General features: G+C 69.8%; 49 protein-coding genes and 5 pseudogenes (2 of these 54 cut by a window edge). 28 read left to right on the top strand and 26 right to left on the bottom strand.

Translation table 11 applies throughout. The features are described 5' to 3' along the window. Both KCH48_RS06775 and KCH48_RS06780 read left to right on the top strand, forming a co-directional pair. Positions 1 to 1149, top strand: partial view of a pyruvate, phosphate dikinase gene (locus tag KCH48_RS06775; protein ID WP_210571214.1) — the 3' portion only. It extends 378 nt beyond the left edge of the window; only the last 1149 of its 1527 coding nucleotides appear in the window; its start codon lies beyond the left edge, outside the window; the stop codon is at positions 1147 to 1149. Between the two features lie 69 nt (positions 1150 to 1218). Next, positions 1219 to 1806, top strand: a complete 588-nt coding sequence (locus tag KCH48_RS06780; RefSeq protein WP_210571215.1) for a histidine phosphatase family protein — start codon at positions 1219 to 1221, stop codon at positions 1804 to 1806. Positions 1807 to 1822: 16 nt separating this feature from the next. On the opposite strand, the gene KCH48_RS06785 is transcribed toward KCH48_RS06780, so the two are convergent. Next, positions 1823 to 3856 carry an AAA family ATPase gene (locus KCH48_RS06785; RefSeq protein ID WP_210571216.1) on the bottom strand — a complete coding sequence of 678 codons (2034 nt, stop codon included), beginning with the start codon at positions 3854 to 3856 and terminating at the stop codon, positions 1823 to 1825. 343 nt (positions 3857 to 4199) lie between these two features. On the opposite strand from KCH48_RS06785, the gene KCH48_RS06790 reads away from it, so the two are divergent. Further along, positions 4200 to 4382 carry a hypothetical protein gene (locus tag KCH48_RS06790; protein ID WP_210571217.1) on the top strand — a complete coding sequence of 61 codons (183 nt, stop codon included), beginning with the start codon at positions 4200 to 4202 and terminating at the stop codon, positions 4380 to 4382. A gap of 145 nt (positions 4383 to 4527) precedes the next feature. On the opposite strand, the gene KCH48_RS06795 is transcribed toward KCH48_RS06790, so the two are convergent. From KCH48_RS06795 to KCH48_RS06805, 3 genes are all read right to left on the bottom strand, one after another. Then, a complete protein-coding gene (locus tag KCH48_RS06795; RefSeq protein WP_210571218.1) occupies positions 4528 to 5415 on the bottom strand; it encodes a hypothetical protein in 888 nt (295 codons plus the stop codon). A 132-nt stretch (positions 5416 to 5547) separates the two neighbouring features. Next, entirely contained in the window at positions 5548 to 5844 is a 297-nt protein-coding gene (locus KCH48_RS06800; protein WP_210571219.1) for a hypothetical protein, read from the bottom strand. A gap of 154 nt (positions 5845 to 5998) precedes the next feature. After that, on the bottom strand, positions 5999 to 6598 hold the full coding sequence (locus KCH48_RS06805; RefSeq protein WP_210571220.1) for a class I SAM-dependent methyltransferase: 600 nt from the start codon (positions 6596 to 6598) through the stop codon (positions 5999 to 6001). 151 nt (positions 6599 to 6749) lie between these two features. On the opposite strand from KCH48_RS06805, the gene KCH48_RS06810 reads away from it, so the two are divergent. The 5 genes from KCH48_RS06810 to KCH48_RS06830 all read left to right on the top strand — a co-directional run bounded on the left by KCH48_RS06810 (position 6750) and on the right by KCH48_RS06830 (position 11835). Then, entirely contained in the window at positions 6750 to 7523 is a 774-nt protein-coding gene (locus KCH48_RS06810) for an MHYT domain-containing protein (protein ID WP_210571221.1), read from the top strand. Between the two features lie 178 nt (positions 7524 to 7701). Then, positions 7702 to 10215 (top strand): nitrate- and nitrite sensing domain-containing protein, encoded by a 2514-nt coding sequence (locus KCH48_RS06815; protein WP_210571222.1) that lies wholly within the window; start codon positions 7702 to 7704, stop codon positions 10213 to 10215. Next, positions 10212 to 10682 (top strand): roadblock/LC7 domain-containing protein, encoded by a 471-nt coding sequence (locus tag KCH48_RS06820; protein ID WP_374104658.1) that lies wholly within the window; start codon positions 10212 to 10214, stop codon positions 10680 to 10682. The genes KCH48_RS06815 and KCH48_RS06820 overlap by 4 nt, the downstream gene beginning before the upstream one ends. A 22-nt stretch (positions 10683 to 10704) precedes the next feature. Then, entirely contained in the window at positions 10705 to 11115 is a 411-nt protein-coding gene (locus KCH48_RS06825; RefSeq protein WP_210571223.1) for a DUF742 domain-containing protein, read from the top strand. A 114-nt stretch (positions 11116 to 11229) separates the two neighbouring features. Then, complete coding sequence (locus KCH48_RS06830) at positions 11230 to 11835, top strand: ATP/GTP-binding protein (RefSeq protein WP_210571224.1); 606 nt, start codon at positions 11230 to 11232, stop codon at positions 11833 to 11835. Positions 11836 to 11849: 14 nt separating this feature from the next. On the opposite strand, the gene KCH48_RS06835 is transcribed toward KCH48_RS06830, so the two are convergent. Next, entirely contained in the window at positions 11850 to 12278 is a 429-nt protein-coding gene (locus KCH48_RS06835; RefSeq protein ID WP_210571225.1) for a PPOX class F420-dependent oxidoreductase, read from the bottom strand. Between the two features lie 94 nt (positions 12279 to 12372). Between KCH48_RS06835 and KCH48_RS06840 the strand changes: the two genes are divergently transcribed. Both KCH48_RS06840 and KCH48_RS06845 read left to right on the top strand, forming a co-directional pair. Then, a complete protein-coding gene (locus tag KCH48_RS06840) occupies positions 12373 to 12786 on the top strand; it encodes a roadblock/LC7 domain-containing protein (protein WP_210571226.1) in 414 nt (137 codons plus the stop codon). A gap of 121 nt (positions 12787 to 12907) precedes the next feature. Then, entirely contained in the window at positions 12908 to 13801 is an 894-nt protein-coding gene (locus KCH48_RS06845; RefSeq protein ID WP_210571227.1) for a DUF6397 family protein, read from the top strand. A gap of 1 nt (position 13802) precedes the next feature. On the opposite strand, the gene KCH48_RS06850 is transcribed toward KCH48_RS06845, so the two are convergent. Beyond that, a complete protein-coding gene (locus KCH48_RS06850) occupies positions 13803 to 14669 on the bottom strand; it encodes an acyl-CoA thioesterase II (protein ID WP_210571228.1) in 867 nt (288 codons plus the stop codon). A 19-nt stretch (positions 14670 to 14688) separates the two neighbouring features. Further along, positions 14689 to 17202 (bottom strand): DEAD/DEAH box helicase, encoded by a 2514-nt coding sequence (locus KCH48_RS06855; protein WP_210571229.1) that lies wholly within the window; start codon positions 17200 to 17202, stop codon positions 14689 to 14691. Between the two features lie 145 nt (positions 17203 to 17347). On the opposite strand from KCH48_RS06855, the gene KCH48_RS06860 reads away from it, so the two are divergent. Continuing rightward, the gene (locus KCH48_RS06860) at positions 17348 to 18142 is read left to right on the top strand and encodes a metal-dependent hydrolase (RefSeq protein WP_210571230.1); all 795 of its coding nucleotides are present in this window, start codon (positions 17348 to 17350) and stop codon (positions 18140 to 18142) included. Positions 18143 to 18204: 62 nt separating this feature from the next. On the opposite strand, the gene KCH48_RS06865 is transcribed toward KCH48_RS06860, so the two are convergent. The 4 genes from KCH48_RS06865 to KCH48_RS06880 form a co-directional block, all read right to left on the bottom strand. Further along, the gene (locus KCH48_RS06865) at positions 18205 to 18462 is read right to left on the bottom strand and encodes a type B 50S ribosomal protein L31 (RefSeq protein ID WP_210571231.1); all 258 of its coding nucleotides are present in this window, start codon (positions 18460 to 18462) and stop codon (positions 18205 to 18207) included. A gap of 48 nt (positions 18463 to 18510) precedes the next feature. Next, entirely contained in the window at positions 18511 to 18981 is a 471-nt protein-coding gene (locus KCH48_RS06870; protein ID WP_210571232.1) for a DUF5709 domain-containing protein, read from the bottom strand. 432 nt (positions 18982 to 19413) lie between these two features. Next, positions 19414 to 21195 carry an ABC transporter ATP-binding protein gene (locus tag KCH48_RS06875; protein WP_210571233.1) on the bottom strand — a complete coding sequence of 594 codons (1782 nt, stop codon included), beginning with the start codon at positions 21193 to 21195 and terminating at the stop codon, positions 19414 to 19416. After that, positions 21192 to 22979 (bottom strand): ABC transporter ATP-binding protein, encoded by a 1788-nt coding sequence (locus tag KCH48_RS06880; protein ID WP_210571234.1) that lies wholly within the window; start codon positions 22977 to 22979, stop codon positions 21192 to 21194. Before KCH48_RS06880 ends, KCH48_RS06875 begins: the two co-directional genes overlap by 4 nt. 161 nt (positions 22980 to 23140) lie before the next feature. Between KCH48_RS06880 and KCH48_RS06885 the strand changes: the two genes are divergently transcribed. After that, entirely contained in the window at positions 23141 to 24736 is a 1596-nt protein-coding gene (locus KCH48_RS06885; RefSeq protein ID WP_210571235.1) for a peptide-N4-asparagine amidase, read from the top strand. A gap of 172 nt (positions 24737 to 24908) precedes the next feature. Continuing rightward, a pseudogene (locus KCH48_RS06890) lies at positions 24909 to 26326 on the top strand (cation:dicarboxylate symporter family transporter). A gap of 58 nt (positions 26327 to 26384) precedes the next feature. On the opposite strand, the gene KCH48_RS06895 reads toward KCH48_RS06890, so the two are convergent. Beyond that, a complete protein-coding gene (locus KCH48_RS06895; RefSeq protein ID WP_210571236.1) occupies positions 26385 to 26828 on the bottom strand; it encodes a MarR family winged helix-turn-helix transcriptional regulator in 444 nt (147 codons plus the stop codon). A gap of 94 nt (positions 26829 to 26922) precedes the next feature. On the opposite strand from KCH48_RS06895, the gene KCH48_RS06900 reads away from it, so the two are divergent. Together KCH48_RS06900 and mltG are read left to right on the top strand one after the other, a co-directional pair. Beyond that, on the top strand, positions 26923 to 28725 hold the full coding sequence (locus tag KCH48_RS06900) for an ABC transporter ATP-binding protein (protein WP_210571237.1): 1803 nt from the start codon (positions 26923 to 26925) through the stop codon (positions 28723 to 28725). A 43-nt stretch (positions 28726 to 28768) separates the two neighbouring features. After that, positions 28769 to 29608, top strand: a complete 840-nt coding sequence (gene mltG, locus KCH48_RS06905) for an endolytic transglycosylase MltG (RefSeq protein WP_210571238.1) — start codon at positions 28769 to 28771, stop codon at positions 29606 to 29608. Positions 29609 to 29620: 12 nt separating this feature from the next. Here mltG and KCH48_RS06910 read toward each other — a convergent pair whose 3' ends face one another. The 5 genes from KCH48_RS06910 to KCH48_RS43400 form a co-directional block, all read right to left on the bottom strand. Further along, entirely contained in the window at positions 29621 to 30688 is a 1068-nt protein-coding gene (locus KCH48_RS06910) for an NAD(P)-binding domain-containing protein (RefSeq protein WP_210571239.1), read from the bottom strand. Positions 30689 to 30761: 73 nt separating this feature from the next. Next, positions 30762 to 31787, bottom strand: coding sequence for an ABC transporter substrate-binding protein (locus KCH48_RS06915; RefSeq protein WP_210571240.1), 1026 nt, complete (start codon positions 31785 to 31787; stop codon positions 30762 to 30764). A 28-nt stretch (positions 31788 to 31815) separates the two neighbouring features. Then, positions 31816 to 32574, bottom strand: a complete 759-nt coding sequence (locus KCH48_RS06920; RefSeq protein ID WP_210571241.1) for an ABC transporter ATP-binding protein — start codon at positions 32572 to 32574, stop codon at positions 31816 to 31818. Further along, complete coding sequence (locus KCH48_RS06925) at positions 32547 to 33437, bottom strand: ABC transporter permease (RefSeq protein ID WP_210571242.1); 891 nt, start codon at positions 33435 to 33437, stop codon at positions 32547 to 32549. The genes KCH48_RS06920 and KCH48_RS06925 overlap by 28 nt, the downstream gene beginning before the upstream one ends. Positions 33438 to 33575: 138 nt before the next feature. Then, entirely contained in the window at positions 33576 to 33659 is an 84-nt protein-coding gene (locus KCH48_RS43400) for a putative leader peptide (protein WP_349817350.1), read from the bottom strand. Positions 33660 to 33783: 124 nt separating this feature from the next. Between KCH48_RS43400 and KCH48_RS06930 the strand changes: the two genes are divergently transcribed. From KCH48_RS06930 to KCH48_RS06945, 4 genes and pseudogenes are all read left to right on the top strand, one after another. Continuing rightward, on the top strand, positions 33784 to 34206 hold the full coding sequence (locus KCH48_RS06930) for a secondary thiamine-phosphate synthase enzyme YjbQ (RefSeq protein WP_210571243.1): 423 nt from the start codon (positions 33784 to 33786) through the stop codon (positions 34204 to 34206). Positions 34207 to 34269: 63 nt separating this feature from the next. Continuing rightward, positions 34270 to 34494, top strand: coding sequence for an integrase (locus tag KCH48_RS06935; protein ID WP_210571244.1), 225 nt, complete (start codon positions 34270 to 34272; stop codon positions 34492 to 34494). A 21-nt stretch (positions 34495 to 34515) separates the two neighbouring features. Continuing rightward, positions 34516 to 34689 (top strand): annotated as a pseudogene (locus tag KCH48_RS43405) (non-reducing end alpha-L-arabinofuranosidase family hydrolase); the annotation flags it as partial. A gap of 830 nt (positions 34690 to 35519) precedes the next feature. After that, complete coding sequence (locus KCH48_RS06945; RefSeq protein ID WP_210571245.1) at positions 35520 to 36962, top strand: non-reducing end alpha-L-arabinofuranosidase family hydrolase; 1443 nt, start codon at positions 35520 to 35522, stop codon at positions 36960 to 36962. A gap of 283 nt (positions 36963 to 37245) precedes the next feature. On the opposite strand, the gene KCH48_RS06950 is transcribed toward KCH48_RS06945, so the two are convergent. The 3 genes and pseudogenes from KCH48_RS06950 to KCH48_RS43165 form a co-directional block, all read right to left on the bottom strand. After that, complete coding sequence (locus tag KCH48_RS06950; protein ID WP_210571246.1) at positions 37246 to 37578, bottom strand: hypothetical protein; 333 nt, start codon at positions 37576 to 37578, stop codon at positions 37246 to 37248. Between the two features lie 593 nt (positions 37579 to 38171). Next, complete coding sequence (locus tag KCH48_RS06955; RefSeq protein ID WP_246884916.1) at positions 38172 to 38744, bottom strand: hypothetical protein; 573 nt, start codon at positions 38742 to 38744, stop codon at positions 38172 to 38174. Beyond that, a pseudogene (locus tag KCH48_RS43165) lies at positions 38741 to 39150 on the bottom strand (IS5/IS1182 family transposase); the annotation flags it as partial. The pseudogene KCH48_RS43165 and the gene KCH48_RS06955, both read right to left, overlap by 4 nt. A gap of 26 nt (positions 39151 to 39176) precedes the next feature. Between KCH48_RS43165 and KCH48_RS06965 the strand changes: the two are divergent. The 4 genes and pseudogenes from KCH48_RS06965 to KCH48_RS06980 all read left to right on the top strand — a co-directional run. Beyond that, a pseudogene (locus KCH48_RS06965) lies at positions 39177 to 39296 on the top strand (hypothetical protein); the annotation flags it as partial. A 132-nt stretch (positions 39297 to 39428) separates the two neighbouring features. Continuing rightward, positions 39429 to 39593 carry a hypothetical protein gene (locus KCH48_RS06970; protein ID WP_210571247.1) on the top strand — a complete coding sequence of 55 codons (165 nt, stop codon included), beginning with the start codon at positions 39429 to 39431 and terminating at the stop codon, positions 39591 to 39593. Between the two features lie 320 nt (positions 39594 to 39913). Further along, on the top strand, positions 39914 to 40354 hold the full coding sequence (locus KCH48_RS06975) for an Lrp/AsnC family transcriptional regulator (RefSeq protein WP_210571248.1): 441 nt from the start codon (positions 39914 to 39916) through the stop codon (positions 40352 to 40354). 711 nt (positions 40355 to 41065) lie between these two features. Beyond that, positions 41066 to 44017, top strand: a complete 2952-nt coding sequence (locus KCH48_RS06980) for an aminotransferase (protein WP_210571249.1) — start codon at positions 41066 to 41068, stop codon at positions 44015 to 44017. A 239-nt stretch (positions 44018 to 44256) separates the two neighbouring features. Here the strand turns inward: KCH48_RS06980 and KCH48_RS06985 are convergent, their stop codons facing one another. Both KCH48_RS06985 and KCH48_RS06990 read right to left on the bottom strand, forming a co-directional pair. Further along, positions 44257 to 44442 (bottom strand): hypothetical protein, encoded by a 186-nt coding sequence (locus KCH48_RS06985; protein WP_210571250.1) that lies wholly within the window; start codon positions 44440 to 44442, stop codon positions 44257 to 44259. Between the two features lie 98 nt (positions 44443 to 44540). Next, positions 44541 to 45152, bottom strand: a pseudogene (locus tag KCH48_RS06990) (GlxA family transcriptional regulator); the annotation flags it as partial. A 354-nt stretch (positions 45153 to 45506) separates the two neighbouring features. Between KCH48_RS06990 and KCH48_RS06995 the strand changes: the two are divergent. Continuing rightward, the gene (locus KCH48_RS06995; RefSeq protein ID WP_210571251.1) at positions 45507 to 46922 is read left to right on the top strand and encodes an aromatic amino acid lyase; all 1416 of its coding nucleotides are present in this window, start codon (positions 45507 to 45509) and stop codon (positions 46920 to 46922) included. 228 nt (positions 46923 to 47150) lie between these two features. Here KCH48_RS06995 and KCH48_RS07000 read toward each other — a convergent pair whose 3' ends face one another. The 3 genes from KCH48_RS07000 to KCH48_RS07010 form a co-directional block, all read right to left on the bottom strand. Beyond that, complete coding sequence (locus KCH48_RS07000; protein WP_210571252.1) at positions 47151 to 48059, bottom strand: CoA ester lyase; 909 nt, start codon at positions 48057 to 48059, stop codon at positions 47151 to 47153. Next, a complete protein-coding gene (locus KCH48_RS07005; protein WP_210571496.1) occupies positions 48049 to 49269 on the bottom strand; it encodes a CaiB/BaiF CoA-transferase family protein in 1221 nt (406 codons plus the stop codon). Before KCH48_RS07005 ends, KCH48_RS07000 begins: the two co-directional genes overlap by 11 nt. Positions 49270 to 49398: 129 nt before the next feature. After that, a complete protein-coding gene (locus KCH48_RS07010) occupies positions 49399 to 50319 on the bottom strand; it encodes a LysR family transcriptional regulator (protein WP_210571253.1) in 921 nt (306 codons plus the stop codon). A gap of 167 nt (positions 50320 to 50486) precedes the next feature. Between KCH48_RS07010 and KCH48_RS07015 the strand changes: the two genes are divergently transcribed. The 4 genes from KCH48_RS07015 (at position 50487) to KCH48_RS07030 (ending at position 56766) form a co-directional block, all read left to right on the top strand. Beyond that, complete coding sequence (locus tag KCH48_RS07015) at positions 50487 to 51836, top strand: CitMHS family transporter (protein ID WP_210571254.1); 1350 nt, start codon at positions 50487 to 50489, stop codon at positions 51834 to 51836. Positions 51837 to 52211: 375 nt separating this feature from the next. Next, a complete protein-coding gene (locus tag KCH48_RS07020) occupies positions 52212 to 53234 on the top strand; it encodes a DNA-directed RNA polymerase subunit alpha (RefSeq protein WP_210571255.1) in 1023 nt (340 codons plus the stop codon). A 196-nt stretch (positions 53235 to 53430) separates the two neighbouring features. Continuing rightward, positions 53431 to 55527, top strand: coding sequence for a glycosyltransferase (locus tag KCH48_RS07025; RefSeq protein WP_307840827.1), 2097 nt, complete (start codon positions 53431 to 53433; stop codon positions 55525 to 55527). 36 nt (positions 55528 to 55563) lie between these two features. Further along, entirely contained in the window at positions 55564 to 56766 is a 1203-nt protein-coding gene (locus KCH48_RS07030) for an LCP family protein (protein WP_210571256.1), read from the top strand. Between the two features lie 130 nt (positions 56767 to 56896). Here the strand turns inward: KCH48_RS07030 and KCH48_RS07035 are convergent, their stop codons facing one another. Continuing rightward, positions 56897 to 57378: the final stretch of a flavin-dependent monooxygenase gene (locus tag KCH48_RS07035; RefSeq protein ID WP_210571257.1), read on the bottom strand. 706 nt of this gene lie beyond the right edge of the window; only the last 482 of its 1188 coding nucleotides appear in the window; its start codon lies beyond the right edge, outside the window; the stop codon is at positions 56897 to 56899.

The following is a 57378-nucleotide window of genomic DNA, read 5'->3' on the forward strand; positions in this document are numbered from 1 at the left end:
GCCCGGAACTCGCGGCAGCGGTTCCTGTCGAGCTTTGCCTCCGCGATCCCGGAGTGGGACGTGGACAGCGACCAGCCGGTTCACGAGGACGCGAGCCGCCAGGTGGAACTGGCCGTCAAAGCCGTCTTCTCGTCCTGGGACGCGCCACGCGCGCGTACCTATCGCGAGTTGAACGACATCCCGCACAACCTCGGCACCGCCGTGATCGTCCAGCAGATGGTGTTCGGCAACCGCGACGACCGCAGCGGCTCCGGAGTCGCGTTCAGCCGCGATCCCAACACCGGTGAGAACATCCCCTTCGGCGAAGTCCTGTTCGGACACCAAGGGGAAGACGTCGTCTCCGGCCGAGCGATGACCCGGCCGCTGCGTGAACTGGCCGAGCGGGAACCGGCAGTGTGGACGAAGCTGCTCGACGCACTGAGGCGGATCGAAGGGCACTACCGCGACGCCTGCTACGTCGAGTTCACGGTCCAGTCCGGCGAGCTGTGGATCCTGCAGGTCCGCCCCGGCCGGTTCATCGGGGGTGCCGCGGTCCGCGTGGCCACCGAACTCGTCGACGAGCGGATCCTCGAACGTCACGAAGCGCTGCTCAGGGTCTCCGCACAGAACCTCCGGCACGTCCGTACGCCGCGCATCGCGTCGACCGAGGAGACCGACGTCCTCGCCCGGGGCATCGGCGCCTGTCCCGGTGTCGCCGCCGGCAGAATCGCGACCACGGCGGACGGCGCCGTACGCATGGGCCGGGCCGGTCCGGTCATCCTGGTACGCCCGGAGACCTCCCCGAACGACATGCACGGCCTTGCCGCCGCCGCCGGAATCGTCACCGCTCGCGGCGGACCGGCCAGCCACGCCGCGGTCGTCGCGCGGGCCATGGGAAAGCCCGCCGTCGTGGGCGTCGCCGGCCTCACCGTCCATCACGACGACGGCTCCGTGACGGTCGGCGACCGCACCATCGGCGACGGCACCCTCGTCACCATCGACGGGACCAGCGGCGAGGTCGCTCTCGGCACTCCCCGCGTCGTCGCCGACGCGGCCGACGAGCACGTCCACCGACTGCTCGCATGGGCCGACGACGTCTCGGGCGACCACTCCGCACGCGAGGAGACCCAGCGCCTCGAAGCGGCCCATGCGGCGCTGCGGCACTGCTGATTCCCCTGATCCACCTGATTGATCCACCACCTGATTCGACGACGAGCGCATCCTGACAGGAGATCCACCATGGCAACTCGGCATGTGTACTTGGTACGACACGGAGCGGCCGACCCCTTCGGCACGCTGACCGACGTCGGGCAGCGGCAGTCGGAACTGGTCGGGAAACGCCTGGCCGGACTTCCGATCGAAACCGTCTGGCACTCGCCCCTGCCCAGGGCAGTGCACTGCGCGCAGATCGTAGGCACCTGTCTGCCGGACGCCGCCGTACGGGAAGCGCCGGAGCTGGTCGATCACATCCCACATGTACCGGACGACGTCCCGCCGGCGTGGGCGGCGTTCTTCGACGGCTACGGCGACGAGGAAGCCGCGGCCGCGCGACGCCAGGCCGACGCCCTGACCGACAGGTTCGCGCGCCCCGCCGAAACCGAGACGCACGAAATCCTGGTCACCCACGCCTACCAGGTGGCCTGGCTGGTCCGGCACGCCCTCGACGCGCCACCGGTGCGCTGGCTCGGTCTGAACTGCGGAAACGCGGCACTGACGGTGATCGAGTACCGCGACGGCACCGCGCCGACGATGCTGCTGTACAACGACATGGGCCACCTGCCGGTCGATCTGCGGTGGACGGGGTTCGGGGCAGGCACACGGCCCTGAGCGGAGCCGACGCCCGTCAAGCGGGCTGGACGGTGATCGTGCAGAGCCTCTTGGTGGCCCGAGTCAGGGCTACGTACAGGTCTTTCTCCCCGCCGGGCCGGGCCGTGATGATGTCCTCGGGACTCACGACGACGACCTCGTCGAACTCCAGCCCGCGAGCTTCGGACGCCGGCACGATGCGCGCATGCTCTGCGATGCCCGAGGCTGTCAGCTGGTCCAGCCTGGTGTCCGCGCAGATCACACCGATGAGCTCGCCGGGGTTCGCCTCGGTCTGAGTCCGCAGCTCCTGGACGAGGGTGGCGACAAGTTCATCGGGCCGCGTCGGCACGGTGCGAGGGGGCTCACCACGGCGTAGGGACCGTGTCGGAGTCTGGTCCGGGGCGATCCGTACGAGAAGGTCTCGGGTGGTCTCCAGGATCTCCTGTGTGGTGCGGTAACTGATGGTCAGGGTATGGAGGTTGAACCGCGAGCCGACGTGAGGGCTCAGCGCCTCCGTCCAGCCGGGTGCTGTCGCGACCGGTCCCGCCTGGGCGAAGTCGCCCACCAGCGTCATCGCCTTGCCCGGGCATCGTCGTACGATCATCCGCCACTGCATGGCGGTCAGCTCCTGTGCTTCGTCGACGACCACGTGCCCGTACGTCCGTTGCGGTGGTCCGTCGATCAGACTCGCTGCTTCGTCCAGCAGAGGCACATCGGCATCGGTCCAGGAGTCGTCCGCATGGCGCAGCAGACGTGACCGCTCGTCGTCGGTCAACTGGGGCAGGTGCTCGGCGAGGGTGTCAGGGTTCGTCAGCAGAGCTCGCACGAGATCGCCGGGCACCAGCCGCGGCCACAGCTCTTCCACCGCGCGATCGACGTGAGCGTCGTCCAGGAGCGCGGCCCGGACGGCGTCCGCGTCGAACTCGTCGGCCGGCCCCGTGGCAGCCGCGGCATCGTATCCGAGCCGGCGCAGGTCGCCCGCCGCCACCAGGTCGAGGTCTGCGCCGGTCAGCAGGGCGACCTCCGCATCGATCTGCTCCAGGATGTCGCCCGTGCTCCGTTCCAGCGCGTCGGTGACGGCGTCGATCAGGAGACTTTTGAACACCCGTCTTGCGGGGTTGTGTCCCATCCCGGTTGCCACGGCTGTGTCCCGCGCTGCGGCGACCACCTCGGGATCAAGGCGCACCGCTTCGTGTCCGATCCGCACGGTGAAGCCGCCGTCCGGAGCCTGGTGACCGCGCACCGATTCGGCCAAGGCGTCGGCCAGTATCGAGCTGCCCTTGAGCCGCGCCACATCGAGCGTCTCCGTCGTGTCCGGGAAGACTCCCGCCAGTTCCTGGCAGGTTGCCAGGATGATGTCGTTCTCGCCGAGTGACGGCAGCACCTGGGAGATGTAGTCGAGGAACCGCGCGTTCGGACCGACGATCAGCACGCCCTGCTGCGCCGCGCGCGGGAACGCGTACAGGACATAGGCCGCCCGGTGCAGGGCAACCACCGTCTTGCCGGTTCCGGGGCCGCCTTGAACCACTGACACCCCGCGGTGCGCGGAGCGCACGATCTCGTCCTGCTCGGCCTGCAGCGTCGCGACCGCCGCCTGCATCCGACCTGTGCGCCGCGCCGACAGGGCCTCCATCAGAGGGCCGTCGCCCACGACATCCTCAGCGGTCGCAGCGGAGCCGTCCAGCAACTCGTCGCTCACCGCGACCACCTTGCGCTCCTCCAGGCGCAGGTGCCGCCGACGCCGCAGCCGCATCGGGTGGGCCGGTGTCGCTTCGTAGAAGGGCCGCGCCGCGTTCGCTCGCCAGTCCACCAGCAGGGGCAGGTCGTCTCCGTCCGTTTGCAGGCCAAGCCGCCCAATATGCAAGGCGGTACCGTCCGTCGAGTCGATCCGGCCGAAGACCAGGCCGTTCTCGGCTCCCTCCAGTCGGCCGATCTCCTTCGCCAGCCGCTCAGCGGCGACCTCTCGCTCGTGCGCCTCGCTCGCACTCTCGGCCGGGGTCTTGAGCACATCCGCCAAACGTGTCCGTGCCTCGGCGAGCCGCTCGGAGAGCACCTCGTACACAGTGGACACGTGTGCTTGTTCCTCTTCGACCTGGCTCGCGGCGGGGTCGTTGACTTGCGACAACAGGTGGCTCCTCTTGGCAACGTGCACAGCGAAGACTTATTCCTCAAATTTGACTACCGGAGGTCGGAGCGGCCGAGGGTACAGCACCGCGGCGGTCAGCTCGGCATGATCACGCAGTGATCCGGGTCACTCCAGGCTCCGGCTGGGTATCCACTCCATGCGGACACGGATCTCAGGGGTGCCTCGGGGTCGGGCCTCAGGGGAGTCTCAGGGTCGTGATCCGGAACCGTGGGAAGCGCGGACCCGTTTTCAGGACAGAGAGCGGCCGTGGCCGCGAAGGAGGCGACACATGTCGAAGAACGCGAAGATCGCCGCAGGAGGTGTGGCAGCCGGGATCATCTTGCTGATCTGGCTGCCCTGGTGGGCGGCGCTCCTGATAATCCTGGGAGTCCCGGCAGCCGCGTACCTCACGCTGGACCCCTCGCAGCGGCGCAAGCTGCGCCGCGTCACCCGCAAGGAGCTCGGCCGCTGAGGCATGACAACACCGGTGTATCCCGGTCGGCCGGCACACAGGAGCCGACCACATCGCCGCCCGCGGGCCTGCCGACGGCACGGTCCGCGGGCGGCTCGGTGCCTCGCGGGGACTCACGAGGCCGAGCCCCATGGTCGTGACCCGCTCAGCTGGGGCGTACGGCCATCTTGTCGAGGGCCTCGAGCAGACCCGGCAGCTCAGGTCCCCGGCCCACCGGCATGACCTCGCCGGGCTCCTCGTCGAGCAGCACGAAGGCGATGTCGTCCGTCCTGGCCACCAGGGACCAGCCGGGTCCGTCGGCTCGCAGGGTCCGTGCGTCGCCCGGCGCGAAGGAGGACCGTACGCGGCCGAGCGGCGGGGGCGTGTCGACGTAGGCGCGGGCCTCCGCGAGAACACGCCAGATGCCACCGTGGCCCGGCTTGCCGGTCTCCTCGGTCTCGTCCTGCCTTTGGGCCTTCACGTCCTGCTGGGCCTCAGCCTCAGCCTCGTCCGTGTCCGCGGGCGTCGCGGATGAGCCGTTGGGGCTCGCAAAGTCCGCGTCGCCGAGCTGCTCGCGCCACATCGCCCACTGCCGCGCGATCTCGTCCGCGCCCAGGCGGCGCTGGGCCGGACCCCAGATGCTGGTGTCCGGCGGCACCAGCGGAGGGCGGTCCGCGACATCGGGACCGGGATCGTGCGGCGCGGGCACGCCGGGCGCCGCGACGGCGACCTCGAGCGGCCAGCCGGGCAGTGCGGCCACGACCGTCCGCTCGTCGGGGGACAGGTCGTACTCCATGCCGCAGTCCCAGGTCGCGATGGCCACGGCGACCAGCGACACGTCGTCGATCGCGACCGTCCAGCGGGCGCCGTCGCCGTCCTGGCCGAGCACCAGGCCGTACCCGTCGGCCAGCGGCGCGAGGCCGAGCGCCGCGCAGGCCTCCGGATAGTCGTCGCCCAGTACGCTCGGGAACTTCGCCGGCGTCAGCAGCACCGCCGTGAGCACATAGAGCGCGTCGTCCTCGGCGGCGACGGCGTCCTCGTCCGTCCCGGCCATCCCAGCCTCCCCATCGGTCCGTACAACGGCGCACCCTAGTGCGACCGGAAGGCCGTTGTCACGACTCCCAGGCCCACTCGGAGCTGCAGTTTTCCGGCTCGACGGGGCGAATCGACCACTGGTGCCCCGGCGTCAGGCCGCCGGCAGCCCGAGGAGCGTCCGGGCCACGGTGTGCGGCGACTCGTCGCGTTCCCGCGCGAGCGCGATCACGGCCCGGCACGCCAGCTCGCTCACCCCGAACGACAGTGCCTCCGGCGACACCCAGCCGGCGGCCTCGTCGATCTGTTCCTGGTCGTCCTCGGCGCACGCCGACACATACGCGGCGGCGGCCTCGAACAGATTGTGCGTACGCCTGTCCCGGCCGGTGTCCCGCTCCGCGCGCAAGGCGTTGAGGAACCTGACACCGGACTTGCGGACCCTCCCGAACATGCTGACCACCTTCCCCCTGCGTGGTTGCCACGGCTGATCCTTCATCTCCTGCCCCTCAACGTAAAGTTGGACCCCCGGCGGCAGAAGGGGGACGGCGGGGTGAAGCGTTTCGAGCACGTTCGTTGTGGCGGCGGTCGCCCGGTCGGCGTGAGGCTCAGCCCTCGCGCACGGCCAGCGCAAGGAACCGGGCGTCCTCGTCGACGTACGACGTCATACGCCACCCCGAGCGCGCCAGCAGGGGCCGCAGGTTGGGTTCCGCGCGCAGGTCGTCCGGGGTGATCTGCCGGCCCTGGCGTGCCGCGAGCGCCGCCCGGCCGATGGGGTGGAACAGCGCGAGGGTGCCGCCCTTGCGCACCACGCGCGCCAACTCCCTCAGGTTCTCGTCCGGTTGGGGGAGATGGGCGATGAGTCCAGCCGCGAACACCGCGTCGAGTGATTCCGAGCGCAGCGGCAGCGCGGCGACGTCGGCGAGCAGCAACTGCCCCTCCCGGTCCCGTCCGGCTCGTACGGCGGCCTCCAGCATGGCCGGGGTCAGGTCGGCTCCCAGGACCACTCCGGAGGGCCCCACGGCCGCGCGCAGCGGCGTCAGGGCTCGGCCCGTGCCGCAGCCCGCGTCGAGCACCCGGCTCCCCTCGGGCAGAGCGAGTGCGGCGACCGCGGCCGCGTAGGCCGGCCCGTCGTCCGGAAAGCGGCTGTCCCAGCCCGCGGCGCGGGCGGTGAAGAACTCCTGGACATGTGTGTGGTCGTCGCTCATGTTCCGCATGATCCCTCACCGGCAGGGAGGACGTCGCGGCGCACACGTTCGAGCGTGACGCGATCGTTCAGACACCTCTCTGCGTCATATTCCAGCACCTTTCGAAACGCGCTCCCTTCGCGCGCCCCTGCCCCCCTAGCGTCCCTTGGCCATGGGACACCTGGACCACGCCGCCCTGGGCTGGCTGACACCCGCACTGTCGTACGTCATGGCCTGTATAGGCGCCGCGCTCGGACTGCGCTGCACCGTCCGAGCGCTCGGCGCCACCGGCCGGTCGCGCCGCAACTGGCTCATCACCGCCGCCTCGGCCATCGGAACCGGCATCTGGACCATGCACTTCGTGGCCATGCTCGGCTTCAGCGTCAGCGGCACCGACATCCACTACGACGTGCCGCTCACCATCCTGAGCCTGCTCGTCGCCATGGCGGTCGTCTGCGCCGGCGTCTTCGCCGTCGGCTACAGCCGTGACCGCGGCCGGGCCCTGCTGATCGGCGGACTCACCACCGGCCTGGGCGTGGCGAGCATGCACTACCTCGGCATGGCGGCGGTGCGCCTCCACGGAGACGTCCACTACGACCCGGTGCTCGTCGGACTCTCCGTGCTGATCGCCGTCGTCGCCGCCACGGCGGCCCTGTGGGCGGCCCTCAACATCAAGTCCGCGGTCGCCGTCACGATCGCCTCGCTCATCATGGGGGCGGCGGTGAGCAGCATGCACTACACCGGGATGTTCGCGGTGAGCGTGCACGTCACGCCGTCCGGTGAGGTCCTGCCCGGGGCGACGGCGATGCAGTTCATCTTTCCCCTCGCCGTCGGCCTCGGGTCCTATCTGTTCCTGACCTCGGCCTTCGTCGCCCTGTCTCCCACGACGGACGAGCGCGAGGCATCCGCCTCGGCCCAGCGCCCGGTCGAGAGCGTCGCCCGCTGAGCGGTCTTGCTGAAGTCGGGTGCGGAACCGCGCCCTGCAAGGGGCGCGGGGAACTGCGCGACCAGCCCCCACCGGGCCCGCGGCGAACGAACTGCATATCCAGCGGAGCGCTTGGCGGCGAGTCCACCCCGGAGAGGTCCGGCAGGCACGCCCCGAACGACTTTCGAGCGAGGAGGCCATGCGTACATCCCGAAGGACCCCTGAAGCCGGCGCCGCGCCGCCGCCCGTGCGCGGGCGCCGCGCCCATGCCGGACCGCCCGCGGACGAACGGCGGGACGAACCCGTGGACACGGTGGTGGACGACGCACCCGCGCGCGCGGGGCGATGGAGCATACGACCGCGCACCGTACGCGCCAAGATCGTCTGCCTGCTGATGGTGCCGGTGGTCTCGCTGCTCGCCCTGTGGGCGTACGCCACCGTGAGCACCGCCCAGGACGTCTCCCGGCTGCGGCAGTTGCAGCGGGTGGACTCCGCGATCCGGGCCCCCGTCGCGGACGCCGTCGCCGCGCTCCAAGCCGAGCGCGAGGCCGCCGTGCGGCACGCCACCGATCCGTCCTCGGGGCAGAGCGGTGACATCGCGCGGCTGGCGGAGCGCACGGACCGGGCCGTGCAGGAGCTCCGGCTCGGCAAGGACAACACCGTCGCCGACAGCGAGGAACTGCCCGCCGGAGTGGCCGCACGTCTGGAAGCGTTCGTCACCGCCGCCGAGGAACTGCGCCCCCTGCGCACCGCGGTACGGGACCGGCGCGCGGGCTGGGACGAGACATATCGGCAGTACACGAAGACCATCGCGACGGCCTTCACCGTGGGCGGCGCCCTCACCGGCATCCAGGACGCCGAACTCGGCTCGGACGCGCGCGTGCTGCTCGAATTCTCCCGCGCGGGCGAGGCGTTGGCCCAAGAGGACGTCGTGCTGGCCGGCGCACGCCTCGCCGGTCGCCTCGACGGGGAGCGGATGCGGCTGTTCACCGGAGCCGTCGAAACCCGCCGCACCCTCACCGGGGCAGCCGTCGCGGACCTGCGCGGCCCCGAACGCACCGCCTGGCGGGAGCTCGCCGAGGGCAGTGCCTACGCCGCCCTGGGAGCCGTCGAGAACAAGGTCCTCGCCACCGGTTCGGGTACGCGGGCGATCGACGCGGCACCGGAAGCCACCTGGGACCAGGCGCACGCGCGCGTGCAGGACGCGATGCGCACGATCGAGGAGGACGCCGGGCGCGGCGTCGCCGACCGGGCCGACCCGTTCACGCGCGGTCTGCTCACCACGGCCGGTGCCGCGGTCCTGCTCGGCCTCGTCGCCGTCGCCGCGTCGCTCGTCATCTCCGTACGCATCGGCCGTGCCCTCGTGGTCGAGCTGGTGAGCCTGCGCAACAGTGCCCTGGAGATCGCACGGCGCAAGCTCCCCGAAGCCATGCGGAAACTGCGCGCGGGCGAGGAGATCGACGTCGGCGTCGAGGCTCCGCCAGGTCCGGCCGCGGAGGACGAGGCCGGCCAGGTCGCCGAGGCCCTCGCCACCGTGCACCGCGCGGCGCTGCGGGCCGCCGTGGAACGCGCCGAGCTGGCCAGCGGCATCTCCGGCGTCTTCGTCAACCTCGCCCGCCGCAGCCAGGTCCTGGTCCACCGCCAACTCAGCCTGCTCGACAGCATGGAACGCCGCTCCGACGACCCCAATGAGCTGAGCGACCTGTTCCGGCTCGACCACCTCACCACCCGTATGCGACGCCACGCGGAGAGCCTGATCATCCTCTCCGGCGCGGCACCCGGCCGGGCGTGGCGCATGCCGGTCTCCCTGACGAACGTCGTCCGCGCGGCGGTCTCCGAAGTCGAGGACTACGCGCGCGTGGAGGTACGACAACTCCCCGAGACCGCCGTCATCGGCACGGCCGTGGCCGACCTCACCCACCTTCTCGCGGAGATCGTGGAGAACGCGGCCCAGTTCTCGCCGCCGCACACGCGCGTGCGGATCACCGGCGAGCCCGTCGGCAACGGCTACGTCCTGGAGGTCGAGGACCGGGGCCTGGGCATGGGCAAGGAGACCCTCGCCGAAGCCAACCGCCGTATCGAGCAGTCCGAGGCGCTCGACCTGTTCGACAGCGACCGGCTCGGCCTCTTCGTGGTCAGCAGGCTCGCGGCCCGGCACGGCGTCAAGGTGCACCTGCGCACCTCCCCGTACGGCGGCACGACCGCGGTCGTGCTGCTGCCCACCGGCCTGCTGCACAGCGGCGCGGCGGAACGTTCTCCTCGCAAGACCGCAGAGGCGGAACGACCCGCGGAACGCGAGTACGCGCGCGTGCCCGGCCCGGCCCCGCACCAGGAGTCCGTGACCGCGCCCGCGGACCGCCCCGCACTGGTGGCGCCCGTCGCCACCGCCGCGGACACCGCGGCAGACACACCACCCCCCGGAGTCACCACCTTGCGACTGCACCGCCCGCCGGACGACTCCGAAGCCTCCGACGACCTTCCCCGCCGCGTCCGGCAGGCGAGCCTCGCCCCCCAACTGCGCGACGGACGCCCCGAGGATCCGGAACCACCGGCCGCTCCGTCGGGCGAGGACGAGCGCACACCCGAACTAGTGCGGGACCGCATGGCGTCGTACCGCGACGGTTGGACGCGCGGCGGCGGCAGGCAGCCCGGACGCGGTGCCGCTCCAGAAACCCCGGCGGGCAGCGACAGCAGCGAAGGAGACCCCGCATGATCCAGGACCCGAGCATGAGGGCCGACGTGGGGGTCCCCCCGCTCGAGCGAAACCGAGAGTGGGGGAGGTCGGGCGAACTCGACTGGCTGCTGGACGACTTGGTCCTGCGTGTGAGCGACGTCAGGCACGCCGTGGTGCTGTCCAACGACGGACTGGCCGTGGGCGCGTCCACCGACCTCCGCCGTGAGGACGCCGAACACCTCGCCGCGGTCGCCTCCGGCTTCCACAGCCTGGCCAAGGGCGCCGGCCGGCACTTCGGCGCGGGCGGAGTACGCCAGACCATGGTGGAGATGGACGACGCCTTCCTGTTCGTGGCCGCGGCGGGCGACGGCTCCTGCCTCGCCGTCCTCACCGCCGTCACCGCCGACATCGGGCTGGTGGCCTACGAGATGGCGCGGCTGGTCAAGCGCGTCGGCGAGCACCTCTACACGGCGCCGCGCGTCGCCGCGCGGCCGCCCGCCGGATGAACCGAGAGGGCGGTCCGCGCACATGACCGATCACCTGACGGGCGCCCCGCGGGAGCAGGGCAGCCAGTGGTACGACAACGAGGCCGGGCCCCTCGTCCGTCCGTACGCCATGACCGGCGGACGTACCAAACCCGGCCCCACCGGAGTGCGGTTCGACCTCATCGCCCTCGTCACCCTGGACGCGGGCGCACCCGGATTCGACGACACCGCCCTCGGCCCGGAACACCGCGCGCTCGTCGAGCTGTGCCGCACCGAGACCCAGTCGGTCGCGGAACTCGCCGCGGGCGCCGATCTGCCCGTGGGCGTGGTGCGCGTACTCCTGGGAGACCTGCTGGAACTCGGCTGCGTCACCGTCAGCCGCCCGGTGCCCCCGGCGCAGCTGCCCGACGAGCGGATTCTGCGCGAGGTGATCGAGGGATTGCGGGCGCTGTAGATGAACGTTCGGAAACCGGCCAATAGCGGTCCAACCCCTCAAGAGAAAGCCGCAGTTGCCATGATGCTGGCGTCACACGTCGACCGTTGCCGGCACTCCCGAGAGAAGTGATCGATGGTCTCCGAGAACTCCGACGCCCAGGACGGCGAGTCCGCCCCTCTGGCGCTGAAGATACTGGTCGCCGGCGGATTCGGCGTGGGCAAGACCACCCTGGTGGGCGCGGTCAGCGAGATCAAGCCGCTGCGCACCGAGGAACTGCTCAGCGAAGCCGGCCAGGCGGTGGACGACACCGACGGCGTGGATCAGAAGGTCACCACGACCGTCGCCATGGACTTCGGACGGATCACCATCCGCTCCGGCCTGTCCCTCTACCTCTTCGGTACGCCGGGCCAGGACCGCTTCTGGTTCCTGTGGGACGAGTTGTCGCAAGGCGCCCTCGGCGCTGTGGTCCTCGCGGACACCCGGCGCCTGGAGGACTGCTTCCCCGCCGTCGACTACTTCGAGCACCGGCACATCCCGTTCGTGGTGGCCGTGAACTGCTTCGCCGGCGCCCGCGCATACGGCGCCCACGATGTCTCCCGCGCCCTCGACCTCGACCAGGGAACACCCGTGGTGCTCTGCGACGCCCGCGACCGCGACTCGGGAAAGGAGGTGCTGATCCGACTCGTCGAGTACGCCGGGCGCATGCACACCGCCCGGCTCCTCGACTCCGTGGGCTGAGAGGGGAGTTCGGCTCAGTCAGCGAGGCCCTTCTCCGCCAGGACCTTGTCGATCGTGACGCGGACGAGGAGTTCGCCGGGGACGCCGTTGCGCTCCCCGAACTCCTCGGCGCGCTCCTCGCCCATGTACCGCGCGCCGATCCGCGCGGCCCAGTGACGCAGCTGAGCCAGATCCTCCGAAATGTGGGCGCGACCGGTCAGTATCACGTAGCCGAACGGCGGCCGGTCGTCGTCCACGCACAGCGCGACACGCCCATCACGGACCAGATTGCGCCCTTTCATACTCTTGCTGCCGGTGTTGAACACCACGTCGTCGCCATCGAGCACGAACCAGATCGGCGCCACATGTGGGCTCCCGTCTGCCCGGACGGTCGACAGCTTGCCGGTGCGGGTGCCGTACGAGACGAACGCCCGCCATTCCTCATCGGTCATCTTCTGTGCCATGCCCCCATCCTCCTTGCCCCGACGCCGGGTCGTCCGGAAGGGTGGCCGACAGATCCTCCAGCCAGGGGGAGACATCACACGGGGAGAGCAGATCATGGCGCAGAACCAGGGACTCGACTGGCTGCTGGACGATCTGACCGAGCGCGTCGAACAGGTGCGGCACGCATTGGTCCTGTCCAACGACGGGCTGGTGACGGGAGCGAGTACGGGCTTACGACGCGAGGACGCGGAACACCTCGCCGCCGTCTCCTCCGGGCTGCACAGCCTGGCCAAGGGCTCGGGACGCCACTTCGGCGCGGGCAGGGTGCGCCAGACCATGGTGGAGTTCGACGACGCCGTCCTGTTCGTCACCGCGGCCGGCAGCGGCAGCTGTCTGTGCGTCCTCAGCGGTGCGGAGGCCGACATCGGCCAGATCGCCTACGAGATGACCCTGCTCGTCAATCGTGTGGGCGAGCACCTCGGCGTGGACGCCCGCCAGCCCGAGCGCTTCCCGTCCCCAGAAGCCTGACCTGCGCCTATTCCATCCTCCGTGGAGTTATCCACAGGCTCGCCACGAGATCCGCCGGACCGGCTACGGTTTTTTCACGGCGAACGCACAGGGCGTGAGCCGCTGACTCCACGGGGGAGACATGTCTGGCGACACCATCACGAAACCGCACCGACTTTCCTGGGCGCCGAGCCGCGCCGCTCGCGAACTCGGACTGAAACGGCGCGAGTTCGACCTCGCCGTGCACCTCGGACGCATCCGGACCGTGCCCGACGAGGGCGGCGGGGGACGTCGTGTGGCCCAGCAGGAGATCGAGCGGCTTCGCGCCGAAGAGGGTTTCCCGGAGAGGCTGCTCAGCGCCGTCGAGGCGGTAGGGGCAACGGAAGGCGCCCGCATCATGGAGGTGACCGCGGGGAGGTTCACCCGCCTTGCCCGGCTCGGCCTGGTGGTCCCGGTCTCCTTCTATCTCAACCGCTACCGAGCGATCGTCTGGCTCTATCTGGCCGAAGAACTACGTCAGTTCGCGGCCGACGAGAAGAACGCTCAGCTGCTGAACGGCCGAACACCCGAGGGCCTTCGCGACCAACTGGGCGCAGGGCTGGACCTACGGCCCCGCAACTGGCGCGGACGTCACCTGGGATTCCTGCTGCGGCAGGCCGACGACCCCTGGCAGCATGCCGGTGCCGTGGCCGCCCTGCTCGACCCCGTCCAGATCGCGGAGATCGTCACAGACCCTTATGAGCGGGCGCACCTGAACAGGTTCCGGCCCGCACCGCCCGCACACGGCGCACCCGGATCGCCCGCCGCGCACCTCGCCGAGCGGATCATGACGGCGGACGACGCGGACGAGATCAGCTGGCTCCGGGCGGACCTGACCCAGGCGCTGGACGAGGCGCGCAGGTACCGCCCCGCACCACGACCGAAGGCGAAGCACCCGGGACCTCCCGCCGCCCCGCCCCGCACTCCCGCTCCGACCGAGGAGCCCAGGCGGTCACGAGGAGGACTGCTGGGCTGGCTGCGCCGCAGAGGAGAGTGACCTACAGCGCCCGGAACAGCCCCTCCTGGACGACGGAGACCAGCAGCCGTCCCTCCACGTCGTAGATGCGCCCACGGGCAAGGCCCCGACCGCCCGTCGCGATCGGTGACTCCTGGTCGTAGAGGAACCATTCGTCCGCGCGGAACGGCCGATGGAACCACATGGCGTGGTCCAACGACGCCATGTCGAAGTTCCGCGGCCCCCACAGGGGTTCGACCGGGATCCGGACGGCGTCCAGGAGGGTCATGTCGCTGGCGTAGGTCAGCGCGCAGGTGTGCACGAGCGGGTCGTCACCGAGCGGCCCGACCGCGCGCATCCACACGGCGCTGCGCGGCTCGGCGTCCTTGACCTCCTCGGCGGTCCAGCGCAGCCGGTCCACATAGCGGATGTCGAAGGGCTGACGTCGGGCCATGCGCTCGAACTGCTCGGGCAGCGCGCCCAGATGCTCCCGGACCTCCTGCGCCACCGTCGGCAGGGACTCCGGGTCCGGGACCTCGCGGGCCGGCGGCAGCTGGTGCTCGAAGGGACCTTCCTCAGGCTTGTGAAAGGAGGCGGTGAGATTGAAGATCGTGCGGCCCTGCTGCACGGCGGTGACCCGACGGGTGGTGAACGACCGGCCGTCCCGGACCCGCTCGACCTGGTACACGATCGGCACGCCCGGCCGGCCCGGGCGCAGGAAGTACGCGTGCAGCGAGTGCACCGGGCGCTCGCCGTCCGTGGTGCGCCCGGCGGCGACCAGCGCCTGGCCGGCCACCTGCCCGCCGAAGACCCGTTGCAGGGACTCCTGCGGGCTGCGGCCCCGGAAGATGTTGACCTCGATCTGCTCCAGGTCGAGCAGGTCGACAAGCCTCTCGGCCGGATTCGTCATGGGTGAATTTCTCCTGTGCTCACAGCTGGCCGACGTCGGTGACACGGACGATCGCACGGCCTTCCGCGTCGGAGGCGGCGAGATCGACCTCCGCGCTGATGCCCCAGTCATGATCGTCGTTCGGGTCGTCGAAGATCTGGCGCACGCGCCACAGGCCGTGCTGCGGTTCCTCCTGGATGACGAGCAGCTTGGGGCCGCGGGCGTCGGGGCCGGTGCCGAGGTCGTCGTACTCGTCCCAGTACTTGTCCATCGCCTCGCCCCAGGCGTCCGCGTCCCAGCCGGACTCCGCGTCCATCTCTCCCAGCTCCTCGACCTGGTCGAGGGCGGCCAGCTCGACGCGGCGGAACAGGGCGTTGCGGACCAGGACCCGGAAGGCGCGCGCGTTCGCGGTCACCGGCTTGACCTCGTCGGCCTTCTCCTGGGCCTCCTCGGCGGTCATCTCCTCCGGGTTGGCGAGCTGCTCCCACTCGTCCAGCAGGCTGGAGTCGACCTGGCGCACCATCTCGCCGAGCCACTCGATCAGGTCCTGCAGATCCTCGGACTTGATGTCGTCGGGGATGTTGTGGTCGAGGGCTTTGTAGGCGGAGGCGAGGTAGCGCAGGACGATGCCCTCGGTGCGTGCCAGCTCGTAGAAGGACACCAACTCCGTGAAGGACATGGCCCGTTCGTACATGTCGCGGATGACGGACTTCGGCGACAGCGGGTGGTCGCCCACCCAGGGGTGGCTCTTGCGGTAGGTGTCGTAGGCGTGGAAGAGCAGCTCTTCCAGAGGCTTCGGGTACGAGATGTCCTGGAGCCGCTCCATGCGCTCCTCGTACTCGACACCGTCCGCCTTCATCGCGGCCACGGCCTCGCCCTTCGCCTTGTTCAGCTGGGCGACGAGGATCTGCCGGGGGTCGTCCAGCGTCGACTCGACGACGGACACCATGTCCAGCGCGTACGAGGGCGACTCGGGGTCCAGCAGCTCGAACGCGGCCAGGGCGAACGTGGACAGCGGCTGGTTGAGCGCGAAGTCCTGCTGGAGATCGACGGTGAGGCGCACGATGCGGCCCGAGGCGTCCGGCTCGTCGAGCTTCTCGACGATGCCGCCGTCCAGCAGCGAGCGGTAGATGGCGATCGCCCGCCGGATGTGCCTGAGCTGCTGCTTGCGCGGCTCGTGGTTGTCCTCCAGGAGGTGCCGCATCGCCTCGAAGGCGTTGCCGGGCCTGGCGATCACCGACAGCAGCATCGTGTGCGTCACCCGGAAACGCGAGGTCAGTGGCTCCGGATCGGAGGCGATGAGCTTCTCGAAGGTGTTCTCCGTCCACCCGACGAAACCTTCGGGCGCCTTCTTGCGGACCACCTTGCGGCGCTTCTTCGGGTCGTCGCCCGCCTTGGCGAGCGCCTTCTCGTTCTCGACGACGTGCTCGGGCGCCTGCGCCACGACGAAGCCCGCCGTGTCGAAACCCGCGCGCCCGGCCCGCCCCGCGATCTGGTGGAACTCACGGGCGCGCAGCGTGCGCACGCGCGTGCCGTCGTACTTGGCCAGCGCCGTGAACAGCACCGTGCGGATGGGGACGTTGACGCCCACGCCCAGCGTGTCGGTGCCGCAGATGACCTTCAGCAGACCGGCCTGCGCGAGCTTCTCCACCAGGCGCCGGTACTTGGGCAGCATGCCGGCGTGATGGACACCGATGCCGTGCCGGACGTAGCGCGAGAGGTTGCGGCCGAACTTGGTGGTGAAGCGGAAGTTGCCGATCAGCTCGGCGATCTGGTCCTTCTCCTCGCGCGAGCACATGTTGATGCTCATCAGCGCCTGCGCCCGCTCCACGGCCTGGGCCTGGGTGAAGTGCACGATGTAGACCGGCGCCTGCTTGGTCTCCAGCAGCTCGGTCAGCGTCTCGGTGAGCGGGGTGAGTTTGTACTCGTAGGACAGCGGCACGGGACGGGTCGCCGAGCGGACCACCGCCGTCGGGCGGCCGGTGCGCCGGGTGAGGTCCTCCTCGAACATCGAGACATCGCCGAGCGTGGCCGACATCAGGACGAACTGCGCCCGCGGCAGTTCGAGGATCGGGATCTGCCAGGCCCAGCCCCGGTCGCCCTCCGCGTAGAAGTGGAACTCGTCCATCACGACCTGGCCGACGTCGGCGTTCTTGCCGTCGCGCAGGGCGATCGACGCGAGCACCTCGGCGGTGCAGCAGATGACGGGAGCGTCGGCGTTGACGGACGCGTCGCCGGTGAGCATGCCGACGTTCTCGGTGCCGAAGAGTTTGCACAGCTCGAAGAACTTCTCCGAGACGAGCGCCTTGATCGGGGCGGTGTAGAAGGTGACCTCGTCACGGGCGAGGGCGGCGAAGTGCGCACCCGCCGCGATCAAGCTCTTGCCGGACCCGGTGGGCGTCGACACGATCACATTCGCGCCGGAGACCGCCTCGATCAGCGCCTCCTCCTGGTGGGGATAGAGGGTGAGGCCGCGCTCCTGGGTCCACGACTCGAAAGCCTCATAGAGAGCGTCGGGGTCGGCGGTCGGCGGCAGCTGATCGATGAGGGTCACGCCCCCATCTTGCCTGCCCTACTGCCCGATGGGGGAATCGGATGCGGGCCCGAAGATCGCGAACGCTACGCTGTCTCGCCGGCGGAGCGTCAGCGCACCCGGTCAACTGGACAGTGGCACACGAGGAATGGGGCGGGCAACGGCCATGATGGGACCAGCACACTCACTGTCGGGGGCCGCGGCCTGGCTAGGCGTCGGAGCGGCGGCGGCCGCGACAGGGCACACGATGCCGTGGCCGGTGCTCCTGGTGGGCGCCCTGATCTGCGCCGGCGCCGCGCTCGCCCCGGACCTCGACCACAAGGCGGCCACCATCTCGCGGGCCTTCGGACCGCTCTCACGCGGGCTGTGCGAGATCGTCGACAAGCTCTCGTACGCCGTCTACAAGGCCACGAAGAAGCAAGGCGACCCGCGCCGCTCCGGCGGGCACCGCACGCTGACCCACACCTGGCTGTGGGCCGTCCTGATCGGCGCGGGCGCCTCGGTCCTGGCGATCACCGGGGGGCGCTGGGCGGTGCTGGCGATCCTGTTCGCGCACATAGTGCTGGCCATCGAAGGCCTGCTGTGGCGGGCGACGCGTGGATCCAGCGCCGATGTCCTGGTGTGGCTGCTGGCGGCCACCAGTGCGTGGATTCTCGCGGGTGTCCTGGACGAGCCGGGCAACGGCGCGAGCTGGCTGTTCACCGAGCCCGGCCAGGAGTACCTGTGGCTGGGCCTGCCCGTCCTGCTGGGCGCGCTGGTGCACGACATCGGGGACGCCCTGACGGTCTCCGGCTGCCCGATACTCTGGCCGATCCCGGTGGGGCGCAAGCGCTGGTACCCCATCGGCCCGCCGAAGGCCATGCGGTTCCGGGCGGGCAGCTGGGTCGAGCTGAAGGTGCTGATGCCGGCCTTCATGCTGCTCGGGGGCGTGGGCTGCGCGGCGGCGCTCAACTTCATCTGAACTCGCCGTCACCAGGCAGGGGCACGGGTCGCCGTGAGCCCGCCCCCGCCTGCCCCGTGCTGTCAGCCGCTCTGCCCGGTGCCGCCGTACCGCTTCTCGAACTTGGCGACGCGGCCCTCGGTGTCCACGGTCCGCGCCTTGCCGGTGTAGAAGGGGTGGCTCTCGGAGGAGATCTCCACGTCCACGACCGGGTAGGTCTCGCCGTCGTCCCACTCGATGGTCTGCTCGCTCGTGGCGGTGGACCGGGTCAGGAAGGCGTAGCCGGCGGCGCGGTCGCGGAAGACGACCGGGTGGTAGTCGGGGTGCTTGTCCTGCTGCATGGCGGCTCCTTGTACGGCACCGGGATCGTCGGCGCGGGGGACGACGGGTCAGCCGGGCAGGGTGTCCTCGTCGACGATGTGCATCGCGGCCTCCTCGGCCGAGGCCGCGGCGCCGTCGATACCGACGTCCGTGGCGACCATGGCGCTCTCCTCGTCCTCATGCGCTCCTTCGTCGGGGGCCACCAGCCGGCCCGAGCGGACCGCGCCGACCTCGTTGTCCCAGAGTTCCCCGTCGGTGCCCTGGCTGTCTCCGATACCGTCCCCGTCCGGCTCCGTGAGATCCGGCAGCTCCTCGGCGAGCCGTTGGTCCAGCGTCTCGCCGTGCAGGCGCTCGGCGGCCGTCACATCGGAGCGCTCCACCGCCCATGGCCTGTCCGGCGGAGACCAGCCCCGGTCGAGGGGGTCGTCGACACCGTCGTCGACCAGGGTGTCCTGCACGTCCAGCAACCCCGCGTCGTCCTGGACCTCGGATCCGTCGGGCTGGTAGACGTCGTCTCCCCATCCGTCGGCGCTGTTCACGGGTACCTCCAGGTGACGGGGACGGGCCCGTTCCGACCGCGGTCGGAGGCGGGCGGCCGGGGCGCGGGGCGCGGGACGCACTCGACCGGAACCGAGCGGTTTCCGGCCGCACTCCGCGAGCCGGTACTGATGTCCAGCCTTCCACCCCCTTTCGGGACCGCGCAACGGCACGGGAGGGAAGGGAGAGGACTGGGTTCGGCGGGACGGGCCCGTGCGGCCACCCCGCCCGGGCGCGCGACCGGCCCGTACGCAGCACGGGACAGCCCGAGGCCAGTCGTCCAGACCGGCCTACGACCAGACGCACCCACCCTTCGCCGACGTCGCGGGTGGAGCGGATGCCCTCGTGCCGGGCAGGCGGTCACCGGTGCCGTCCCGTCGACGGACGAGGACGGCACCGGCGGTCACGGCTGCCGAACCGGGCAGCTCAGTGGCTCACCCGTGCCAGGACCGCCACAGTGCCGCGTACGCTCCGTCCGCGGCGACCAGCTCGTCGTGGCTGCCCAGCTCGCTGATCCGGCCGTTCTCGACGACGGCGATGACGTCGGCGTCGTGGGCGGTGTGCAGCCGGTGGGCGATGGCGACGACGGTGCGGCCGTCGAGGACACGGGCCAGGGACCGCTCCAGGTGGCGTGCCGCGCGGGGGTCGAGCAGGGAGGTGGCCTCGTCCAGGACGAGCGTGTGCGGGTCGGCCAGCACCAGGCGGGCCAGCGCGATCTGCTGGGCCTGCGCCGGCGTGAGCACCGTCCCGCCCGAGCCGACCTCGGTGTCGAGTCCGTCGTCGAGCGCCCGCGCCCACTCGTCCGCGTCGACCGCGCCCAGCGCGGCCCACAGCTCGGCGTCGGTGGCGTCCGTGCGGGCCAGCAGGAGGTTGTCCCGCAGGGAGCCGACGAAGACATGGTGCTCCTGGTTGACCAGCGCCACATGGGAGCGGACCGCCTCGGCGGGCATCCGGGACAGTTCGGCGCCGCCGAGGGTGATGTGGCCGTCCCGGGGCGCGTAGATGCCGGCCAGCAGCCTGCCCAGCGTGGACTTGCCCGCGCCCGACGGGCCGACCAGCGCCAGCCGGGTGCCGGGGGCGACCTGGAGGGACACCTTGCGCAGGACGTCCACGCCTTCGACGTAGCCGAAGTGGACCCGGTCGGCCCGCACCTCGCGCCCGTCGGGTGACACCTCGGCGTCACCGTCGTCCGGCTCGATCTCCCGGACCCCGACCAGCCGAGCCAGGGACACCTCGGCGACTTGAAGCTCGTCGTACCAGCGCAGCATGAGCCCCACCGGGTCGACGAGCATCTGCGCGATCAGCGCACCCGTGGTCAGCTGGCCGACGTCGATCCAGCCCTGCAGGACGAAGACGCCGCCGAGCATCAGGACCGAGGAGAGCACGGTGACATGGGTGACGTTGATGACCGGGAAGAGCACCGACCGCAGCCACATCGTGTAGCGCTCCCAGGCCGTCCACTCCTTGATGCGCTGGTCCGACAGTTCGATCCGGCGGTCGCCGAGGCGGTGGGCCTCGACGGTATGCCCGGCGTCCACCGTCTCGGCGAGCACGGCGGCCACGGACGCGTACCCCGCGGCCTCCGACCGGTAGGCGGACGGGGCGCGCTTGAAGTACCAGCGGCAGCCGACCACCAGCAGCGGCAGGGCGAGCAGCACCGCGGCGGCGAGCGGCGGCGCGGTCACGACGAGCCCGCCCAGCAGCAGCGCCGCCCACACCACGCTGATCGCCAACTGCGGTACGGCCTCGCGCATCGCGTTGGCCAGCCGGTCGATGTCCGTCGTGATCCGGGAGAGCAGGTCGCCGGTTCCCGCACGTTCCAGAACCCCCGGCGGCAGCCCGACCGACCGCACGAGGAAGTCCTCGCGCAGGTCGGCCAGCATCCGCTCGCCGAGCATCGCGCCGCGCAGCCGCACCTCTCGTACGAACACGGCCTGGAGCACCAGCGCGACCAGGAACAGTGCGACGGTGAGCTCCAGATGGAGGTCGCGCGCCTCCTCCGACACCCGCTCCACGAGCCCGCCCAGCAGATACGGGCCCGCCATCGACGCGAGCACGGCGACCGTGTTGACGCCGATGAGGAGCAGGAAAGCTCGGCGGTGCCGGCGGAAGAGTTCGGCCACATAGGCGCGTACGGTCGTGGTGGCGCCGACGGGCAGGGTGTTCGCCGTCGTCGGTGCCGCCGGGTCGTAGGCCGGTGGCGCCACGCCGATCATGCTGTCTCCTCGATCTCTTCCAGTTCTTCCCATACGTCGTTCAGGGCGGCCTCGTCGTCGGTCTCGCGGGTGACGACGGCCCGGTACCGGTCCTCCTTGACCAGGAGTTCGCGGTGCACGCCGACCGCGGTGACCTCGTCCTCGTGCATCAGCACGACCCGGTCCGCGCGGTCCAGGAGCAGCGGCGAGGAGGTGAACACGACGGTCGTGCGCCCCTGTCGCAACTCCTTCACGCCGGTCGCGATCCGTGCCTCGGTGTGCGAGTCGACGGCGGAGGTCGGTTCGTCGAGGACGAGGACTTCCGGGTCCGTCAGCAGCGACCGGGCCAGCGCGAGCCGCTGCCGCTGGCCGCCGGACAGGGACCGCCCGCGTTCGGTGATCCGGGCGTCCAGCGGGTCCTTGGCGTCGAGCGAACCCTGAAGGAGCGCGGCGAGGACGTCCTCGCACTGCGCCGCCGCCAGTGCCCGCTCGGCGGCCACGTCACCGGACGCGGGCACGTCGAGCAGTTCGCGCAGCGAACCCGACAGCAGCACCGGGTCCTTGTCCTGGACGAGGACGGCCGTTCGCGCCGAGTCGAGCGGCAGCTCGTCCAGCGGCACACCGCCCAGCAGCACCGAGGTGCTCTCCTCCGCGGGGTGCCCGCCCAGTCGTTCCGCCAGCCGTCCCGCCGCGTCCGGGTCGCCGCAGACCACCGCGGTGAACCGGCCGACGGGAGCGAGCAGGCCGGTCGCCGGGTCGTACAGGTCGCCGGACGGCACCTCGGCGGCACGCGAGCCGCCCGTGTCCGTGGCACGCTCCAGCGACAGCACGCGCGCGGCCCGCCGGGCCGACGGACGCGAGAAGGAGTACGCCATCGCGATCTCCTCGAAGTGCCGCAGGGGGTAGGTCAGGACCATGACCGAGCTGTAGACGGTGACCAGTTCGCCCACGGTGATCCGGCCCTGGCGGGCCAGATGCACGCCGTACCAGACCACCGCGATCAGCAGCAGCCCCGGCAGCAGCACCTGGATCGCGGTGATCAGGGACCACATGCGGGCGCTGCGCACGGCCGCGTGGCGTACCTCCTGGGAGGCGCTGCGGTAGCGGTCGAGGAACAGCTCCTCGCCGCCGATGCCGCGCAGGACGCGCAGTCCGGCGACGGTGTCCGAGGCCAGTTCGGTGGCGCGGCCCGCCTTCTCGCGCTGGATGTCCGCCCGTCTGGTCGCGGGGGGCAGCAGCGGCAGCACGGCGATCGCCAGGACGGGCAGGCCGACGGCGACGACCACCCCGAGCGCGGGCTGGTAGACGACCAGGGCGACGCAGACCAGTACGACGGTGACCGCGGCCGCGGTGAACCGGGACACGGCCTCCACGAACCAGCCGATCTTCTCGACGTCACCCGTGGAGACGGCCACGACCTCACCGGCCGCGACGCGTCGGGTCAGTGCCGAGCCCAGTACCGACGCCTTGCGGGCCAGCAGCTGCTGGACACGGGCGGCGGCGGTGATCCAGTTGGTGACCGCGGAGCGGTGCAGGAAGGTGTCGCCGATCGCGTTTCCGGCGCAGGCCAGCGCCAGCAGGCCGCCCGCGAGGGCCAGCCGGGTGCCGGAGCGGTCGACGACTGCCTGGATGGCGAGTCCGACACAGAACGGCAGCGCGGAGACGGACACGAAGTGCAGCAGCCCCCAGGCCAGCGACTTCACCTGCCCACCCAGCTGATTCCGGAAGAGCCACCGCAGGAATCGGGGACCCGAGCGTGCGTCCGGCACCCCGGGGTCGGGGTACGGAAGGTCTTGAATCTGCATGACGTCCCAGTGGCTCGTGTCAGGTCGGAAGGGTGGAGGACGGGGGTGGAGGACAGGGTGGGAGGGTGGCAACAAGCCGTGACAGGTTCGCGTCGCACAGTGTCCGAAGGCAAACGGTTTTTTCTTGCGCGGGGCGCCCGACTCCCCGTAGAACACCGGCCATGAAGAGACGGATCATCATGTCCATGCTCGCAGGAGTCACCCTCCTCGCGAGCACCTTTCTCACGGCGGTTCCCGCCCAATCCGCCGACGCGCCGCCCGAGTTCAGCACCACCGACTGGCACGACCCCATCACCGCCGCCCCACCCGTCCCCAAGCCCTCCGGCACATCCTGCCAAGTCACCCTCGCCGAGGCACAGTTCCGCGACTTCACGCCGTACACCGGCACCTACACACCACCCGACGGCTGCGGCGACCGCTGGAGCAAGGTGGTCCTGCGCATGGACGGCAAGGTCAAGGGGCGGCAGTTCGACCGGCTCGGGTATCTGCACCTCGGCGGTGTCGAGATCTTCCGTACGTCGACACCGCAGCCGTCGCCCGACGGCATCGAGTGGTCCGTCGAGAAGGACGTCACGCGCTACAGCGACACCTTCCGCAGCGCCCAGGACGTCGAGATGCTCATCGGGAACGTGGTGGACGACACGTACACCGGGATCATCGACGTCAAGGTCACGCTCACGTTCTATGCGGGCAAGCCCGCTGCGACGCCGGACCAAGTCCTCACCCTCGCCCCCGACTCGACCCTCACCACCCCGCGCAACAGCGAACGCGTCGTCGCCGAGGTGTACGCCACGGGCTCAGGCGGCGGCTGCGAGGAGTACTGGTACCTGACGGTGCCCGACTCGGCGCCGTACTCCTGCCAGGCCGACGGCGGCCCCTACCGCGAGGTGCAGGTGAAGGTCGACGGCCAACTGGCCGGGATCGCCGCGCCGTTCCCGACGGTGTGGACCGGCGGCTGGTCGAATCCCTTCCTCTGGTACGTCGTTCCGGGCCCGCGCGCCTTCGACATCAAGCCGATCGAATACGACCTGACACCCTTCGCGGGCCTTCTCAACGACGGCCGCCCGCACCGCGTCGAGGTCTCCGTCGTCGGCGTCCCCGAGGGGCAGACCGGCTGGAGCACTCCCGTGAACGTCCTCGTCTGGCAGGACGCGAAGAGCGCGCACGTCAGCGGGAAGCTCACTGTCCACAGGGAGGGCGAGCTCACCAACTCCTCGACGCATACGCCCGGTTCGGAACACCGAGTGGACACTGAGGGCGTACATCGGCTCATCGTCGCCGGATACGTCGACACCTCGCACGGCCGGGTGACGACCACCGTCAGCCGGTCGCTGGCGAACAGCTCCGTGCACCGCTGGACGGAGGGCGAGAGCGTCGACGGTCTCGACGCCCGCTGGACGGACGACGAGTCGGTCACCGTCGATGGACGCGGTCCGGCCCGGACGACGCGCACGGAGCGGACGTACACGATGGACGGCACGACCACGATCGGCGCGGGCGACCGGCTGCGGACGGTGCTGTCACTCGGCGACCGTTCCTCGGTCGTCACCTCCCAGGGTGGTCGGCGCCTCGCGTGGTCGCGGCTCGACGACACCTACGCGGGCGACGCCACGTACACGATCAACGTGCCGCGCGATCAGCGGCACGCGGTCGGCACGACGAGCGAGCGGTACCGGCTGTACGGGTCGGGCGGGTGCTACGACCGGGCGCTGACGACCGTTCAGGGCGTGCTGACGAAGGACCGCAACGGCTGTTGAGGTGGGGCGGTATGTGAGATTCCACAAGGCGGCCGGATTTACATGACCGGTACACAAAGGTTTCCGGAAGGATCAATGACACCCCGAGAGTGATCGGCACGGAAGCCGCTTTCCGTATGGCAGAAGTCCTCCGGGGCTTCTGCCATACCGCCGTCCCCCTCTAGGAGTCCCCGTGCCGCCGCCCGTACCGTCCCTGCCGCGACGCGTCGCACGCATACTGCGTACCTCCCTCTTCGCGCAGGTCGCCTGCGCGCTCGTGCTCGGCATCCTCGTCGGCAAGCTGTGGCCCGACTTCGCCGCGGATCTCCAGCCGCTCGGCGACGGTTTCACCCGGCTCATCAAGACGATCATCTCCCCGCTCGTGTTCTGCGTGGTCGTGGTCGGCATCGCCAAGGCCGGTGACCTGAAGGCGTTCGGCCGGATCGGGCTGAAGGCCCTGATCTGGTTCGAGGTCGCGAGCACGCTCGCCCTGGTCATCGGGCTTCTCGCCGCCAATATCGTGCAGCCCGGCTCGGGGATGAACGTCGACCCGTCCACGCTCGACACTTCAGCGGTCGACGCGAAGACGGGCGGCGGTTCGCTGCCCTCGACGACCGAGTTCATCGTCAACGCGATTCCCACCAGTTTCATCGGCGCCTTCGCCGAGAACGAGCTTCTCCAGGTGCTGATCCTGGCCTGCCTGGTGGGCGCCGCGCTGCTTCACCTCGGCCACACCAAGGTGCCGAAGGTCCTGCCCGCCATCGAGCAGGCCCAGGAGATCATCTTCGCGGTCGTGAGCTTCATCATGCGCCTCGCCCCGATCGCTGTGTTCGGCGCGATGGCCGTCCTCATCGGCCAGTACGGACTGGGCGTCATCGAGACCTACGCCAAGCTGATCGTCCTGTGCTACGCGGCTGCGGCGTTCTTCATCGCGCTCCTCGCCGTCGCGCTCAAGATGGTCACCGGACTCAGTCTCTGGAAGTTCCTGCGCTACATCCGTGAGGAGATGCTCCTCGCGCTCGGCACCGCCTCCACCGAGTCCGTCATGCCGCGTGTGATGCAGAAGCTGCGCAAGGCCGGTGCCGCGACGACGCCGTAGGCCTGGTGCTGCCCACCGGCTACTCCTTCAACCTCGACGGAGCCTCGCTCTACCTGTCCATCGGCACGCTGTTCATCGCGCAGGCCGTGGGCGTGGATCTCAGCCTGAGCCAGCAGATCACCGTGATCCTGGTGCTGATGCTCACCAGCAAGGGCATGGCCGGCATCCCCGGTTCCGCCTTCCTCGCCCTGTCCGCGACCGCCTCCTCGCTGGGCGCCATCCCCGCCGGGGCCGTCGCGCTGCTCCTCGGCGTGGACCGCATCATGGACTCGATGCGCGTCGTCACGAACCTGCTCGGCAACTGCGTCGCCGTGTTCGCCGTGTCCCGGTGGGAGGGCGCGCTGGACATGGAGCGGGCGAAGAAGGTGCTGAGCGGAGAGATCGAGCCCAGGACCGAGGGTGGCGACGGCGACGAGTCCGCCGCTGCCGACGATGCTCCGGGAGCGGATGCGTCCGCCACCGTCGCCGTACCAGCCCAGTTGACCAAGGAGCCCGCGCCCGAGGTCAGTTGACGCATCGCGCCTTCAGACGGCCACCGCTCCTCTCCAGGGGCGGTGGCCGCGGCATGTCTCAGCCGTGGTGCGTCTTGTCCACCAACGTGTCCAGCAGTGTCCCGAGCACCGCACGCTCCACATGGGTCAAGGGCGCCAGAATCTCGTCGGCCGCCGCTCTCCGTGCCCCGTGCAACTCGCCCAGCGCCTTGCGCCCGTCGTCCGTCAACTCGATCCGGATCACCCGACGGTTGCTGGGATCGGGCACCCGCCGCACCTTCCCGCTCGCCTCCAGCCCGTCGACCAGCGAGGTGACGGCCCGCGGGACCACCTCCAGCCGCTCGGCGAGGTCGGCCATGCGGGGCGGCGCCTCGTAGTGCGCGAGGGTGCGCAGCAGCCGGGACTGGGCCGGGGTGACGCCCAGGCCGGACTGCTCGATGTGCCGCTTCTGGATGCGGTGCACACGCCGAGTGAACCGCAGCAGTTGGTCGGCCAGCTGACCGTCGGAATCGGGGGTGGTCATGCGGGAACAATATCAGGATGCCGTTCATTGTGAGTATAGGTAACAATGAGCTAGTCTCCGTCCGTCACCGTCGACTCACCACCCGCAGGAGCCCATGAAACCCGAACACGAACCCGCGTCGATCCCGCCCGCCGAGGCCGAGGAGAAGCCCCGGCAGGCGCGGCGCATCCTGACCCTCTTCCGTCCGTACCGGGGACGCCTCGCCGTAGTCGGCCTCCTGGTCGGCGCCTCGTCCCTCGTCTCCGTCGCCACCCCCTTCTTCCTGAAGGCGATCCTCGACACCGCGATCCCGCAGGGCCGCACCGGCCTGCTCAGCCTGCTCGCGCTCGGCATGATCCTGAGCGCCGTCCTCACCAGCGTCTTCGGCGTCCTGCAGACCCTGATCTCCACGACGGTCGGTCAGCGCGTCATGCACGACCTGCGCACCGCCGTCTACGGCCGGCTGCAACGCATGTCGCTCGCCTTCTTCACGCGCACCCGCACCGGCGAGGTCCAGTCCCGCATCGCCAACGACATCGGCGGCATGCAGGCGACCGTCACCTCCACCGCCACCTCACTGGTCGCCAACTTCACCAGCGTGGTCGCCACGATCGTCGCGATGATCGTCCTCGACTGGCGGCTCACCGTCGTCTCGCTGCTTCTGCTGCCGGTGTTCGTGTGGATCAGCCGCCGCGTCGGCGACGAACGCAGAAAGATCACCACCCAGCGCCAGAAGCAGATGGCCGCGATGGCCGCCACGGTCACCGAGTCGCTCTCGGTCAGTGGCATCCTGCTCGGCCGCACGATGGGCCGCTCCGACTCGCTGACGAAGTCCTTCGGGGACGAGTCCGAGGAACTGGTCGACCTCGAAGTGCGGTCGAGCATGGCCGGGCGCTGGCGGATGTCCGTCATCACGATCGTCATGGCCGCGATGCCCGCCGTCATCTACTGGGCCGCGGGCATGGCCCTCCAACTCGGCGGCCCCGCGGTCTCGATCGGCACGATCGTCGCCTTCGTCTCGCTCCAGCAGGGCCTGTTCCGCCCGGCCGTGAGCCTCCTCGGCACAGGCGTCCAGATCCAGGCCTCGCTAGCCCTGTTCCAGCGCATCTTCGAGTATCTCGACCTGCCCATAGACATCACCGAGCGCGAGGACCCCGTCCACCTGGACCGCGTGCGGGGCGAGGTCCGCTTCGAGGAGGTCGAGTTCCGGTACGACGACAAGAGCGGGCCGATCCTCGACAGCATCGACGTCACCGTCCCGGCCGGCGGCAGCCTCGCCATCGTCGGCCCGACCGGCGCGGGCAAGTCCACGCTCGGCTATCTGGTGCCGCGGCTGTACGACGTCACGGGCGGCCGGGTCACCCTCGACGGCATCGACGTCCGCGACCTCGACTTCGACACCCTCGCCCGCGCGGTCGGCGTCGTCTCCCAGGAGACGTACCTCTTCCACGCCTCGATCGCCGAGAACCTGCGCTTCGCGAAGCCGGACGCCACCGACGAGGAACTCGAGCAGGCGGCGAAGGCGGCGCAGATCCACGACCACATCGCCGCGCTTCCCGATGGGTACGACACCGTCGTCGGCGAACGCGGGCACCGCTTCTCCGGCGGCGAGAAGCAGCGCCTGGCCATCGCCCGCACCATCCTGCGCGACCCGCCCGTGCTCATCCTCGACGAGGCGACCAGCGCCCTGGACACCCGCACCGAACACGCCGTCCAGGACGCGATCGACGCGTTGTCGGCCAACCGCACCACGCTCACCATCGCGCACCGCCTGTCCACCATTCGGGGTGCCGACCAGATCGTGGTCCTGGACGCCGGGCGCGCGGTCGAACGCGGTACGCACGAGGAGCTGTTGGGTCATGAGGGCCGGTACGCGGCGCTGGTCCGCAGGGACGCCCAACTGGAGCCGACAAGCTGAAGATATGCGTAGTCTGTGACGATATGCGGGTTACGGTTTGCGCATGCACTTCAACACTCCGCCACGAAGCACCATGCGACTGACGCGTCGGGGCCGTATCGCCCTCATCGCGACCGGGGCCGTCCTGGCCGGCACCGCCGTGGCGGTGCCGCTGCTCACCCTGGGCGGCGAGGAAGAGACCAAGCCGGTGTCCCTGGTGATCCCGGAGGGCTGGCGCGCGGGCCAGGTCTACGACGCCGTCGACAAGGCCCTCGAGCTGCCGCCGGGCACCACGAAGAAGTCCCTGGGCAAGGCCGACCTGAAGCTGCCGGCCGACGCCGAGGCCAACCCGGAGGGCTATCTCTTCCCGGCGACGTATCCGATCGACGAGAAGGCGACGCCGGAGGCACTGCTGTCGTCGATGGTCGACACGGCCCATCGGCGGTTCAACGGCGTCCCGATCGCCGCGGGCGCGCAGCGCAACGCGATGAACGCCTATCAGGCGGTCACCATCGCCAGCATCGTGCAGGCCGAGGCCTCCACCAAGGCCGAGATGGGCAAGGTGGCCCGGGTCATCCACAACCGGCTCGAACGCGGTATGCCGCTCCAGATGGACTCCACCATCAACTACGCCCTGAACCGCTCCACCGTGCGGACGACCCTCGACGACCTGCGGATCGAGAGCCCCTACAACTCGTACCAGCGCATGGGGCTGCCGCCCACGCCCATCGCCAACCCCGGCGAGCAGGCCCTGCGTGCGGCGGTCACTCCGACGCCGGGTGACTGGCTGTACTTCGTCACGGTCAAGCGGGGCGACACCCGCTTCACGGCCGACTACGCCGAGCACCAGCGCAACGTGGCGGAGTTCAACTCCCTCCAGAAGCGCCCGCAGGCGAAGACGTGACCGGCGTGGACGTCACGCGGCGACCGGCTCCTCGGCGAGCAGCCGCCTGATGTCCCGCACGGCCGCACGGCCCGCCCGGTTGGCGCCGATGGTGCTCGCCGACGGACCGTAGCCGACCAGATGGATCCGCGGATCGGCGACCGCGCGGGTACCGTCGAGCCGGATCCCGCCGCCCGGCTCACGCAGCCTCAGCGGTGTCAGATGGTCGACGGCGGGCCGGAATCCGGTCGCCCACAGGATGACGTCGGCGGGCACGTGCCGCCCGTCGTTCCACGCCACCCCGTCCGGGGTGATCCGGTCGAACATCGGCTGCCGGTCAAGGACCCCGTCCGCGAGCCCCTGCCGAATCGCGTCGTTCAACGGCAGCCCCGTCACGGAGACCACACTCCGCGGCGGCAGTCCCTGCCGCACCCGCTCCTCCACCAGCGCGACCGCCGCGCGACCGGCGTCCTCGTCGAAGGGCCCCTCGCGGAAGACCGGCGGCCGGCGGGTGACCCAGGTCGTGGCCGCCGCGTACGGGGCGATCTCCAGCAGATGCTGGGTACCGGACGCACCTCCACCCACCACGACGACCCGCAGCCCGGCGAACTCCTCCGGCCCCGGATACTGCGCGGTGTGCAACTGCCGCCCCCGGAAGGTCTCCTGACCGCGATAGCGCGGCCAGAACGGCCGGTCCCAGGTTCCCGTCGCATTGATCAGCGCCCGGGTCGACCACACACCGACCGAGGTCTCCACCAGCAGCCGCCCCGCGTCGCCCTCGCGCACGGCATGGACATCGACGGGCCGCCGTACCCGCAGATCGAAGGTGCGCTCGTATCTGTCGAAGTACTCGGTGATCACCTCGGAGGACGGCCGCGCCGGGTCGGCGCCCGTGAGCTCCATGCCGGGCAGCGCGTGCATCCCGTGCACCTTGCCGTACGTCAGCGAAGGCCACCGGAACTGCCAGGCGCCGCCGGGCCCGGGGGAGTGGTCGAGCACCACGAAGTCCCGCTCCGGCTCGAATCCGGTGCGCCGCAGGTGATAGGCGCCAGCCAGACCTGCCTGGCCGGCGCCTATGACGACTACCTCGGTGTTGTTCACGCTTCTACTAACCGCGTGGGGCGCATGGATCTTCCCTCGGAATCACGCCCTCATCAGAAGGCCTTAGGAGTCCTTAGGAGTCCTTGTAGACACGGGGCTTCGCAGTGGACGGCGGCAGGGCGCCGTTGAAGCGGGCGTCGGTGAACTCGGCGAAGTCGACCCGGTGCGGGATCAGCTTCAGATCGGCGAAGGTGTCGGCGATCTCCTGCTCCGAGGCGATGAGAGGTTTGTCCACGGCGACCGCGACCCGGGACGCGTTGGTCCGCTTCACCGAGGCCAGCGCCACCTCGTACGGCAGCCCGGTCTCCTCGGCCCACACCTTCGCCCATGCCTCCGGGTGGTCGTACACCCAGTCGTAGGCCCGGCGGAGCCGGCCGAGGTAGTCCTCGATGGCCGCCGTCTTCTCGCTGTCCTGAAGCGCGGAGGGCGCCGCCACCTGGAACAGCAGACCGTTGGTCACGCCTTCGCCGGTCGTGAGAACCGTCCCCTGCTCGGCCTGGAGCACCTGCGAGGTGTACGGGTCCCAGACCGCCCATGCGTCGACCTTGCCGGACGTGAACGCGGCGAGCGCGTCGGCCGGCTGGAGGTACTTGACCTGCACGTCGCCGAGGGTCAGCCCGGCCGCCTTGAGGGAGGCGACGAGTTGGTAGTGCGCGGAGGACCCCTGCGCGACGGCGACGGACCGGCCCTTCAGGTCCCCGGTGCTCTTCAGCTCCGACCCGTTCGGCACGAGGATGGCGTCGCCTTTGGACGTGCCGTGCCAGGCGGCCACCACCTTGATCTGGGAGCCGGCCCCGGCCGCGAAGACCGGCGGGGTGTTGCCGACGCCGCCGATGTCGACGGCCTTGGCGTTGACGGCTTCGAGGAGCGGCGGGCCGGAGGTGAACGTGGACCATTTGATCTTGTAGTCGAGGTCCTTGAGCTCACCGGCGGCGCGCAGGATGGCTTCGGAACCGCCCTTCTGGTCACCGACGTTGAGGGTGAGCGAGCCCTTGCCGTCGGTGTCGGACCCCGTGCTGGTGGACGAACTCCCGCCGCAGGCCGTGAGCAGCAGGGCAAGGGGGAGGAGCAGCGCGGCGGGGACGAGGCGTCGTCGCATGATGGATCCGTTCTTGGGGTGAGGGTGTTCAGGCGGCTTCGGCGGCGGTGTCGACGCCGAGCCGTTCCAGCAGCCCGGCGCGCAGCTCCGCGAACCGGGGGTCGGTGATGTCACGGGGCCGGTCGAGGTCGATCTCCTGCTCGTACGCGATGACGCCGTCGTCCATCACGAGAACGCGGTCGGCGAGCAGGACCGCCTCCTCGACGTCGTGCGTGACGAGCAGCACCGCGCAGCCACGGCGCTGCCACAACTCGCCCACCAGACGCTGGGCCTTGATGCGGGTGAGCGCGTCCAGCGCCCCGAACGGCTCGTCGAGCAACAGCAGATCGGGCTCACGCACCAACGCCCGTGCGAGGGAGGCGCGTTGGGCCTCGCCGCCGGAGAGCGTCTTGGGCCAGGCGTCCGTACGGTGGTCCAGGCCGACCTCCTTGAGCGCCTGCTCGGCGACGGCACGGCCGGGCTTCCCCGGAAGGCCGAGCAGGACGTTGCGCCACACCCTCTTCCACGGCATGAGCCGCGGCGCCTGGAAGGCGACGGCCTTGCGGCGCGGCACCAGGACGGTGCCCTCGATGTCCCGGTCGAGCCCGGCGAGGATGCGCAGCAAGGTGGACTTGCCGCAGCCACTGCGGCCGAGGAGGGCGACGAATTCCCCTGGCCGGACGTCGAGTCGGAGCCGGTCGATGACGGCCCGCCCGTCGAAGGAGCGGGTCAGTCCTTTTACGTGCACGGCCTGAGGGAACTGAGGGCTCACCTGGGGGTTCACCGGCCGGTGAACGTCGGTCGCCATTGCAGCAGCAGCCTTTCGAGAGAGCGGACGACGAAGTCGGCCAACAGGCCGAGGAAGGCATAGACGACGAGGCAGACCACGATCACGTCGGTCCGCAGGAAGTCCCGCGCCTGCACCATGAGGAACCCGATGCCGGAATCCGCGTTGACCTGCTCGGCGAAGACGAGGGCGAGCCAGGCGATGCCGAGCGAGTAGCGCAGTCCGGTCATCGCGCCGGGCAGCGCACCCGGCAGCACGACATGCCGCACCAGCCCCCACCGCGACAGCCCCAGGGACTCCCCGGCCTCGATCAACTGGGCGTCCACGCCCCGGATCCCGGCGTAGACGTTGAGGTACAGCGGGAAGGTCACGCCGAGCGTGATGATGGCGACTTTGGGAGCTTCGCCGATACCGAACCAGATGATGAACAGCGGGATGAGCCCCACGAAGGGCACCGTCCGCAGCATCTGCACCGGGGCGTCGACGACATCCTCCCCGATCCGGAACAGCCCGGACACCAGGGCGAGTCCGGTGCCGACGACCGTGCCCAGCAGCAGCCCGAACGCGACCCGCTGCAGCGAGGTCCCCATGGCGGACGGCAGCGAACCGTCGGCGATCAGATCACTCCCGACCTGCGCGATACGGCCGGGCGAGGCGAGCACATCGGCGGTCAACACGCCGGAGGCACTGAGCAGTTGCCAGAGCGCCAGCAGCAGGAGGGGGCCGGTGGTACGGCGCAGCCAGCGGGGGACACGGGTGCGGTGGGAGGAGGCGGGGACGAGGGGGACGAGGTCGGGGGAGGCCGCTGGAGCGGAACTGCCTTTCTCGCCCATAGGCGAAATATCGGGTTCGTACGAGCCGGGCGGGGCATGGCTGATGCTCATGGATGCTCCATGGGTTCATCGGGGAGGGAGCGACCGGTGATGAGGCGCGCCCGAGCGCCGCAGTGCCCCGATGCGGATCAGCGCATCAGGCGTGCGGGCAGGAGGGCGCGCAGGCGCGAGGGAGGTGAGAGAAGGGCGTCAGCAGCCGCGGCGACACGCGGCGGAGGCCACCCGCAGCAGGTCGATGTGACCGCGCGTGGTGAGCAGGGCTGAACGCAACATGCGGCCGAAAGTAGCCAGATGACATGCGCGCGGTCAACGCCCGTCTCGCGGTGTGGACCCCTCGTGCCGGACCCGGCCGGTCCGATGACGTGCGCGGCGGGGCGTGTGCGCGAGGATGGGACGCATGTCAGATGCCTTCACCACTCGCGTGCTGAACGTGACCTCCGGTTCCACGGAGCGGGTCGTCGACCTCACCCATGACTGCGAGACCTTCTTGCGGGAGACGGCTGCCGACCGCGACGGCCTGCTGAACGTCTTCGTCCCCCACGCCACCGCCGGCATCGCGATCATCGAGACGGGCGCGGGCAGCGACAACGACCTCCTCGCCGCCCTGCACACCCTCCTGCCCGCCGACGACCGCTGGCAGCACCGCCACGGCAGCCCCGGCCACGGCCGCGACCACGTCCTCCCGGCACTCGTACCACCCCACGCGACGCTGCCGGTGCTGGGCGGGCGGCTGGAGTTGGGGACGTGGCAGTCGGTGTGCCTGGTGGACACCAACATTTCTAATGCCAACCGTCATGTGAGGTTGAGCTTCCTGGGATGAACGAGATCGTCCTGGGGGTGGCCGCCGAAACTCCCTACGCTTCGTGCGGAACAGGAGTTGGCGATGCCACATGCCACCTGGGACGAGACCGAACAACCCTACGACGGATGCGGAAAGTGCCTGCTGGGAGTGCGACGCCTGTCGCGCGTGAAGGCTGCCACGACCTCCCCTGAACGCCAGCGGGAGGACATCCTCACCGCAGCCAAGGCGGTCGGAGGCCACATCATCGGCTGGGCCGACGACTGGGAGGTCTCGGGCGCGACCGACCCCATGACGCGCCCCCAGTAGCGCTGGCACCTTGTTTCCGACTGGGCCCAGGGCGTCAGCCACGGTGACCTGATCCGCAACAACCCCGACCAGACCATGACCATCGATCCCTGCAACCTGCAGTTCCTCTACCAGGGCCTCCTCAAAGACGTCCCGCCGAACACCGGCTACGTGCAACTGCCGTACCGGCCGGGCCTGCTCACCCTGCAGCGCTGACCCGCCTGATCCACGGTGATCGCGATGGGGTGCGGTCCGCCGCCGCGTGGGCGAGCTGTCTACGGCGTGGGTAACTCCACCTGCTGACCGACACTCACCGCCTTGAGGAACCCCAGCCGCGCGTCGGCTGGGGTTCCTCTCGTTCGTGGGACTCTCATCGTGGGTACGGACCGAAGCCCTATGACGCCACCAGGGATCCGCCTGCCGGCCGTGGTGTGCCGAGAATTCCGCAAGCCCATCCCGGGCATCGGTCCGTGTCGCCGTCGTCCTCCTGGACCCGTCGTCTTCCTGCTGCGACTAAGAGCCCATCGCTTCGGCGCCGACGCCCTCCTCGACAATCACCTGCCGATGCTCGACCCGGTCGCCATATGGACCTGGGACTACCATGCAATGGACCCGGAAGGCCAGCTTCGCCGAACTCCGCGGCGCCTGCGCGATCTTCTGTCAGCAGGTCGGTGGGCGCGCGCCCGCGGTCGCACGGCCGGCAGCGAGTCCGAAAAGCTTGGACCGGGCGGCAACCTTTTCGCGAGCGGCGGCAATCAGTACTGCAACCGTGCCTGTCCAAGCCCGTGCCCGCACTGCTACCTGACCCTCAGCCAAAGACCCGTATAACCACGGACCTTGAAGCCGCCTGGTTTCAGCCTGCGAACGCTTCTGCCCGCGGATCTTGCGAGAAGTATTGACGTCATTCATGGGATCTCTAGCATTCACTCGATCGGCACTTCGACCCGTGTTCGCAATATCGGACAGCCGGGGCCGCACCACACCGCCTCCGGACGGCCCCTGACGGGCCAGACCGGAGTCGCGTGCTCAAGGATGACGAGGTCCTTATGCGCAGACGTAGTTTCAGCCTCAGGCGCCCGTCCGCGGTGCTCGCCGCCGTGGTCGCGGCCCTGGCCGCGTTGGCGGCGCTGCTTGTCGCCGGCCCGGCTCAGGCGGCCACCACCGGCGACTTGCGCGGTGTTGATTCCGGCCGGTGTCTCGATGTGGCGGGCGTCAGCCAGACCGACGGCGGAAACGTGCATATCTGGGACTGCCACGGCGATATCAACCAGCGGTGGACGTTGACGGACAGCGCCCAGCTGACCGTGTACGGCAACAAGTGCCTGGATGTCCGGGGCGGCGCCACCACGTCCGGGACCCCGGTGCAGATCTGGACGTGCAACGGCAGTGAGAACCAGCAGTGGCGGGTGAACCCGGACGGCACGATCGTCGGCGTGCGGTCCGGGCTGTGCCTGGAGGTCTCGGGCTGGGGCAAGGCCAACGGCACGGAGGTGCGGCTCTGGTCGTGCCACGGCGGCGCCAACCAGAAGTGGACCGGCCTGTCCGGGGCGAGCAACGCGTGTGCTCTTCCGTCGGCCTACCGGTGGACCTCGACGGGTCCGCTGGCGCAGCCGAAGGCGGGGTGGGTCGCGCTCAAGGACTTCACCACCGTGAAGCACAACGGCAAGCACATCGTCTATGCCACGACGCACAACACCCTCGCCGGTAACGATGGGCGCTGGGGATTGACCACCTTCAGCCCCTTCACGAACTGGTCCGACATGGCCACCGCCACCCAGAACACGATTCCCTTCGATGGCATTGCGCCGACGCTGTTCTACTTCGCCCCGAAGAACCTCTGGGTGCTCGCCTACAACGGGGGTTGGCCATACAGCTTCTCCTACCGCACCTCGAGCGACCCCACCGACCCCAACGGCTGGTCCGCGCAGCAGGAGCTGTTCACGGGCACCCTCCCGAAGAGGGGCCCGCTCGACGTGACCCTCATCGGCGACGACACGAACATGTACATGTTCTTCGCCGACGATGAGGGCGGCATCTACCGCGCCAGCATGCCCATCGGCAACTTCCCGGGCACCTTCGGTTCGTTCACGAAGATCATGAGCGACACGCCGCTCAACCTGTTCGAGGCGGTCGAGGTCTACAAGGTCCAGGGTCAGAACCAATACCTCATGATCGTCGAGGCCCAGAATTACACAGGGTATGGTCGCTACTTCCGCTCGTTCACGGCCACCAGCCTCGGCGGCGCGTGGACACCGCAGCCGCAGGCCGACACCGTGACCAGCCCCTTCGCCGGCAGTGCCAACAGCGGCGCGACGGCCTGGACCAGGGACATCAGCCACGGCGATCTGGTTCGCACCAACCCCGACCAGACCAAGACCATTGACACTTGCAACCTGCAGTTCCTCTACCAGGGGCGCGACCCCAGCACCGACGGCATGGACTACGGCCTCCTGCCTTACCGGCCGGGCGTGCTGACACTGCAGCGCTAGCCGGTGGCGTGACGCAGGCCCTGGTGTTCCTGGCGTTCGCGGGCAACGGCGTACGCCGAACCGGGTGAGCGTCACATCGAGCGATCAGGAACGGGTGGAGTTGGAGCGGCGGGCTCGGTGCAAGGCCGAGCCCGCCCGTGCGCCCGGAAACCCCGGATGGTGGCGGCCTCCTCCTGGTCGACCACGAGACGCGGTACGTGGCAAGCCTGGTGAGTCGGTCGGTTTCAGGGTTCGTCGACTGGTGGACCATCGTGGGGACGGAACTCGGAGCAACGCCGGCAGATCAGACGTCGGTAGTTGGCCGGAGGGTGTCCAGCCAGACGTCGAAGACAAAGCGTGTGTCGTGGGGGCCGCCCTCCAACCACCAGGTGCTCACCGTGGCGACGTCGTCAGCGATTTCTTCGATCGTGCACTGGATGCTGGTCGGGCATGGGTAGGGCGAGTTCGGCTGCAGATCTCCGCCGAAGTAGGCGGTTTTGCCGACCAGTTGGTGAGGGCGGTCGTAAACGTCGGCGAACTCCACCAGGATCAGGCCCGGTTGCGGTTCGTCGGCGAGCCAGTAGACAGCGGTAGCGGGCAGTTCGCAACCATCACCCTCGCCCAGATTTGTCCCCATGGCTGCACACTACCCACCGTGTGTCGCACGGCACTACCGGTTTTGCGGCCTGCCGCAACGCGCTGATCAGCTTGCCGAACTGACGCGGACTCACCCCAGTGAACCGGGGCTGTCCATGACGGCTCCGACGCCGTGATCACACCAGTCACAGCAAGGTCATATCAGCCCGGGGCCGGCTATTGCGAGGCCGCTCTCTGCCTTCCCCGCCCGTCGGGGCCCCGGGACGCCACGCGGTCCCGAGTTCAGCCGCCAGTGTCCTGGGTCCTGTCGACCACACGCTTGATGCCGATCAAGACCCGGTAGCGCTGCCGCTTCACGAACTCTGTCATCTCCCAGACCACCGGGCGCCCTATCTCGGCACACAGATGCAGCACGTGCCCCTCGTTCGCCCACACGCCTACGTGGGCGCCATAAGCATCGTCAGTGGCGTTGAAACCGGGAGCTCACGTACGGAACGGTCCAGTAGACAGCCGGTAGTTGGTGCAGCACTGGATCCATGACCCCATCCTCCCTGAGGTCGCCCACGCGCCGGAAGCTCGTGGACTGCTGCCTTGTATGGGCGGACGTGGTCGTCGGCATGTTCGCCCAGGTCACTACCGCCGTAGCGGCAGCCCAGGTGAACGGGGCATCTCGACTGTGGCGAGCCGTCGTTGACCCTGGTGACCGCACGATGTGGCACGGCTGTGGCACGTTCCGAACGACAGAGCGTTTAGAAGAGAGCGATGCTCTTCCGCTTGATCAAGGCTGTGACCTGTAAGGGAGCCGCTACCAGCATTCTCAGTGGGCGGTTCGGTGTCGGCCTCAGTGAGGATCCCGAGTTTGACCATGCGTTTGAGCTTGGCGCGGGCGCCTTCGACGTTCTTCGGCAGCGGTTCGTGGCCGAGGGCGTCACAGACGTCCTTGGCCCGCAGGGGGCCGGTCGACTCGTTGAAGGCGGCGAGGATTCGGGGGTAGTCCGGGTGCTCGGGCAGCTCGGGCGGGGATATGGGGGGCCGGTCGGCGAGACCGGTGACGGTCCTGCGAGTGATCGTGAGGTGCTCCAGGTGCGTCTCGGCCTCCCGCAACCGGGTCTGCAGGCCGTCGATCTGTGCGCGGAGGTCGTCGGCCAGGGCGCGGGCGGCGTCTTCCTGGAGGTCCAGGGCGTCGAGCAGGGGCCGGATGTTCACGCTGCCACCGCCTGCGCCGCGCGCCAGGTGGGGGCGTTCGCGCCGGTGAGGCGTCGGGTCATGACGTGGGTCATCGCCCAGTAGACGCGGGAGGCGGAGGAGGCGGAGGAGGATGGGCGGTGCTCGTAGTCGCGGACCAGGCGCCGGTGCAGTATCAGGATCCCGTAGGTCTGCTCGACCCTCCACCGCTTCGGCTGCGGCACGAACCCCTTCCTGCGGGTTGCGTGCGACGATCTCGACGTCGATCCCCAGGCCGACGCCGTGCATGACGACCTGGTTCTTGAAGCCCTGGCCGACCAGGGCTTTGCGGACGGTGTCACTGGTGTGCTCGGCGACCTAATCCAGCAGGAGGATGCCTGCGGTGTTGTCGTGGGGTGTTCGCGGCGAGGACGACGACTGCGATGACCCGCCGAGGACGTCCGCAGTGCCACATCGGACAAGATCGCGGCTTGTGTCATGTTTCTGGCGCACGAATCGGCGTCGTTCGTCACCGGATCGGCTCTCGTGGCCGATGGCGGGCACGGTCTTCCGGAGACGTGGCCGCGACCGTGAGCCTCGTAGAGCTTCTCGGGGCATTCTCCGAGGTAGAGACGAGCCCTTGGGTCCAAGTGGCCGGCAGGGTGGAGGAAGACGCCCGGCTTGAAGCGGCGTCGGAGCGCCCGCCCTGCGGCGACCCTCCGAGCGGTGTCGTACCCCAGCGCCGAGCCGCACGTTCAGGCCCGCCGGAGCGACGACGACAGCCTCGTCGACGGCAGACGGAACTCGCTGCCACGGCACCTGCCGCCCGGCCATCGCGCGACCCTTGTCGATCCGGAACATCCGGCAGCCCAGAGCTCGCTCGGCGAGTAGGGCTGCCTGCGTTTGAAGCGGTCTGCTTCCGTGTCGACTGCGGGGGCCGGAACGTGTGGGGGACATGACGATCCCGCCCGGAACCGCCAGGTCGTGCGCCAAGCGCAAGTGGCCAGTCGGTCTCTGGGCCTTGGCAGCGCCTCCTGGTCGGGGCTTCGGCAGGGCTGCCGGCGAGGCAGGTTCCATGTCCGGTGCCACGTGGCTTCCAAGATCTGAACGATTGATTCGAGCCTACAAGCGATGAAATCGACGGTGTCTCACGCGTATTGCGCGTGAATCAATCGTATGCTTAGCTGTTCGCGCACTTAGGAGGTGACCTCATGGACGATATCGATCGGGCCATCCTGCGCGAACTGCAGACCGACGGCCGCATCCCCTACGCCGATCTCGGCCCGAAGGTCGGCCTGTCGGCGTCGGCCGCTCGGCAGCGGCTGCAGCGGCTGATCGACACCAAGGCGGTGCAGGTCGTCGGCGTCACTGACCCGATGGCGATGGGCGGGCAGGCCATGGCCCTGCTCGGGCTCCGCGTCGACGGCGATCCGCGAGCGGTGGCCGACGAACTCTCACGCCACGACGAGGTCGTCTACGCCGTCTTGACCGCTGGCACCTTCGACTTGTTCGCTGAGGCCGTCTGCCGGCAACCGCGTGACCTGCTGGACTTCGTCAACGACGTCGTGCGTCCCATCGAGGGCGTGACAAAGGTGGAGAGCTTCCCCTACTTCGGGATTCACACGCACCGGTTCTTCTGGAACGTTGGCTGAACAGCGCCCTGCTCACCGTTTCTCCGCCCCCCGCACACGGCGCCCGGAAGGGACAGCCGCCCAGGCCCGCCCTCAGTACGCAAGCGGCTCGTGTCGGCCTGAGGCCACTGTCGAGATCGGCAACCGCCGCACACCTTTTGCTGGGCATGGCACGGCCGCCCGCAGATCAAGCACGTCATGTTCGAACACCGCCTGGCCGCAAGGACTGGCACCGCACGATCTCCGGGCACCGATAGCCCGCCACACAGTCGGGGACCGTCCACCCCGCCTGGGGACCGATCGCCACCATGGGCCCTGACCAGGCCGCCCCTCCCGAAAGGCCAGCACGCGCATGGAGCAGTACGAGCCCGAACGCCTCTCCCTGGACCAACTGGCTGCCATGCGGCGCAGCCTTTGACGTCACCGCCGGACCGTACCGGGCCGCCGAACTCCGATGGGCACCAGGAGAACGACCGCCGCGGCCTCGCCGAGGGCCAGGAGCACCCCGGCGCGCACCCGCGTGAGGCATCCGTGGACTCCGTGGCCGCGGACTGAGGCGGCGATGAAACCCTCGACGCCACCGCGGACCTCCAACTCTTTGATTTTTGTACCCACTTCAGTGATCCGTGCGATGGCGTGGCCCGCCGCCCTGCATCACCTCTGTCTGATCATGCTCGCCGATCCGCAATGACGGGCCGTCGTGGGTCAACCAACTGACGAACGGAGAATTCGATGGGTATCTCCCCTGCCGAGTGGCTGGTGGCGCCGATGGTCGCAATCGAGGAGGAGCGGGCCGCAGCCCTCCTCACGGAACGATTCGGCATCGAGGGAACACTCGAGGAACTGGGCAGCAACCACGACCGCAACTTCCGGGTGCGCACCGGTCTGGATGAGCACGGGTACGTCTTCAAGATCTTCAACCCGGTCATCGACCGCGCGGTATTGAGGGCCCAGTCCGAGGCCACCGAGCGCCTCGCCCGGGCGCTGCCGGAGCTGCGGCTACCGCGGGCCCGGGTCGGAGTCGACGGGGAGCACATCCAGACCGTCTCCGTGGACGGCCAGGACTACGACTGCCAATTGCTCGACTATGTCCCCGGCGAACCCATCATGGACAGCCGCTATCTGGCTCCGCGGGTGGTGGCGCGGCTGGGAGAGCTTGCCGGACGCATCATCGCGACCCTGGAGGGCCTCGATATACCGACTCCGGACAAGCCGATGCTGTGGGACCTGCGCAACGCCCTCGCAGTCGTCGAAACCCTGGCCCCGCACATGGTCGACCAGCGAAAGGCCGAGCGTGTGCTGCGAGCCGCCCGCGCGGCACACCAACAGGTGGAGCGGCGCGCCGCTCGGCTGCCCATACAGGTCATTCACGGGGATGTGGCCGACAACAACGTGGTGTGCCGGACGGACCCGGACGGCCGCCCCATACCGGTCGGGCTGATCGACTTCGGAGATCTCACACACAGCTGGGCCGTGGCCGAGCTGGCGGTCGCCTGCACATCCGTCCTGCATCATCGCGGAGCCACACCGGCTTCGGTGCTGCCCGCGGTCCGCGCGTTCCACGCCGTACGGCCGCTCGTCGGAGACGAGCTGGACGTGCTGTGGCCCCTGATCGTGCTGCGCGGCTGCGTGCTGGTGGTATGCGGGCAGCACGCCGCACTGCAGGACCCCGGCAACGGCTACGCTACGGCGGCCCTCGACCGTGAGTGGGCCATGTTCGAGGCCGGTGCCTCGGTACCGGCCGAGGTGATGGCGGCCCACTTCCGGCAGGTGATCGGCGAACCCGCCCCGCACAGCGATCCACCGACCTCGAGCCACCCTCTTCTCCCCGAACTTCCCGCCGAAGCAACCGTGCTCGACCTGTCCGTTACCAGCGACGCGCTGCACGGCGGCGGCTGGCTCGATCCCGACGCGGAGTCCGCTGTGGTCGCACGGGCACTCGCCTCGGGCGGCACGGCAGTGCTGACCCGGCACGGAGAGTGCCGTCTCAGCCGCACACGAGTCGACAACACAGAGCAGAGCGCCACGCTCGCGCTCGGCGTGGAGGTGCACCTCACCAGCCCGCTGGCGGTCCACGCGCCGTGGGTCGGCACGGTCACCCGGCACGCCGAGCACGGAGTGACCCTGACCGCCGGGGGGCTGCACCTGGTGCTCGACGGCATCAACCCGGCTGTCGCGGTCATCGACGGGGGAGAGGCCGTATCCGGTCAGCAGTTGGGCACCGTCGCCGCACAGGGCAGCTGGTATCGGTTGGATGTGCAACTGTCCCGGCTGGGCACGGGAATTGCACCACGCTTCACCCCACCAGGGCTGGACGCGGGCTGGCTGACGATGTGCCCTGATCCGACCGGCCTGATCCTCCCACGGGCGGACCGCCCCGTGGCGGACACGCCCACGGAGCCGGAGAGCGTCCTGCTGGAGCGTCGAGTGATGTCTTTCGCCACCGTGCAGGAGCACTACTTCGAGAACCCTCCGCAGATCGAGCGAGGTTGGCGGCACCACCTGGTGGACACCCGCGGCCGCGGCTACCTGGACATGCTCAACAACGTGACCGTTCTTGGCCACGGTCACCCGCGGCTGGTTGAAGCAGTGCACGGGCAGTGGCAGCGGCTCAACACCAACTCCCGTTTCCACTACGCCTCGGTGGTGGAGCTGTCGGAGCGGCTGAGCGCGCTCCTGCCGGACGGACTCGACACCGTCTTCCTCGTCAACAGCGGCTCCGAGGCCGTGGATCTGGCATTGCGGCTGGCCTGGGCCGCTACCGGGAGGCGCGATGTCGTCGCGGTGGAGGAGGCGTACCACGGCTGGACCTACGCCGGTGACGCCATCTCCACCTCGACGGCCGACAATCCGAACGCCTTGGCCACCCGCCCCGCGTGGGTGCACACAGTCACCACACCGAACAGCTACCGCGGCCCGCACCGCGGCCCTGATGCGCACCTCTACGGCCCCGAGGCCGCGGCCGTGATCGCCGACCTGGTCAGGTCCGGACGCCCTCCAGCGGCGTTCGTGTGCGAGCCCTACTACGGCAACGCCGGCGGAATGGCTCTGCCCGACGGCTACCTCGAGCAGGTCTACGCCGCCACCCGGGAATCCGGCGGTCTCTGCATCGCCGACGAGGTGCAGGTCGGCTACGGTCGGCTGGGCTCCCACTTCTGGGGCTTCGAGCAGCAGGGCGTCGAACCGGACATCGTCGCTGTCGCCAAGGCGATGGGCAACGGCCACCCCCTGGGGGCGGTGATCACCAGACGCGGGATCGCCGACGCTTACCGTTCGCAGGGCTACTTCTTCTCATCGGCCGGCGGCAGCCCGGTCAGTTCGGTGGTCGGACTGACCGTGCTCGACGTGCTCCGCGACGAGGGTCTCCAGGACAACGCCCGCACGGTTGGCGCACACCTGCGAACGCGGCTGCTGCGACTCGCCGACAAGCACCCGCTGATCGGCGCCGTCCACGGTAGTGGCCTGTATCTGGGCGTCGAGTTCGTCAGAGACCACGAGACACGGGAGCCGGCGACCGAGGAGACAGCCGCCATCTGCGAACGGCTACGAGAGCTGGGCGTGCTGATGCAGCCGACGTCGGACCGGATGTGCGTCCTGAAGATCAAGCCACCGCTGTGCCTGACCACGACGAGCGCCGACGTCTTCGTCGACGCCCTCGACGACGTACTCACTCACGGATGGTGACACACGGTACGGACGTACCTGTCGGCGGCTGTCCTGTGGCACCGATCAGCGGTGGCACCAGGCCAATACAGCCAAGTCAGAGCCTCAGCGGCGTGCACGCGGGGTGACAGCCGCTGAACTGCGTTGTCGCACGTCGAGCCGGCTATCACCCGGAGCCTGCGTAGCCGGTCAGAGAGGCAATCGTCCTCTCTCACTGGATCCCCGGCAGCCGCACCCACCCCGTACGCCAACATCGGCCTTCAAGACCACAACCACCTGGGCGCCCGCGGGCTGAACAACGCTGCGGACGTGCACGTCTCCCCGGCCGGCGGGGACATGGAGCCTGCCGCCTCAGGGCGGGCTCCTTCGATCTGGCGGCGGTTGTCGGCCAGTTCGGTGCCGGTGAAGTAGTCGGCCTCGTCATGGGTGCGGTCTGTGTCGACCACGATGCGTGCCGCGCCCTGCGTCGGTCGAAGGCTGTCGTCGCGGTGGTGGTGCCGGCCGCCTCCGCCCACGACAACGGCTTGGACGCCCGACTCCGCCCTCAGGTTTCGCTGAAGGTCCGTCGGTAGGCGCCGGGTGTGGTGCCGAGTTGTGCCCGGAAGCGGCGGCGCAGGTTGACCGCCGAAGCGAGACCGACCCGGGTGGCGATGGCTTCGACCGGCAGGTCGGTCTGCTCCAGCAGTACCCGTGCCGCGTCGAGGCGCTGGCCGAGCAGCCACTGTCCCGGACTGGTGCCGAGCTGCTCGTTGAACCGCCGGGCGAGGGTCCGGCTGGACAGCCCGGCGTATTCGGCGAGGCGCCCGAGGGTCAGTCGGGTGTCGAGTCGGGAGATGGCCCACTCCAGCAGTGGTGCCAGTGACTCGTCCGCCCCGGCCGGTGCGGGCTGTGCGGCGTACTGGAGTTGGCTGCCCTCGCGGTGCGGTGGCAGGACCATGTTCCGGGCGATCTGGGCGGCGTATGCCGCGCCGTGGTCGGAACGTACGAGGTGCAGGCACAGGTCGATGCCCGCGCCGGTTCCGGCGCTGGTCGCCACATCGCCGTGGTCCACGAAGAGCACGTCCGAGTCTACCTGCACCTCGGGGAAGGTGGCGGCGAGTTGGGCGGTGCTGCGCCAGTGGGTGGTGGCGCGGCGGCCGTCGAGCAGTCCGGCCTGATGCCCGGCCAGGCGGTCTTCCGTCGGCGCCTGCATGAGGGCACGGGTGTGCGCGGTTTGGGTGATGGGGTTCGCGCCGGTGGGTGGCCTGGAGCAGACAGGTCGGCGTGTGGCGATCTGGTCGATGGCGAGGGGAAGTTGGCAGGGCCACTGCTCCCGGTCGGGGGATGGAGCGCGGCCGCTGTCTGGAGGGCCGCGAGAGCCGTTTGATGGGGTGGTGTGCTTCCAGGCGCGGAATGGTGCTGGATCCGGAGTTGCTGGAAGGGCTGGAAGCTCGCGGCGGCTGCCCGGTCACCCACGACACCGCCGGTGCAGCGCTGTTCCAAGCCTGATCGCCCGGTATCGAGTGGAGGCGTGTTGATCACCATCGACGGCATCAATCTGAGCAGTTCCGACATTGCGGCCCTCGCATATGGGGAGGCACCTGTCCGGCTCGCCGACGAGGCTAGATCACGGGCTGCGCGATCCTTCGAACACGCGGTGCAGATCAGTGCCGAACGCGTGGTGTACGGCAGATCGACAGGCGTGGGCGCCAATCGCGACATCGCCATCGACAACGCGAACGCACATGCTCTCGCCCTCCTGCGCAGCCACGCCACATCCGCGGGACCGCTCCGGAGCCCGGAACGCGTACGCGCGATGCTGGCCGTACGCCTCAACCAGCTCGCCGCCGGAGGCAGCGGAGCGTCGCCTGATCTCCTCGACGGGTTGGTGGCCATGCTCTCGGCCAACGCGCTGCCGCCCGTACGCGAGGTGGGCAGCATCGGCACGGGTGACCTGCCGGCGCTCGCGGTCACCATCCTCGCGCTGCTCGGAGAGGTTCCCACGTCCACGGCGCTTCCGGCACCGGTCGCGTGCGGTCCGAAGGACGCCATGCCGGTCATCAACAGCAACGCCGCTGCGATCGGAGACGCTGCGCTCGCCTACGCCACGCTCCTCCTGCTGTCACGGTCCGCGATCACGGTGGCGGCGCTGACGTTCGCGGCGGTGGACGGCAACCCTGAGGCGTTCGCCGAGGTCGTTGAGCAAGTGACGCCGTTCCGCGGGGCACGTGAGGTGTGTCGGTCGATGCGCCGGCTCATCTCCCCAGTGACACCACCCATGCGCATTCAGGACCCGCTGGGACTGCGCAGCATGCCGCAGGTGCACGGCGCGTTCATCGAAGCCCTCTCCCAACTCGACGACGTCGTCTGCCGCATGGCGAACGCACCGTCCGAGAATCCCGCACTGCTGCCCGGTCACGGGGTTGCCCATCACGGTGGCTTCCACGCCGCGTACCTGGCGCAGGCACTCGATGCGACCGTCTCGGCGGCAGCCCAGTCGGCGCAGCTGGCCCTGGCCAGAGTGTCCATGCTCACCGAGCCCGCGTTTACCGGATTGGCGCCGTTCCTCGGGGCGGGGGCCGCAGGTGCGTCGGGTGTGATGGCCTGCGAGTACGTCGCGGCCTCCGCGCTCGGCTCGCTGAGAGCCCTTGCCATGCCGACGGCAGTCCAGACCGTGACGCTGTCGCGCGGCGTCGAGGAAGACGCGAGTTTCGCTTCGCACGGTGCGCGGCAGGCATTGACCGCGGTGGACGACTACCGGACTGTGCTGGCGTGTGAACTCGTGGCCGCCGTACGCGCGTTGCGACTGCGCGGTGCGCGGTTGGACGATCTCTTTGACGACCTGACGCTGGAGATGGCCGACCGTGACCTCACCGCCGACATCGCCGCGTCGGCAGGCCTGCTGCCACAGCTCGCCGACATCCCGCAGGGGACAAGAATCGCCTGATGACGGTCATGGCACGTACCGAGTCAGTTGAGATCTTCAGGTGAGGCTGCGGAGCCAGATGACCTCGCCGGAGGCACGCCTGATCAATGCCGTGCCGCCTCGGTGACCGGTACCGAACCGGCTGCCTTGCCACTGACTTGACGGAGTTTGGCGGACACGAACAAGGACAATGCCAACCGTCGGGTTCGGCTGAGCTCCTGGGCTGAGCGAGATCCGCGCAACCGCCGCTCAGGTGTGCCGCTCCAGCAACGCCCGAGCCGTGGCGGCCATCGCCTCGTCCACCATTTCCCCGTCGAACGTCACCGCGCCGGCGCCGGACGCCTGGGCCTCTTCCACCACGGCGATCAGTCCTGCCGCGCGGGCGAGTTCGGCCGGGCTGGGTGCGAACACGTCGTTGATGACGGGGACATGGGAGGGGTGGATCGCCATCATGCCCGCGTAGCCCAGCGAGCGGTTCTGCTCGGCGAAGGCGCGCAGGCCGTCGAGATCGCCGATACGGGTCCACAGCCCGGCCACCGGATGCGGGGTTCCCGCGGCACGCGCGTCGAGCAGGACGCGGGCGCGCAGGGCGTGTGTCTCGGTGCCTTCCGGGCTCCAGCGGTAACCGATCGCACGCTCCACGTCGCCGCCCGCCCCGGTGATCGCGCCGAGGTAGGCGACGCGTGCGGCGGCCGTAGCGCAGGCGTGGGCCTCGCGCAGGGCCTGCGCCGTCTCGAGGAGGGGGATGAGGGCCAAGTGGCCGCGGGGCAGGCCGTGTTCGTGCTCGCTCCAGGCGAGGAGCCGGTCGGCGAAGCGGATGTCGCCGCGGCCTGTCACCTTGGGCAGCACGATTCCGGTGAGTCCGGGGCCGCACAGGGCGCGCAGCTCGTCGGCGGCCCCCCACGTGTCGAGTGGGGTGACGCGGACGAACAGGGCCGGTCCCGGCAGTGAGCCGTCTGCCCGGCGGGCGAGCGCCTCGGTCACTTGCCGGACGGCGTCCGCGCGTTCGGCCTGCGGCACCGCGTCCTCCAGGTCGAGGACGACCGCGTCCGCTCCGGCCGCCCGCGCTTTGGGAAGCCAGTGCGTGGCACGGTTTCCGGGGACGAACAGCAGGGAGCGCAGGGGCGGGCGGGGGAGGGGAGTGGGGTCAGACGACACCGTGCTTCTCCAGGTCGGTGAGCTCGTCCTCGCTCAGCCCGAGCCACTCGCGGTAGACGAGGTCGTTGTCCTGGCCCAGGGCGGGGCCGGTCCGCCAGATGGAGCCGGGTCGCTGCCGGAAGTGGGGGATCACGGACTGCATGCGTACGGGGCCGAGGTCGGCGTCGTCGACGGTGACGATGTCGCCGCGTTCGGCGTAGACCGGGTCCTCGGCGATGTCGGCGGCGCTGAACACACGGGACGCCACGACCTCGGCCTGTGTGAACGCCTCGAGGCAGGCGGCCGCCGTGCGCTCGGCCACCCACGCTCGCAGGCCGTCGTCGAGGCGGGCGCGCCCGGCGAACTGCTGTTCCGGCGTGGCGAAGTCGGCCTCGTCGAAGCCGAGCAGCTTGGCGACGTTGCGGACCGAGCGGAGCGTCGCCGACGTCACCGTGATCCATTCGTCGTCGCTCGACCGGTAGGTGTTGATGACGGCGGCGGGGGCGACGGCGAGCTGGTTGCCGGAGCGTCCGGGTACCGTGCCGAGCTGGTCGTGGACGATGACCTGCCACTCGACGAGCCGGAACAGCGGCTCGAAGAGGGCGAGATCGATCCACTCGCCGTCGAAGCCGGGGTCGTGGTCGCGGCGGTGCAGTGCGGCCAGCACCGCGTAGGCGCCCATGAGCCCGGTCACCGCGTCGCCGTGCGAGAAGCCGGTGTGCACGGGCGGGGCGTCGGGGAAGCCGGTCAGATGCACGACGCCACTGCGGGCCTCGCCGACCTTGCCGAAACCGGGCTCGTCGGCGCGTGACGACGTGGCGCCGAAGCCGGATATCTGCAGCAGGACGGCCTTGGGGTTGACCCGATGCACGGACTCCCAGTCGAGCCCCCACGAGCGGAGCCGGCCGGCACGCAGCGTGACGATGACGACATCCGCCCAGGCGACAAGACGCTGGGCGACCCGCCGCCCGGACTCCTGATGGAGATCGAGCGTGACCGACCGCTTGTTGCGACCGGCGACCTTGAACCAGAGCGGGTGGCCGTCCTTGGTGGGGCCCATCGCCCGTGCCGCGTCACCGGCGCCCGGCGGCTCCACATGGACGACGTCCGCGCCCTGGTCGGCAAGGAGGGAGCCGGCCAGCGGACCCGCCACCACGTGCGCGAACTCCACGACCTTGAGGCCGTGCAGCTGGCCCTGGCCACCGGCTTCCTGACCCGTGATCGACACCATCGACACCCTCTGCTCCCCAACTCGCTTGACGGCGGCACCAATCAGCCTGCCGAGCTGTGAGCATGTGAGTCCAGCAACAAACGGCTATGAATCCTTGCGGTTCACGCATGAGTCGGAGGGGTCGGCAGATCAGGCCCAGGACACTCCGGACGGCAGCTCGTGCCGACGCGCGCGGAACTCCCGCAGTGTCTCCAGGAACCGGTCGGCCGCCGGCGGGAGCGGACGGCGCGCACGCAGGGCGATGTCGAGGCGCCGGTGCAGGGTCGGTTCGACGAGCGGCCTGTGGATGAACGGGCCCGTCCCGAGGAGGGGCAGGACCAGGGCGGGCATCGCGGTGACGCCGAGCCCGGCCGCCACGAGTCCGCCCACCGTGGCGACGTTGCCCGCCTCCGCGGCCGGCACCGACCGGGCCTCGGCCTGTGCGAAGGCGGCATCGGTCAGGCGTCGCACGCTGGAAGCACGGCCGACGGCGAGGAAGGGCTCGCGTGCCAGGTCGTCCCAGGTGACCTCGGGACGGTCGGCCAGGGCATGGTCCGGCGGCAGGACGGCCACGAACCGGTCGCGTACCAAAGGGCGGTGCTCCAGCTGTCCCGACGGCTCACCGGTCGTGATGGCGAAGTCCGCGTCGCCGGTGAGGACGCGGCTCAGTACCGATTGTTCGAGTCCGTCCATGATCTGCACGGCCACCTGCGGCCGTTGCCGGCGGAAGTCCAGGATCACCTCCGGCAGCAGCACCGCGGCGACCGACGGCAGCGTGGCCACGGCGACCGTCCCCGACTCGCCGAGCAGGAAGCGCTCCAGCTCCTTCATGCCCGACTGGTGGGCATTCACGATCTGTTCGGCTATGCGCAGGGCTTCGACGCCTGCGGCTGTCAACTCGACGTTCCGGGTGTCGCGTTCGAGGAGTCGAGCGCCCACCTGCCGCTCCAGGTCGGCCACCGCGCGGCTGAGCGAGGACTGGGAGACGCGCAGTTGAGCGGCGGCCGCGGTGAAGCTGCCGACCCGGGCCACGGCGGCGTAGGCGCTGAGTTGCCGAAGAGTGCTGTCCATGACGAGCGAGCTTATGGCCGTACGCGCCTATTGATGCGTGAACAGCATGGATAGATCTCGGTTTGATGCTGGACGCCGATTCGCTGCCGCTCCGACACTCATCCGCAGCACGGGCCACCGGGAGTGCCGGGGGACCCTCGAGCCGTACGAGAAGGTGAGCGACGACCATGCTGGCAGCGCTGGGGTTCTCCACGATCGGCCTGTTCCTCCTGCTCACCATGACCAAACGGGTCTCCGTCCTGGTGGCGCTCGTGCTGCTGCCGGTCCTGGCGGCCCTGGTCGGCGGCTTCGCCGGCGACATGGGGGACATGATCCTCAAGGGCCTCACCACGGTGGCCCCGACCGGCATCATGATCGCTTTCGCCGTTCTCTACTTCACGTTGATGGTGGACGCCGGGCTCTTCGACCCATTGATCAACCGCGTCGTTCGCCTCGCCCGGAACGACCCGGCACGCATCGCCGTCGGCACGGCCGTCCTCACCATGTGCGTGGCGCTCGACGGTGACGGCGCGTCGACGTTCCTCATCACCGTCTCCGCGCTGCTGCCCGTCTACAAGCGCCTGGGCATGAGCCCGTTGGTCCTCTCGGGGGTGGTCTGCCTGGGCGCGGGCGTGATGAACATGATCCCGTGGGGCGGGCCGACGGTGCGGGCCATGGCGGCGCTGGACCTGGAGAGTTCGGACGTCTTCACCCCCGTCCTCCCGGCGATGGGCGTCGGCATCGTCTGGGTGCTGCTCGCCTCGTACTGGATCGGCCGACGCGAGCGCCGCCGCCTCGCCGCGCTTGGTCCGGACAGCGCCAATGCCGCCCCGGAGCAGGACGAGGCGGGGCCGCTCGCCGGGCGTGCCGCCGGGGACGGGCCGGGTACGCCCCTCGTGGTGCGGGAGGGGCGCCCGTCGCTCTGGCTGACCGCGTTCAACGCCGTCCTGACCGTCACCCTGATCGTGGCGCTCGTCATGGAAGTCATGCCGCTGCCCGTGCTGTTCGCGCTGGCCTTCGCGCTCGCCCTCTTCGTCAACCACCCCACGTGGGAAGCGCAGCAGGCCCTTCTGGAGAAGCACGCGAAGAGCGTCGTCCTCGTCACCACGATGATCTTCGCCGCGGGCGTCTTCACCGGAGTCCTGACCGGCACCGAGATGATCACGGAGATGGCTCAGGCGCTGGTCTCGGTCGTGCCCGACTCCCTTGGCGGACACCTCGCGCCGATCGTGGCCGTCACCGGCATGCCGCTGAGCCTTGCCTTCACACCGGACGCCTACTACTTCGGAGTGCTCCCCGTCCTCGCCCAAACGGCGTCCGGCTTCGGCGGCGACGAGGCCGAGATCGCACGGGCCGCGATCCTCGGCCAGATGACCACCGGGTTCCCGCTCAGCCCGCTCACCGCCTCCACGTTCATCCTCGTCAGCATGAGCGGAGTCCAGCTCGGCGAACACCAGCGCTTCATCTTCCGCTGGGCCTTCGGCACGACCCTCGTCATGACCGCGGCAGCCCTGCTCACCGGTGCCATATCCCTGTGAACCACCGTACGGACCTACCCCCAGCGGCGTTTCACCAGCGCGGCGGAACGGTGTCGTGCCGTCGAGCAGGTGCTCCGGGCCGGCGACGACCCCACTGGACTGGAGTCCGAAGGTCGGTATCACACCCGGCTGTATCAGTCCCGGCCACGCTCCGAATGACTGCCGCACAGGAGTAGGAGCGGCTGATCGGGGGGCTCTGTTCCTGCCGGAGCTCGGGCTCCGTTCCTGCGACAATTGGGGCTGCCGACTGGCCGGCAGAGGGGCGGAGTCGGGTGGTCCGGTCTTTTCGGAGGCCGTATCACCCGTATCGCCCGTATCCTCGTGGAGACCACGGCGTCACATCCCCGGGCGCCGAACCACTGGAGGCAACACCTCGTGCTGATTGCTCAGCGTCCGTCCCTGGCCGAAGAGGTCGTCGACGAGTTCCGCTCCCGGTTTGTGATCGAGCCGCTGGAGCCGGGCTTCGGCTACACCCTTGGCAACTCTCTCCGCCGTACCCTCCTGTCCTCGATCCCGGGTGCGGCTGTCACGTCCGTCCGCGTCGACGGTGTCCTGCACGAGTTCACCACCGTGCCGGGCGTCAAGGAGGACGTCACCGACCTGATCCTCAACATCAAGCAGCTGGTCGTGAGCAGTGAGCACGACGAGCCGGTCGTGATGTACCTGCGCAAGCAGGGTCCGGGTCTGGTCACCGCCGCCGACATCGCGCCGCCGGCCGGTGTCGAGGTGCACAACCCCGATCTCGTCCTCGCCACGCTCAACGGCAAGGGCAAGCTGGAGATGGAGCTGACCGTGGAGCGCGGCCGTGGTTATGTCTCCGCCGTGCAGAACAAGCAGGTCGGTCAGGAGATCGGCCGTGTCCCGGTCGACTCGATCTACTCGCCGGTGCTGAAGGTCACGTACAAGGTCGAGGCGACCCGTGTCGAGCAGCGCACCGACTTCGACAAGCTGATCGTCGACGTCGAGACCAAGCAGGCCATGCGTCCGCGTGACGCCATGGCGTCGGCCGGTAAGACGCTGGTCGAGCTGTTCGGGCTTGCCCGTGAGCTGAACATCGACGCCGAGGGCATCGACATGGGCCCGTCGCCGACGGATGCCGCCCTTGCCGCCGATCTGGTACTGCCGATCGAGGAGCTGGAGCTCACCGTTCGGTCGTACAACTGCCTCAAGCGCGAGGGCGTCCACTCCGTGGGTGAGCTGGTCGCGCGCTCCGAGGCCGACCTGCTGGACATCCGCAACTTCGGCGCCAAGTCGATCGACGAGGTCAAGGCGAAGCTGCACGGCATGGGTCTGGCCCTCAAGGACAGCCCGCCCGGATTCGACCCCACCGCCGCTGTCGACGCCTTCGGCGCGAACAACGACGCGGACTCCGGGTTCGTCGAGACCGAGGAGTACTGAGCGCTGCTGCGCCGCGCCGGGGGCGCGAGCGGGGCACCTCATGCGGTGCCCCCTGTGAAGATCGGTGTTGTGTACCCGTAATCGAAACCCCGTAACTACACTCGCGCCCCATGCGTACCCCCAGCCTCGCCGAGCAGTGGACGAAGATCACCTCCGCAGTGAGCAGAGGTGATGGCCCCGGGGGAGGTGGGTTTCCGTGACGGCCGGGCTGAAGTCCCGGCAGAAGGCCCGTCACAAACAGACCCGTGACCCCCGCGGCCACTGGCTGTTGCTGGCGCTCACCCTCCCCGCACTGTTCGCCGCCCTGCTCTTCCAGGGCTGGACCGAGCACGAGGTCGATGCCGCGAAGACGCGGTCGCCGTGCACCTCGCCCGTGCCGGATGCCGTGGCGAAGGGCGGGCCGGTGATCGGGATCAACCGCGGCGGGATACAGACGGCGGCGATGCCGCCCCGCACCGTGGCGCTCACCTTCGACGGCGGGCCCGACCCCCTCTGGACTCCGCGCCTCCTCGACCTGCTGCGCACGAAGGGCGCTCGCGCCACCTTCTTCGTCAAGGGCGCCCAGGCGGCGCGGTACCCCGACCTGATCCGGCGGATCCGCGCCGAGGGGCACGAGATCGGCTCCAACACGTACACCGGTGCCGTTCTCGGCGAGTCCTCGCCGCCCCGCTTCGAGGCCGAACTCGGCATGACCCAGGCCGCGTTGGCGGGCGCCACCGGCCTGCACACCAATCTGCTGCGGATGCCGCGGACCACGACACCGGACACCCTGTGCGGCCGCGAGTGGCAGGCGGCCCGTCGTGCCACCGCCTTCGGCTATGTGCTCGTCGCCGCCGACAAGGGGTCGCGGAAGCCGGCGCTGGGGACGGTCAGGCAGCTGAGCCAGACGGCCGGCGCGTACCAGGAGGCGAAGAAGCTGCTCGGGAACCGGAACGTCGACCGTTTCACCACCGTCTCCGCGGGGCTCGATCTCGTCCCCTACTCGTCCGCCTCCACCGTCGACCGCTGGCAGGGCCAGGGGCTGATCTGGGCCACGGCCGCCGGGCGCGCCTTCTCCACGGCCATGATCTGGACCCTCGGCCTCGCCGGCGGCCTCGGTGTGCTGCGGCTGCTTCTGCTCGCCCTGTTCGCCCGGGCCCATGTGCGCAGACTGGAGCGGTTCCAGCCGGGGGCGCCCTGGATGCGGGAGGTGACCGGGCCGGTGACGGTGCTCGTACCGGCGTACAACGAAGAGGTCGGCATCGAGTCCACCGTCCGCTCGCTGCTCGACTCCACCCACCAGGCGCTGCAGATCATCGTGATCGACGACGGGTCGACCGACCGTACAGCCGAGATCGCCGAGGGGATCGGGGATCCGCGCGTGGAGGTGATCCGCAAGCCCAACGAGGGCAAGGCCGCCGCCCTCAACATCGGGCTGGCGCAGGCGCGGTACGACATCGTGGTGATGGTCGACGCCGACACCGTCTTCGAGCGCGATGCCGTTCAGCGGCTCATCCAGCCACTCGCGCACGCGGCCGTTGGCGCTGTCAGCGGCAACACCAAGGTCGGCAACCGCCGCAGACTGCTGGCCCGATGGCAGCACCTGGAGTACGTCTTCGGGTTCAACCTCGACCGGCGCATGTTCGAGGTCCTGGAGTGCATGACGACGGTGCCCGGTGCCATCGGCGCCTTCCGCCGGGACGCGGTGCTGGCCGTCGGCGGGCTCAGCGAGGACACCCTCGCCGAGGACACCGACCTCACGATGGCGATGTGGCGGGCGGGCTGGCGGGTGCTGTACGAGGAGTCCGCCGTCGCCTGGACCGAAGTGCCCACGTCCGTACGCCAGTTGTGGCAGCAGCGGTACCGCTGGTGCTACGGCACGATCCAGGCGATGTGGAAGCACCGGGGCGCCTTCTTCGGCAGGGGCACGGCCGGGCGGTTCGGCCGGCGCGGACTGCCGTACATCGCGCTCTTCCAGGTCGCCCTGCCGCTCCTCGCGCCCGTCATCGACGTCTACGCGCTGTACGGGGTGCTGTTCCGCGATCCGCTGGAGTCGGCCCTGGTGTGGTTCGCCTTCCTCGGCGTCCAGCTCGTGACGTCCGGCTACGCCCTGAGACTCGACGGTGAGCGGCTGCGGACGCTGTGGACGATGCCGTTCCAGATCATCGTCTACCGGCAGCTGATGTACCTGGTCGTCATCCAGTCCCTGGTCGCCCTGCTGCTCGGCAGCCGGCTGAAGTGGCACCGCGTCAAGCGGTCGGGCTCGGCCGCTGAACAGATCGGCGGTCCCGTTCCGTACAAGAGTCTGCGTTGACGTTGACCCTTCGAGCAGAACCAGCGGGACGGGTGGATGAACGACTGGACCGAGCATCCAGGAGACCACCAGGCGGCAGACGGCCGGCCGGGAGGCCGCCGGCCGGCGAGCGCGGTGCCGGGCGCCGCACCACCGTCCCCGGCGGTGCCCCCGCCCTCGACCCGCACCGCCCCCCTGCCCGGCATGCCGTCGCCCGCCACCCCCGGCCGCTACGACCAGAGCGCCTACGACCGCCGCGGCCAAGGCCACGGCCGCCGCCGTCCCCGACGCCACCGCGTCGCGCGGACGGTGGCCGTCCTGTCGGCGGCGCTGCTGCTCTCCGTCGTCGGCACGTACGTCTGGGCCGACACCCGCCTCAACCAGGAGGTCGACCTCGGTGCGCTCACCGGCCGGGCGCCGCTCGGCGAGGGCACCAACTACCTGGTCGTGGGCTCCGACAGCCGCGCGGGCCTGTCCCTGGAGGAGCAGCAGGACCTCAACACCGGCTCGACCGAGGGCCGCCGCACCGACTCGGTGATCCTGCTGCACACCGGGGCCGGCGGCACCACGATGCTGAGCCTGCCGCGCGACTCCTGGGTGACCCTCCCGCCGTACGTCGACCCGGACACCGGCAGGCGCTATCCCGCCACACCGAACAAGCTCAACGCGGCGTTCTCACTCGGCGGCCCCGACCTGCTCGTCCGTACCGTGGAACGCAACACCGGCGTGCGCATCGACCACTACGCGGAGATCGGCTTCGCCGGCTTCGTGGGCGTCGTCGACGCGGTCGGCGGGGTCGACATGTGCCTGGAGCGGGCCGTGAAGGACAAGGACTCCGGGGCCGACCTGCCCAGAGGCTGCCAGACCCTCGACGGCGCCGAGGCACTGGCGTTCGTACGGCAGCGCAAACAGGAGGCCGAGGGCGACCTGGGGCGCACCCGCAACCAGCAGAAGTTCCTGGCTGCGCTCGCCCAGAAGGCGGTCACGCCCTCCACCCTCCTCGACCCGACCAAGTCGGTCCCCACGGCCGAGGCGGGCCTCGACACGCTGATCGTGGACAAGGACACGGAACTGCCCGACCTCGTGTCGCTGTTCGAGGCGATGCGGAAGGCCGCGTCGGGGAAGGGCAGCCAGCTCAACGTGCCCGTCTCCAACCCGAATCTCCGTACCTCCAAGGGCAGCGCGGTGCAATGGGACGAGCGGCGGGCGCGGGCCTTGTTCTCGGCGCTGCGGAACGATGAGGCGGTACCAGCGGGCTAAGCGGGACCGGCAGCGCCCCGAAGGGGCGCGGGGAACTGCGCGACCAGCCACGACGGCGCCGCAGACAACACACAACCCGGCGCGGCCCCGCGGCGGAGCCGCATATCGACACAGCCAGCGGAGCGCTCAGTCACAGGAACGGCGTTCCCGCGTCGAGCCCGGACAGCACCCGACCGTACAGCTCCAGGTTGGTGGCCGGGTTGACGAACGAATGCAGGCTCAGCGCTCGCAGATCGCGCACGGTCCGCTGAATGGGCACATCCCGGTGCAGGGACGAAGCACCGGATGCCGAGCCGATCAGCTCGGCGGCCTCCGTGCACAGCCGCGCCACATAGCCGCTGCCCGCCCGGATCCGCGCACGTTCCTCGGTCGTGTACGGCTCCCCGCTCGCCGCCCGTGACTCGATCAGCGTGACGATGTCGCCGGTCTGCAACTCGGCACAGGAGATCTTCATCGCGGCCTCGGCCGCCTGCAGATGCGTGACGGCGGCCTCGCTCTGCCGCTCGTAGAAGGTGTACGTGATGCCGCGCCGGTGGATCCGCTCCCGGAACTCGGCCAGCGCCGAGCGCGCCAGGCCGAGCGCGTTCGGCGTCGTCCACGCGCAGAACAGCA

It is taken from the genome of Streptomyces sp. GESEQ-4 (assembly GCF_017948455.1).
Taxonomy (GTDB): Bacteria; Actinomycetota; Actinomycetes; order Streptomycetales; family Streptomycetaceae; genus Streptomyces.

Excerpts from the sequence above, each read along its gene's own strand:
- KCH48_RS06930 (WP_210571243.1), top strand. The coding sequence starts at position 33,784 with ATGTCAGATGCCTTCACCACTCGCGTGCTGAACGTGACCTCCGGTTCC.
- mltG (WP_210571238.1), top strand. The coding sequence starts at position 28,769 with ATGCACTTCAACACTCCGCCACGAAGCACCATGCGACTGACGCGTCGG.
- KCH48_RS06790 (WP_210571217.1), top strand. The coding sequence starts at position 4,200 with ATGTCGAAGAACGCGAAGATCGCCGCAGGAGGTGTGGCAGCCGGGATC.
- KCH48_RS06840 (WP_210571226.1), top strand. The coding sequence starts at position 12,373 with ATGGCGCAGAACCAGGGACTCGACTGGCTGCTGGACGATCTGACCGAG.
- KCH48_RS06780 (WP_210571215.1), top strand. The coding sequence starts at position 1,219 with ATGGCAACTCGGCATGTGTACTTGGTACGACACGGAGCGGCCGACCCC.
- KCH48_RS43400 (WP_349817350.1), bottom strand. The coding sequence starts at position 33,659 with ATGTTGCGTTCAGCCCTGCTCACCACGCGCGGTCACATCGACCTGCTG.
- KCH48_RS07005 (WP_210571496.1), bottom strand. The coding sequence starts at position 49,269 with ATGGTGTCGATCACGGGTCAGGAAGCCGGTGGCCAGGGCCAGCTGCAC.
- KCH48_RS06975 (WP_210571248.1), top strand. The coding sequence starts at position 39,914 with ATGGACGATATCGATCGGGCCATCCTGCGCGAACTGCAGACCGACGGC.
- KCH48_RS06865 (WP_210571231.1), bottom strand. The coding sequence starts at position 18,462 with ATGCAGCAGGACAAGCACCCCGACTACCACCCGGTCGTCTTCCGCGAC.
- KCH48_RS06795 (WP_210571218.1), bottom strand. The coding sequence starts at position 5,415 with ATGGCCGGGACGGACGAGGACGCCGTCGCCGCCGAGGACGACGCGCTC.
- KCH48_RS06850 (WP_210571228.1), bottom strand. The coding sequence starts at position 14,669 with ATGACGAATCCGGCCGAGAGGCTTGTCGACCTGCTCGACCTGGAGCAG.
- KCH48_RS06820 (WP_374104658.1), top strand. The coding sequence starts at position 10,212 with ATGATCCAGGACCCGAGCATGAGGGCCGACGTGGGGGTCCCCCCGCTC.
- KCH48_RS06880 (WP_210571234.1), bottom strand. The coding sequence starts at position 22,979 with ATGCAGATTCAAGACCTTCCGTACCCCGACCCCGGGGTGCCGGACGCA.
- KCH48_RS06845 (WP_210571227.1), top strand. The coding sequence starts at position 12,908 with ATGTCTGGCGACACCATCACGAAACCGCACCGACTTTCCTGGGCGCCG.
- KCH48_RS06825 (WP_210571223.1), top strand. The coding sequence starts at position 10,705 with ATGACCGATCACCTGACGGGCGCCCCGCGGGAGCAGGGCAGCCAGTGG.
- KCH48_RS06875 (WP_210571233.1), bottom strand. The coding sequence starts at position 21,195 with ATGATCGGCGTGGCGCCACCGGCCTACGACCCGGCGGCACCGACGACG.
- KCH48_RS06835 (WP_210571225.1), bottom strand. The coding sequence starts at position 12,278 with ATGGCACAGAAGATGACCGATGAGGAATGGCGGGCGTTCGTCTCGTAC.
- KCH48_RS06810 (WP_210571221.1), top strand. The coding sequence starts at position 6,750 with ATGGGACACCTGGACCACGCCGCCCTGGGCTGGCTGACACCCGCACTG.
- KCH48_RS06805 (WP_210571220.1), bottom strand. The coding sequence starts at position 6,598 with ATGAGCGACGACCACACACATGTCCAGGAGTTCTTCACCGCCCGCGCC.
- KCH48_RS07015 (WP_210571254.1), top strand. The coding sequence starts at position 50,487 with ATGCTGGCAGCGCTGGGGTTCTCCACGATCGGCCTGTTCCTCCTGCTC.
- KCH48_RS06860 (WP_210571230.1), top strand. The coding sequence starts at position 17,348 with ATGATGGGACCAGCACACTCACTGTCGGGGGCCGCGGCCTGGCTAGGC.
- KCH48_RS06945 (WP_210571245.1), top strand. The coding sequence starts at position 35,520 with ATGCGCAGACGTAGTTTCAGCCTCAGGCGCCCGTCCGCGGTGCTCGCC.
- KCH48_RS06800 (WP_210571219.1), bottom strand. The coding sequence starts at position 5,844 with ATGTTCGGGAGGGTCCGCAAGTCCGGTGTCAGGTTCCTCAACGCCTTG.
- KCH48_RS06815 (WP_210571222.1), top strand. The coding sequence starts at position 7,702 with ATGCGTACATCCCGAAGGACCCCTGAAGCCGGCGCCGCGCCGCCGCCC.
- KCH48_RS06980 (WP_210571249.1), top strand. The coding sequence starts at position 41,066 with ATGGGTATCTCCCCTGCCGAGTGGCTGGTGGCGCCGATGGTCGCAATC.
- KCH48_RS06830 (WP_210571224.1), top strand. The coding sequence starts at position 11,230 with ATGGTCTCCGAGAACTCCGACGCCCAGGACGGCGAGTCCGCCCCTCTG.
- KCH48_RS06925 (WP_210571242.1), bottom strand. The coding sequence starts at position 33,437 with ATGAGCATCAGCCATGCCCCGCCCGGCTCGTACGAACCCGATATTTCG.
- KCH48_RS06920 (WP_210571241.1), bottom strand. The coding sequence starts at position 32,574 with ATGGCGACCGACGTTCACCGGCCGGTGAACCCCCAGGTGAGCCCTCAG.
- KCH48_RS07010 (WP_210571253.1), bottom strand. The coding sequence starts at position 50,319 with ATGGACAGCACTCTTCGGCAACTCAGCGCCTACGCCGCCGTGGCCCGG.
- KCH48_RS06900 (WP_210571237.1), top strand. The coding sequence starts at position 26,923 with ATGAAACCCGAACACGAACCCGCGTCGATCCCGCCCGCCGAGGCCGAG.
- KCH48_RS06895 (WP_210571236.1), bottom strand. The coding sequence starts at position 26,828 with ATGACCACCCCCGATTCCGACGGTCAGCTGGCCGACCAACTGCTGCGG.
- KCH48_RS06935 (WP_210571244.1), top strand. The coding sequence starts at position 34,270 with ATGCCACATGCCACCTGGGACGAGACCGAACAACCCTACGACGGATGC.
- KCH48_RS07030 (WP_210571256.1), top strand. The coding sequence starts at position 55,564 with ATGAACGACTGGACCGAGCATCCAGGAGACCACCAGGCGGCAGACGGC.
- KCH48_RS06950 (WP_210571246.1), bottom strand. The coding sequence starts at position 37,578 with ATGGGGACAAATCTGGGCGAGGGTGATGGTTGCGAACTGCCCGCTACC.
- KCH48_RS06885 (WP_210571235.1), top strand. The coding sequence starts at position 23,141 with ATGAAGAGACGGATCATCATGTCCATGCTCGCAGGAGTCACCCTCCTC.
- KCH48_RS06915 (WP_210571240.1), bottom strand. The coding sequence starts at position 31,787 with ATGCGACGACGCCTCGTCCCCGCCGCGCTGCTCCTCCCCCTTGCCCTG.